Annotated in this window: 49 protein-coding genes and 4 pseudogenes (1 of these 53 running past the window's edge); 11 read left to right on the top strand and 42 right to left on the bottom strand. The window is 42.4% G+C overall.

Annotated features, from left to right (window positions below; genetic code table 11):
* The 11 genes from L1028_RS14710 to L1028_RS14660 form a co-directional block, all read right to left on the bottom strand.
* A protein-coding gene (locus tag L1028_RS14710) for an RCC1 domain-containing protein (protein WP_234535020.1) crosses the window boundary here: on the bottom strand, positions 1 to 1,439 show its beginning. The gene continues 1,603 nt to the left of window position 1, outside the view; only the first 1,439 of its 3,042 coding nucleotides appear in the window; the start codon lies at positions 1,437 to 1,439; its stop codon lies off the left edge, out of view.
* Between the two features lie 328 nt (positions 1,440 to 1,767).
* Complete coding sequence (locus L1028_RS14705; RefSeq protein WP_234535018.1) at positions 1,768 to 2,943, bottom strand: MFS transporter; 1,176 nt, start codon at positions 2,941 to 2,943, stop codon at positions 1,768 to 1,770.
* Between the two features lie 229 nt (positions 2,944 to 3,172).
* Positions 3,173 to 4,192 carry an LCP family protein gene (locus L1028_RS14700; protein ID WP_234535016.1) on the bottom strand — a complete coding sequence of 340 codons (1,020 nt, stop codon included), beginning with the start codon at positions 4,190 to 4,192 and terminating at the stop codon, positions 3,173 to 3,175.
* 30 nt (positions 4,193 to 4,222) lie between these two features.
* On the bottom strand, positions 4,223 to 5,344 hold the full coding sequence (locus tag L1028_RS14695; RefSeq protein ID WP_234535013.1) for an FtsW/RodA/SpoVE family cell cycle protein: 1,122 nt from the start codon (positions 5,342 to 5,344) through the stop codon (positions 4,223 to 4,225).
* A gap of 146 nt (positions 5,345 to 5,490) precedes the next feature.
* Positions 5,491 to 6,024: a hypothetical protein gene (locus L1028_RS14690; protein WP_234535011.1), complete on the bottom strand. Its 534-nt coding sequence runs from the start codon at positions 6,022 to 6,024 to the stop codon at positions 5,491 to 5,493.
* Between the two features lie 93 nt (positions 6,025 to 6,117).
* Positions 6,118 to 7,500 carry a sensor histidine kinase gene (locus L1028_RS14685; protein ID WP_234535009.1) on the bottom strand — a complete coding sequence of 461 codons (1,383 nt, stop codon included), beginning with the start codon at positions 7,498 to 7,500 and terminating at the stop codon, positions 6,118 to 6,120.
* Positions 7,501 to 7,503: 3 nt separating this feature from the next.
* Positions 7,504 to 8,208, bottom strand: a complete 705-nt coding sequence (locus L1028_RS14680; protein ID WP_234535007.1) for a response regulator transcription factor — start codon at positions 8,206 to 8,208, stop codon at positions 7,504 to 7,506.
* A gap of 141 nt (positions 8,209 to 8,349) precedes the next feature.
* Positions 8,350 to 9,432, bottom strand: coding sequence for a Gfo/Idh/MocA family protein (locus tag L1028_RS14675; RefSeq protein WP_234535004.1), 1,083 nt, complete (start codon positions 9,430 to 9,432; stop codon positions 8,350 to 8,352).
* Between the two features lie 17 nt (positions 9,433 to 9,449).
* Positions 9,450 to 10,367 (bottom strand): helix-turn-helix domain-containing protein, encoded by a 918-nt coding sequence (locus L1028_RS14670; RefSeq protein ID WP_234535002.1) that lies wholly within the window; start codon positions 10,365 to 10,367, stop codon positions 9,450 to 9,452.
* 30 nt (positions 10,368 to 10,397) lie between these two features.
* Positions 10,398 to 11,402 carry a Gfo/Idh/MocA family protein gene (locus L1028_RS14665; RefSeq protein ID WP_234535000.1) on the bottom strand — a complete coding sequence of 335 codons (1,005 nt, stop codon included), beginning with the start codon at positions 11,400 to 11,402 and terminating at the stop codon, positions 10,398 to 10,400.
* A gap of 148 nt (positions 11,403 to 11,550) precedes the next feature.
* A complete protein-coding gene (locus L1028_RS14660; RefSeq protein ID WP_234534998.1) occupies positions 11,551 to 12,093 on the bottom strand; it encodes a GNAT family N-acetyltransferase in 543 nt (180 codons plus the stop codon).
* An 86-nt stretch (positions 12,094 to 12,179) separates the two neighbouring features.
* Here L1028_RS14660 and L1028_RS14655 point away from each other — a divergent pair, with 86 nt between their 5' ends.
* Both L1028_RS14655 and L1028_RS14650 read left to right on the top strand, forming a co-directional pair.
* Complete coding sequence (locus tag L1028_RS14655; RefSeq protein WP_234534996.1) at positions 12,180 to 12,761, top strand: LysE family translocator; 582 nt, start codon at positions 12,180 to 12,182, stop codon at positions 12,759 to 12,761.
* 19 nt (positions 12,762 to 12,780) lie between these two features.
* On the top strand, positions 12,781 to 13,554 hold the full coding sequence (locus tag L1028_RS14650) for an AraC family transcriptional regulator (RefSeq protein WP_234534993.1): 774 nt from the start codon (positions 12,781 to 12,783) through the stop codon (positions 13,552 to 13,554).
* Positions 13,555 to 13,581: 27 nt separating this feature from the next.
* On the opposite strand, the gene nagA is transcribed toward L1028_RS14650, so the two are convergent.
* From nagA to L1028_RS14615, 7 genes are all read right to left on the bottom strand, one after another.
* Positions 13,582 to 14,724: an N-acetylglucosamine-6-phosphate deacetylase gene (gene nagA / locus L1028_RS14645; RefSeq protein WP_234534991.1), complete on the bottom strand. Its 1,143-nt coding sequence runs from the start codon at positions 14,722 to 14,724 to the stop codon at positions 13,582 to 13,584.
* Positions 14,725 to 14,751: 27 nt separating this feature from the next.
* A complete protein-coding gene (locus tag L1028_RS14640; protein WP_341482546.1) occupies positions 14,752 to 15,501 on the bottom strand; it encodes a DeoR/GlpR family DNA-binding transcription regulator in 750 nt (249 codons plus the stop codon).
* Between the two features lie 170 nt (positions 15,502 to 15,671).
* A complete protein-coding gene (locus L1028_RS14635; RefSeq protein ID WP_234534987.1) occupies positions 15,672 to 16,151 on the bottom strand; it encodes a DinB family protein in 480 nt (159 codons plus the stop codon).
* A 37-nt stretch (positions 16,152 to 16,188) separates the two neighbouring features.
* Positions 16,189 to 17,655 carry a protein adenylyltransferase SelO gene (locus L1028_RS14630; protein ID WP_234534985.1) on the bottom strand — a complete coding sequence of 489 codons (1,467 nt, stop codon included), beginning with the start codon at positions 17,653 to 17,655 and terminating at the stop codon, positions 16,189 to 16,191.
* Between the two features lie 176 nt (positions 17,656 to 17,831).
* Positions 17,832 to 19,121, bottom strand: coding sequence for an L-cysteine desulfidase family protein (locus L1028_RS14625; protein WP_234534983.1), 1,290 nt, complete (start codon positions 19,119 to 19,121; stop codon positions 17,832 to 17,834).
* 112 nt (positions 19,122 to 19,233) lie between these two features.
* Positions 19,234 to 19,941: a DNA alkylation repair protein gene (locus tag L1028_RS14620; protein WP_234534980.1), complete on the bottom strand. Its 708-nt coding sequence runs from the start codon at positions 19,939 to 19,941 to the stop codon at positions 19,234 to 19,236.
* An 876-nt stretch (positions 19,942 to 20,817) separates the two neighbouring features.
* Positions 20,818 to 21,852: a YheC/YheD family protein gene (locus tag L1028_RS14615; RefSeq protein ID WP_234534978.1), complete on the bottom strand. Its 1,035-nt coding sequence runs from the start codon at positions 21,850 to 21,852 to the stop codon at positions 20,818 to 20,820.
* 184 nt (positions 21,853 to 22,036) lie between these two features.
* On the opposite strand from L1028_RS14615, the gene L1028_RS31295 reads away from it, so the two are divergent.
* Positions 22,037 to 22,741 carry a hypothetical protein gene (locus L1028_RS31295; RefSeq protein ID WP_279306865.1) on the top strand — a complete coding sequence of 235 codons (705 nt, stop codon included), beginning with the start codon at positions 22,037 to 22,039 and terminating at the stop codon, positions 22,739 to 22,741.
* A 233-nt stretch (positions 22,742 to 22,974) separates the two neighbouring features.
* Here L1028_RS31295 and L1028_RS14605 read toward each other — a convergent pair.
* Positions 22,975 to 23,184: pseudogene (locus L1028_RS14605) on the bottom strand (PfkB family carbohydrate kinase); the annotation flags it as partial.
* A 642-nt stretch (positions 23,185 to 23,826) separates the two neighbouring features.
* Here L1028_RS14605 and L1028_RS14600 point away from each other — a divergent pair.
* Positions 23,827 to 24,672 (top strand): lipase family protein, encoded by an 846-nt coding sequence (locus L1028_RS14600; protein WP_423803044.1) that lies wholly within the window; start codon positions 23,827 to 23,829, stop codon positions 24,670 to 24,672.
* Between the two features lie 543 nt (positions 24,673 to 25,215).
* On the top strand, positions 25,216 to 25,398 hold the full coding sequence (locus L1028_RS14595; RefSeq protein ID WP_234534974.1) for a flavodoxin domain-containing protein: 183 nt from the start codon (positions 25,216 to 25,218) through the stop codon (positions 25,396 to 25,398).
* 97 nt (positions 25,399 to 25,495) lie between these two features.
* Here L1028_RS14595 and L1028_RS14590 read toward each other — a convergent pair whose 3' ends face one another.
* Positions 25,496 to 27,565 (bottom strand): serine hydrolase domain-containing protein, encoded by a 2,070-nt coding sequence (locus L1028_RS14590; protein WP_234534972.1) that lies wholly within the window; start codon positions 27,563 to 27,565, stop codon positions 25,496 to 25,498.
* 83 nt (positions 27,566 to 27,648) lie between these two features.
* Positions 27,649 to 28,371 carry an MOSC domain-containing protein gene (locus L1028_RS14585; RefSeq protein WP_234534970.1) on the bottom strand — a complete coding sequence of 241 codons (723 nt, stop codon included), beginning with the start codon at positions 28,369 to 28,371 and terminating at the stop codon, positions 27,649 to 27,651.
* A 205-nt stretch (positions 28,372 to 28,576) separates the two neighbouring features.
* On the opposite strand from L1028_RS14585, the gene L1028_RS14580 reads away from it, so the two are divergent.
* Positions 28,577 to 30,040: an ATP-binding protein gene (locus L1028_RS14580; RefSeq protein ID WP_234534968.1), complete on the top strand. Its 1,464-nt coding sequence runs from the start codon at positions 28,577 to 28,579 to the stop codon at positions 30,038 to 30,040.
* A 623-nt stretch (positions 30,041 to 30,663) separates the two neighbouring features.
* Here L1028_RS14580 and L1028_RS14575 read toward each other — a convergent pair.
* From L1028_RS14575 to L1028_RS14555, 5 genes are all read right to left on the bottom strand, one after another.
* On the bottom strand, positions 30,664 to 35,154 hold the full coding sequence (locus L1028_RS14575; protein WP_234534965.1) for a coiled-coil domain-containing protein: 4,491 nt from the start codon (positions 35,152 to 35,154) through the stop codon (positions 30,664 to 30,666).
* Entirely contained in the window at positions 35,132 to 35,890 is a 759-nt protein-coding gene (locus L1028_RS14570) for a DUF6063 family protein (RefSeq protein ID WP_234534963.1), read from the bottom strand. Before L1028_RS14570 ends, L1028_RS14575 begins: the two co-directional genes overlap by 23 nt.
* 12 nt (positions 35,891 to 35,902) lie before the next feature.
* Entirely contained in the window at positions 35,903 to 37,408 is a 1,506-nt protein-coding gene (locus L1028_RS14565; protein ID WP_234534962.1) for a hypothetical protein, read from the bottom strand.
* On the bottom strand, positions 37,405 to 38,484 hold the full coding sequence (locus tag L1028_RS14560) for a hypothetical protein (RefSeq protein WP_234534959.1): 1,080 nt from the start codon (positions 38,482 to 38,484) through the stop codon (positions 37,405 to 37,407). Before L1028_RS14560 ends, L1028_RS14565 begins: the two co-directional genes overlap by 4 nt.
* A 146-nt stretch (positions 38,485 to 38,630) precedes the next feature.
* A complete protein-coding gene (locus tag L1028_RS14555; protein WP_234534957.1) occupies positions 38,631 to 39,182 on the bottom strand; it encodes a GNAT family N-acetyltransferase in 552 nt (183 codons plus the stop codon).
* A 291-nt stretch (positions 39,183 to 39,473) separates the two neighbouring features.
* Here L1028_RS14555 and L1028_RS14550 point away from each other — a divergent pair, with 291 nt between their 5' ends.
* Positions 39,474 to 40,286, top strand: coding sequence for an undecaprenyl-diphosphate phosphatase (locus L1028_RS14550; RefSeq protein WP_234534955.1), 813 nt, complete (start codon positions 39,474 to 39,476; stop codon positions 40,284 to 40,286).
* A gap of 69 nt (positions 40,287 to 40,355) precedes the next feature.
* On the opposite strand, the pseudogene L1028_RS14545 reads toward L1028_RS14550, so the two are convergent.
* From L1028_RS14545 to L1028_RS14535, 3 genes and pseudogenes are all read right to left on the bottom strand, one after another.
* Positions 40,356 to 40,631: pseudogene (locus L1028_RS14545) on the bottom strand (isochorismatase family protein); the annotation flags it as partial.
* A 124-nt stretch (positions 40,632 to 40,755) separates the two neighbouring features.
* Complete coding sequence (locus tag L1028_RS14540; RefSeq protein WP_234534953.1) at positions 40,756 to 41,142, bottom strand: copper amine oxidase N-terminal domain-containing protein; 387 nt, start codon at positions 41,140 to 41,142, stop codon at positions 40,756 to 40,758.
* On the bottom strand, positions 41,142 to 41,609 hold the full coding sequence (locus L1028_RS14535) for a hypothetical protein (RefSeq protein ID WP_234534950.1): 468 nt from the start codon (positions 41,607 to 41,609) through the stop codon (positions 41,142 to 41,144). Before L1028_RS14535 ends, L1028_RS14540 begins: the two co-directional genes overlap by 1 nt.
* Before the next feature lie 196 nt (positions 41,610 to 41,805).
* Between L1028_RS14535 and L1028_RS14530 the strand changes: the two genes are divergently transcribed.
* A complete protein-coding gene (locus tag L1028_RS14530) occupies positions 41,806 to 42,231 on the top strand; it encodes a MarR family winged helix-turn-helix transcriptional regulator (protein WP_234534948.1) in 426 nt (141 codons plus the stop codon).
* 87 nt (positions 42,232 to 42,318) lie between these two features.
* A pseudogene (locus L1028_RS14525) lies at positions 42,319 to 43,373 on the top strand (MFS transporter).
* A gap of 132 nt (positions 43,374 to 43,505) precedes the next feature.
* Here L1028_RS14525 and L1028_RS14520 read toward each other — a convergent pair.
* From L1028_RS14520 to L1028_RS14510, 4 genes are all read right to left on the bottom strand, one after another.
* Positions 43,506 to 43,958, bottom strand: coding sequence for a YetF domain-containing protein (locus L1028_RS14520; protein ID WP_234534944.1), 453 nt, complete (start codon positions 43,956 to 43,958; stop codon positions 43,506 to 43,508).
* Positions 43,930 to 44,124 carry a hypothetical protein gene (locus L1028_RS31495; RefSeq protein ID WP_341482545.1) on the bottom strand — a complete coding sequence of 65 codons (195 nt, stop codon included), beginning with the start codon at positions 44,122 to 44,124 and terminating at the stop codon, positions 43,930 to 43,932. Before L1028_RS31495 ends, L1028_RS14520 begins: the two co-directional genes overlap by 29 nt.
* A gap of 39 nt (positions 44,125 to 44,163) precedes the next feature.
* Complete coding sequence (locus L1028_RS14515; RefSeq protein ID WP_234534942.1) at positions 44,164 to 44,922, bottom strand: ATP-binding protein; 759 nt, start codon at positions 44,920 to 44,922, stop codon at positions 44,164 to 44,166.
* A 630-nt stretch (positions 44,923 to 45,552) separates the two neighbouring features.
* Positions 45,553 to 46,314, bottom strand: a complete 762-nt coding sequence (locus L1028_RS14510; protein WP_234534940.1) for a DUF4184 family protein — start codon at positions 46,312 to 46,314, stop codon at positions 45,553 to 45,555.
* A gap of 337 nt (positions 46,315 to 46,651) precedes the next feature.
* On the opposite strand from L1028_RS14510, the gene L1028_RS14500 reads away from it, so the two are divergent.
* Together L1028_RS14500 and L1028_RS14495 are read left to right on the top strand one after the other, a co-directional pair.
* A complete protein-coding gene (locus L1028_RS14500) occupies positions 46,652 to 47,482 on the top strand; it encodes a helix-turn-helix domain-containing protein (RefSeq protein ID WP_234534937.1) in 831 nt (276 codons plus the stop codon).
* Positions 47,483 to 47,630: 148 nt separating this feature from the next.
* Positions 47,631 to 47,990 carry a VOC family protein gene (locus L1028_RS14495; protein WP_234534936.1) on the top strand — a complete coding sequence of 120 codons (360 nt, stop codon included), beginning with the start codon at positions 47,631 to 47,633 and terminating at the stop codon, positions 47,988 to 47,990.
* Positions 47,991 to 48,096: 106 nt separating this feature from the next.
* On the opposite strand, the gene L1028_RS14490 is transcribed toward L1028_RS14495, so the two are convergent.
* The 9 genes and pseudogenes from L1028_RS14490 to L1028_RS14450 form a co-directional block, all read right to left on the bottom strand.
* Positions 48,097 to 48,876: an SDR family oxidoreductase gene (locus L1028_RS14490; protein WP_234534933.1), complete on the bottom strand. Its 780-nt coding sequence runs from the start codon at positions 48,874 to 48,876 to the stop codon at positions 48,097 to 48,099.
* Positions 48,877 to 49,080: 204 nt separating this feature from the next.
* Positions 49,081 to 49,661 (bottom strand): annotated as a pseudogene (locus L1028_RS14485) (NAD(P)/FAD-dependent oxidoreductase); the annotation flags it as partial.
* Between the two features lie 39 nt (positions 49,662 to 49,700).
* The gene (locus L1028_RS14480) at positions 49,701 to 50,702 is read right to left on the bottom strand and encodes a FecCD family ABC transporter permease (protein ID WP_234534931.1); all 1,002 of its coding nucleotides are present in this window, start codon (positions 50,700 to 50,702) and stop codon (positions 49,701 to 49,703) included.
* The gene (locus L1028_RS14475; protein WP_234534929.1) at positions 50,695 to 51,699 is read right to left on the bottom strand and encodes a FecCD family ABC transporter permease; all 1,005 of its coding nucleotides are present in this window, start codon (positions 51,697 to 51,699) and stop codon (positions 50,695 to 50,697) included. The genes L1028_RS14480 and L1028_RS14475 overlap by 8 nt, the downstream gene beginning before the upstream one ends.
* A gap of 108 nt (positions 51,700 to 51,807) precedes the next feature.
* Entirely contained in the window at positions 51,808 to 53,787 is a 1,980-nt protein-coding gene (locus L1028_RS14470; RefSeq protein ID WP_234534927.1) for an AraC family transcriptional regulator, read from the bottom strand.
* A 191-nt stretch (positions 53,788 to 53,978) separates the two neighbouring features.
* On the bottom strand, positions 53,979 to 54,488 hold the full coding sequence (gene cysC, locus L1028_RS14465; protein WP_234534925.1) for an adenylyl-sulfate kinase: 510 nt from the start codon (positions 54,486 to 54,488) through the stop codon (positions 53,979 to 53,981).
* 455 nt (positions 54,489 to 54,943) lie between these two features.
* Positions 54,944 to 55,138 (bottom strand): hypothetical protein, encoded by a 195-nt coding sequence (locus tag L1028_RS14460; protein WP_234534923.1) that lies wholly within the window; start codon positions 55,136 to 55,138, stop codon positions 54,944 to 54,946.
* Between the two features lie 93 nt (positions 55,139 to 55,231).
* Positions 55,232 to 57,202, bottom strand: a complete 1,971-nt coding sequence (locus tag L1028_RS14455) for a serine hydrolase domain-containing protein (RefSeq protein WP_234534921.1) — start codon at positions 57,200 to 57,202, stop codon at positions 55,232 to 55,234.
* A gap of 246 nt (positions 57,203 to 57,448) precedes the next feature.
* Positions 57,449 to 57,671, bottom strand: a 223-nt coding sequence (locus L1028_RS14450) for an IS3 family transposase (RefSeq protein WP_234534918.1), incomplete at its 5' end; no start/stop codon positions are given.

Raw genomic sequence — 57,671 nt, 5'->3', positions numbered from 1 at the left:
AACAGAATGAATTGATTATTTTGCCAAGTGATCGTGTAAGCTCTCAATACCGATGACTGTAGTTCAACTGCTGTTTCGATCCACTTTTCTCCATCCAGAGAATAATACAGATGAGGTAAGCTTAAATTCTGATCACTTAAAAAGAAACGATCATGTTGATACGTGAGACTTATTTTGTTTGAATTGATCGGTAAAGGCCTTGTACTCCACGTTGCACCTCCATCTTTAGATACAAGGAATCCCGTCAGCTTAGGAATAATAACCAGACCCTTACCATTGCTTGCAGCTTGCCCTAGCTCGTTTCCCTTAACACCATCAAAAGTAAATGTGAACTGCTTCTCTGCATCTCCTGTTAACGTGGAAAAGGCAACTTTTTGCGGAGTAGGAATAGTCTTTTGATCTGAACCGGTGCCAGACTGCTGCTTGGAGTTATCTCCCCAAGTTACAGCACTTCCGTCCACCAGAAGCGCAAATGAATGAGCCGCCATACATCCGTTGCTCAATCCAACGGCATTGTTCAGATTTGAAACCTTGACCGGTTGCACAGAATACTTGGTAGTCCCATCTCCCAGTTGGTTTCGATCATTGAAACCCCATGCCCAGACCGTCCTATCCTCTTTCAGAACGGTGTAAAAGTTCTCTCCAGATGTAATATCCTGAATGCCCTCTAACCCTTCAACCCGTTCAACTGCACCTTCTTCTCCCTGCAGAAGCTTGAGATTGATTACACCTGTGTCAGGACTTGAAGTATAAATGGTTGAGACACCCCAGCCCCATACCTGTCCATCCTCTGACAAGGCATAATTGGGCTGATTCGTTTGCCCATCTATAATCTTCTTGATACCAGAAAGACCTTCAACCTGGATAGGAACCGATGATTTATTACCGATACTCCAGACTGTTCCATCGTTTTTAATAGCGTATGTATCAAAGAATGCCTTAAAGCCAGCATTTGAAAGCTCAGGTCTTTTTACCGCTGCTTTGCCGGGTTCAGAAGGCACATACATCCAGACGGTACCATCACTCTGTGTGGCATAAACATATGCCTCGGCATCGCTGATCTGTACGATCTGCTTAAGCCCCTTAATCTGACTAAATGATGCAGTATCTTTTGAATAGTTAAACCGTCCCCATACCGTACCGTCTTTTAGAAGCACCTGTAGAAATTGGTTACCACCTTGAATATCTTTAATCGGCTTATCTTTAAAGAAAGAAACTTCTTGAGGAGCTGCATTCCCTATCTCCCCAATGCTATTATATTGACCCCAAGCCCACAGATTCCCTTGGATATCTAAAGCATAGGATTGAAGATTGCTGGCAACAATCTTTTGCACTTTCACACTGGTATTAGCATCCTGATTCCCTACTTCTAAAGCTTTAGCAGAAGGAACTGCGGTAATAAACGTTCCGGTAATTAGCAGTAGTATTAAAACTATCAATGTTATATTCTTTGGGACTATTCTCTTAAATAAATTCATAGTATGTTCTCTAAACTCCTTCGCATCCTTAATAAACGCAATGTTTCTTACTAATCTCTAATTCATGAACACTCTTGCTGTATTAAACTTCATCACTCCCCTTTGGGAATATTATACTATCGTTTCCATAAATAACTTGTTGAGAAAAAGGAGGTTTTGTAAAACTATGGAGTAACGCAAATAAGACCATGAATTCCGAATTAGCTAATTTATTTGACGTAGTAATCATAAAAAAGCTGTCGAGTCTCCCTCGACAGCCTCAAGCTGCGGCTATGAGCAGCATTTCTATTTAACAACTCTCCACACGATCCGCTGATCTTTTTTTCAAATTCGCGATACCTACAATACCAATCAACAGCACGCAAAAAGAATAAGGAAATGCCATATTAGCGGTGTATAAAGCTGTACCTATAACTGGACCTATGAATGATCCGCCACCTTGCAGGGCCGCAATAAAGGAAGCAACGCTTCTTTGCTCATGGTCTTGAACCGCCATTGAAGCACCCGCGCTGTAGCCAAGCAATGTAAAGCCGATGCCAATTCCCAAGAATGTAAAGTCCACATAAGCAAATCTGATGAACAATAACAAGCCTAGCAGACCCAAAGCCACAAATAATAGCCCCACGAGCAGTACCTTCTTAGGATGCCATTTGAGGTATTTGCTGATCACAATTTGCGAGAGCACCACCATTATTCCCGAGATAGCCAGACCCGTTCCAATTAACTGAGTGGCTTGCTGGGTACTGTATCCAAGGCTGTCTTGCACAAAAAATCCGATAGTAACCTGCACGATATTCAGAGCAAACGATAGCAATAGTCCAATCCATAAATAGAGGCGTATCCGTTTGTCGTTAGGTGAAAGTGAAATCGCCTGCCGTTCGATCTCGATATTCTTTTCTTTAGGAATAAACACTAGAAATAAAATAGCCAAGGTGAATAATAATATCGCTGCGGCGTACATTGGTGAGGTGAGTCCCAGCGAAGCCATTCCTCCGCTCATTGCAGGTCCTACTACGAAGCCAAGTCCATTGGCTGCACCGAATAATGCCATTCCCTGAGTACGGGTCTCTTTTGTACTCCAGCCCATAACATAAGCTTGTGCTAATGCCGGAATACCTCCAAAGAAAAAGCCGGCGATTGCGCGAAGTATAAAGAAACTCCAAAATAGGGTAGTTTTGCTCTCAGCATGTACTGCATAATCAGCCAGCAGTGCAAAAATGACTAGTGTTGCCATATAGACGAACATAATCGAAGCGAGCAGCCATTTTCGGCTCATGAACGTTTGTTTTTCCCAGAAATATCCTCCGAGCAGCCAGCAAAGTCCCGCTACCGATACCAAACATCCTGATTGAAAATCACTAAGTCCCAAGTTTCGAGCAAGCGGACCAATAATCGGATTAAATGCGGCTATCGATATCATCCCTGTAAGTACGATTAGAAACATAATACTCAGTCTGTATTTCATGAAATTCCCTTCTCCTCTCCAATAAACCAAAACAATATACGATTTATAATCGCTGTGTTCATGGTACTATGCCTGGAAGTCAGGCCTCTACCCGTTGGCGGATTACTTTACTTGTTATCGGGATTATTAGTGGAACACAAAAAAACTGCTCCTAAGAGCAGCCTAAGTCACACTATTTTAGTGAAAGGACTTACGAATGGAAATAGCTGAAATTCCTACTTACACAATGTTAATGTACCGTCCCAATATTCTCTAAGTGCAATGAACTATTGGTGCTAACGCCCGCTTCCGTACTCAGAGTAGTAAGTGCTTGTTCAAGATCTTCTTTATTCACATATACGTATGGACTCTTCCAAAGAGATTCCACATGTAAGGAATTAATATGATCTGGTTTGAGTTTAGGGAAGTTCAACAACCATTGCTGGAGATCCGCTTGTGGAATATCTGTCTTCACATTTTCACCGATGATGTCCAATACATTCCCCCATTGGGACACACCTTGGAAATTCCCTAGCTTATCCAGAATCTGCTTAATTACTTGCTGCTGTCGATCATTGCGCTGAAAATCGGAGGATTCAGCCGTTCCTTGATTCGATTTGCGGTAACGCACAAAATCAAGCACTTGTTTGCCATCCAGCTTCTGCAAGCCCTTCTTTAAGTCGATGTTCGTTCCATCTGCCGAATCGATATATTTCATATCCATATCGACATCAATGGTTAGCCCGCCAAGCAAGTCCACCGTCTCCTTCAGCACATCAAAATTCACCACAACCATGTGATCAATTGGCAGACCTAATAAATTGCTGAAAAACTCTTTTGTATTAGGGATAGCTTCAGTTTTATCTTTTATGTAATGGTAAGCATAATAATAATTAGCTTTTCGAGAGGGCAACGATTTAGGTTTTAGCAACAAATCCCTCGGTATAGATAAGAAACTCGTCGACTTCGTCTCAGGATTGAAGCTGACAAGCATTAGCACATCGGTATTCATTACCCCACCACCACCGTCCCGACTATCTACACCGGCAAGCAGAAAAATCATAGGTTCAACCGATACCGTCTCCTTTTTTTCCTCTGGGGCAGCGGTTGGCTGGACGTTGACTGGAGCAGCCATACGCTCTATCGCGTTATCCGCTTTTTTGAATAAATACCCTGCATATACTCCAATTCCGATAATCGTTGCGCCTAAGACAAGTCCAATGCTCGTCAGAATTTTACGAGTTGTTGTCCACTTGCGTTTGTTAGTCATAATTCCCTCCACTCAGTTCCAGTAGCTTTTTCAATCCGTGCTTTCATCCTTATGGACTTTCACACTTAGCACTATGCCAATCGCAATCATATTAGTAAGTAATGAGCTACCTCCATAACTAATAAACGGCAAGGATATCCCCGTCAGGGGCAGCAATCCAAGATGCATGCCAAGGTTAACAGAAACTTGAAAGATGATCATGGCGATAAATCCGGTGACAATATATGCCCCTGCACGATCCCTGCTTTCGAGTGCGATAAAGATCATTCGATAGACGAGCAATAAATAAAGCATCAGCAGCACGGAAGAGCCTATAAAACCGTATTTTGCACCGATGACTACAAAGATCGAATCGGAATACGCGTATGGAATATATCCTTTTCGCAAAAAAATACCTTCACTACCCGATAATCCACCGGAGCCAATGGCTATCATTGCGTTTTTGACATGCCAAGATTTATCGGGATCACTCTGCGGGTCCAAAAAGGCCTGAATTCGTGACAATTGATGGGGCTCGACAATCTTGGATAACAAGTCGAAGTTGGCATAATACAGCCATAGTATCGTTCCGATCGAAACAATCACCACACCGAGGATCAGAATCATATATAGAGCACGGATGTTACCAATCCATAGCATACTAAGCAATATGCCAGCAAAAACGAGCGCTGTACCCAAATCGGGTTGATCCATAATCAAAATGAACGGAATTAAAAAAACGAAACAAACCGGCACTAAATCTTGAAAAAAGCGAAGCTGCTGTCCCTCTCGTTTACCCAATAGATGAGCAATGAGCAGCACCGTACATATTTTAGCCAGTTCGGAGGGCTGGAGCTGAAAGCTTCCAATACTTAACCAACGCACGGCGCCATTGAGGTTCTCCCCAACCAGCTTGACTAGCACAAGTAGAGCAATACCTACGCTATAAAAGAGATACGCTAACCAGCCTAATAGATTCTTATAATCTACCAATGCTATGAATAACATGGGTATGCAAAATAAAGCAAATAAAGACAACGAACTAATGTAAAGACCATCTAACCGTGTATCCGTAGTCGCGCCATAAATAGCAACAGTACCAATAGCAACTAGGCATGTTACGAGAAATAGTACGGATTTGTCCAGCTTTGCAATTTTGGTGGAGATTAGCATGAAACAACCTCTATTTAATTTCTGTATTTTTCTTGTTGTGTACGGGATACACGCATAAAAATGAGCATCATAAATAATCCGCCTGAGCACTATTACACCTTGTTTCAAGATGAAGCTGAAGTGCAGCGGATTATAAAGTGGAATGATTATCTCAGAATAAATTTGCCCTGATACGCCTTCTTTGATAACAGCTTTAATTTATCTTCACTCAGCGTATAAATATCCAATCCGTTCCCTGCCTCACCCAATGACCAGCCCAGCGCGAGCTCGTTATGGCCATCCTCATCGGCATCATAGAATCCGGCATAATCCAGGCCATACCCAAACCCCTCAACCTCCGAAATCTTTTGCCACGCTTCATTTTCCTGCCTGAGCAGCATTGCTTTTATGGTAGAACCTTTGTTTTTGCTGTACTCATATACAACTACAGCTTCGTCGATACCGTCTCCATCCATATCCCCAAAGGAGATAGCATTATCCTCTTGTCCCTCCATCGGAGTTATCAATTGAGCTTTGTCTGGAAGCCATTTGATAAATTCTTGACTTGTTTTGTCTCGTTGCAGGCTTGCTTCTGTTGATGGAGGCTTAATCAGCTCTCCTGGTGTCGCCGGAACTCCACATCCTCCGAGCAAAAATATCGTTGTTAACATAGCACCTATCTTTATGAATTTGCTCGGCATTTGGATCATCGACTCCTCGCTTGTCCGCATATATAGTATTTTATCTGTGAAAGAGATGAAAGTGGTTATGAAATAGTTAAATTTGAGCTCAATTTATATCGGCAAGTCAAATTGGACAATCGTCCCCTTACCTAAAGTACTGCTTATTCGCAGCTCGCCATGATGCAATGTAATGATCTGTTCCGAGATGGACAGACCTAAACCGCTGCCTGACGCCTGTTGATCCCCTTTGTAGAATTTTCGCCGCACATTCTCTAAATCCGCTTCTGCGATGCCTGACCCAGTATCCTCAACTGTAATTACAACTTTCCCTGGAACCGTATGGGCAGTAATAAGAATTCGACCTGAGGAACAAGTAAATTTGAGCGAATTATCAATGAGATTAATCATGACTTGTTTCACACGATTCTCGTCAGCTTGAAGGACAGGCAGATTCTCTTCTATTTTCACTTCGAGCAAGATGCCTTGTCGGGTTGCTCTAGGGGTGAGTTGTCTGCCAATATGCTGCAACAGCTCTGTTAGATCCACAGTCGTGAGGTGAATTGCGATTCTTCCGTTATCCAATTTGGAGAAATCCAATAATTCATCCACCATATGAGTTAACCTGTCACTTTCAGATTCAATGATATCTAGCCCATCATGAAACAAAGCCTGGTTACTCTCCCCACCCGCCTTCAAGGTGATTACCCAGCCTTTGATCGAGGTCAATGGCGTACGCAGTTCATGGGATACGGATGCGATAAAATCATTCTTAAGCTGTTCACTTTTCGATATTCGACTGGCCATCATATTCAATGTATCTGCCAAGGAACCAAGCTCGTCTTGATAGCGCTTTTGTACTCTTATGCTGAAATCTCCATCAGACATCTGGTCTGCTGCCTGTTTCAGATCTTTAATGGATCTGGTTATGGTCCAAGACAGTAATAATCCAAGCAAGGTGACGATACCAATCACGAGCAAACCTACCCCGATCAGCAATACCGCAATTTGATTAACTGTATGTATCGTTTCCGTTAAGGAGGTAATAAACCTTACTTCCCCAACAATGTTACCTTTCGCTTGTAAAGGATAGGAAACCGTAAAAATCGCTTCCTCGGTTACAGGGTCCTCACCCTTCCAACTGCCAGGCTGCCCTTTTATGGCTGCTTGCACATCCATGTTATCTGTCATCGCAAAATCGCCTTCGATTCCATTAGAATCCTGCAACAGCCGACCTTCAGCATTAATAATCTGTACCTGTGCATCGGAATGGCTGGCAAAGCCCTTTAACAACCTATCCGATTGTTCCTCTAGATCCTCGTCGCTAAAATATTGCTGATAAAAAGAAGCCGACAGTTCTGCTTGATTCATCAGGGTTTGCTCTATATTATGAAAATAATAATAACGTACAGAGAAATTAAGAATAATCTCAAGAATGAGCACAGTAAGACAGATCACTACAAAATAGCTTCCTACTAATCTTTTCTGAATACCCATTCTTCAACTATCCTTTCTAAAGCGGTATCCGAGCCCCCATACAGTCTCAATCCAATGTGGGTTAGAAGCATCCACTTCAATCTTCTCTCTTAGCTTACGCACGTGAACATCTACTGTCTTCGGATCGCCAATAAAATCCTCACCCCAGACCAGATTCATTAATTCATTCCTGGATAGTGCTGTATCCGGATGCTCCAGAAAGGTCTTCATCAATTGGAATTCCTTCGGGGTTAATTCAATAATGTCATCGTGCTTAAACATTTTGTTCGAGTTCAGATCCAAACGAATCGGTCCAGCTTGAAGGATAGTTCTTTGCGGTTTTAAAGCTGTTTCTGTACGGCGCAATATCGCTTTGATCCGTGCCACCAGTTCTAATGGATTAAAAGGTTTCACAATGTAATCGTCGGCACCAATTTCAAGGCCATTGATTTTATCCAGATCTTGTCCTCGTGCTGTTAAAAAAATGATGATGACCCCAGGGTCCTGCTCTCTTAGTTTCCGGCAGATCTCAAACCCATTCAAATCCGGCAACATGATGTCCAGAACAATAACGTCTGGCCGGTTCGCCTCAAAGCTCTGCAATGCTTTTTCTCCACAAGCAGCCTCACGAACCACAAACCCATTATTCGTTAAATTGATAGATATAAACCGTCTAATATTATCGTCATCTTCCACAATAAGTACTTGATTGCGTTCTACAGTGTTCATGCTCTCCCCCCCTATAACCCAGTATTCAAACATGCAAAAAAAAACAAAAAAACTCTCCCAGTAAAGAGAGAGTCTTGTCTCAGATCCCTGTAATTAAATCACAAGTGGATATTACTCTATATCGCTATGCTTGTCAAAAATCTAATCCAAATATACAGCCTTACCCGTTTGTGCAGATTCATAAATCGCTTCTAATATTTGCGAAACAACATAAGCCTGTTCAGGTGTTACAACCGGGTCTTTATCCTGTTCAATAGCTTCGATCCATTTTCTTAATTCGATGTCAGGTGCACTTTCTGCTTTTCCCTCATAGTAAGCAACGCCGCCAGCCCCAAGCTCAATTTTATTGGTGTACAGCTTGCTGAATTTCTCCCCGTTTATTCTAAGTCCGTCCTTCATATCTGCGCCTGCTTCCGTCCCGCTCAAGCTGCATTTCGCTTCGTGCACATCCAGAGAATTAAGTGCCCAGCTCGCTTCCAGCATAATTGTGGCGCCATTCTCCATTACGACCATCCCAAAGGCTGAGTCCTCCACGGTGAACTTTTTAGGGTCCCAAGGTCCCCAAGCGTTGGCGGCTTCTTCTTTTTGTGAGAGTTCATGATATTTGGTACCCAGTACAACTTTTGGTTTATAGTTATCCATCATCCACAGCGTTAGATCCAGCGCATGGGTTCCGATATCGATCAGTGGTCCTCCACCTTGCTTCTCTTCATCGAGGAATACTCCCCATGTCGGTACTGCTCTCCGTCTGATGGCATGTGCTTTTGCAAAATAAATATGACCAAGCTCCCCGGACTCACATGCTTTTTTCAAATATAAACTATCTTCTCTGTAGCGGTTGTCATATCCAATGGTTAGTTTCTTGCCTGTACGTTTCGCTGCTTCCACCATTCGTTTGGCATCTGCTGCCGTCTTGGCCATTGGTTTTTCGCACATAACATGTTTTCCTGCTTCAAGGGCTGCAATTGAAATTTCTGCATGGGCATCATTCGGCGTAAGCACATGAATAATATCAATCGAATGATCTTTTAATAGTTCTGTGTAATCCGTATATACAGCAGCTTCGTTAGTTCCGTATTTCTCAGCAGCTTCTTCAGCACGTCCTTTAATAATGTCACAAAAAGCTACGATCTCCACTTTACTTTGCTTGCTCAAACTTGGAAGATGCTTGCCATTCGCAATTCCACCACATCCAATAATTCCTACGCGAAACACTTTACTCATATCTTTCACCCTCACTTCTAATTAGTTTGTTTTGTATTTCGATAAGTTGCTGGAGTCATGCCTAAACGCTTGCGAAATACGATATGCAAATATGTTGCATTCGTAAATCCTTCCGATTTAGCAATTTGTTCTATCGGATAACTACTCTCTTCTAGCTTTCGGCAGACCGCTTGTAATCGAATATCCTCAAGCGACCGACTAAACGATCTATCAGCATCCACTTGCTTAAATACTCGCTGCAACTGCCTTGCGCTTATATTCAGTTTTTCTGCAACATTCTCCAAGGTAACGGTTCCTGAATAATTAGCTTCCATATATTGAATGGCGTATTGGTACCGATAAGTTAACATGTCTCTAACAGGCGCTTCTGTTCGAATCCCACCTGAATCATACGCTCTTACTGCTTTTATTAAAATGCTGATTACGAGATGTTTAATGGAAGTATAATATCCCGTCAGTTTACCTTCACAAGCTTCATAGGCTTCAAGAAAACATTTCATAGCGCTGTGATAATCTTGTGCTGGAACTAGTGGCAGCTGCTTCAGCTTCTGAACACAGGTCTCAGCCTCCGCAACCTCCCAAGGATCTACGTCCTCTCTGATCTTCTCTTTAATGTCCACATGTAGACACAGTTCTTCCATGGATTCTTCTGTATCCGCCTCTTGGCGATGCATGACACCCGGACCGGTTAAATAGAGCATTCCCTCCGACAAGGGGTATTGCAGATCGCCAAGAATAACTATTCCCTTTCCTCGCGGAATAAAATGAAATTCGAATTCAGAATGATTATGGAAATCTATGACTCTCCCCGGCGGAAAAGAGGTCAAATGAAATCTAAGAACTGTAATTTCGTAATGTCCCCATTGAATGGAAATATCCAATCGCTCGAGCATATCATGCTTCTCAAACATCATCTCATAGGGAAAGTTACTCAATGTTAAATCCTCCTAACAGGTGGAGACCGATTAAGCGTCTAGATCTGCTAACCGAACCATACGAGCTTCTTTAGCAGAACGATTCGCCGCTTCCATTAATCTCGTAAGCTCCACAGCAGTTTGAACATTCTCAGTCGCGAAAGTATCCTTTTGGATATGATTAACCCACTGATGGAATGCGCTTTCACGATTAGCATATAGCGGTACTTCTTTCCAACCTTCCTCTTTGTCAGCGGATTTGTTACTTCTAAGAAGAAGCTTATCCTCTGGTGTTCCATAAAGAAGAGTTCCCTCCGTTCCATGTACCTCGATGGTAAACGGCGAATGACTATTCACGAAACCAGCCTCGACCACACCAATTGCTCCTGAATTCGTAAATAGCGTCACCACTGCATTATCTTCTACTTCCTTGCCCGTTACATAACCAAAATTAGCACTTACACCGGTCACATCTTGACCTAAGAAAAGCTTCGTCAAATACATAGGATGACAACCAAGATCAATCAAAGCTCCGCCACCACATTGTTCCAAGCTATAGAAATGATCGGGAAGCCAGTTTTCTGTAGCCCCATTATGGGATAAGCGAACTCTAACGTAAGTAATCTCTCCGAGCAGTTCTTGACTTAGAACTTCTTGAATCGTTAATGCATATCCATCATTTAGACGTGGCAAGGAGACGGTCAGCTTCACCTCGTTCTCTTCCACTGCGCTTATGATCTCTTCAACTTCTTTATGTGTAGGGGCAATTACTTTTTCCGTAAAAATATGTTTGCCCGCTTTAGCCGCAGCAATAATTACATCTCTGTGCACATTGGTCGGCGCATCCACTATGACGGCATCTATATCCTCTTGCGCAAGCAGGTCATCCAGTGATTCGAAAAAAGGAACATTTAAGCTTTCGGCAGCTTTTTTCCCACGCTCTGCATCTTCATCCCAAACCGCAGCCAATACAGTATCCTCATGTTCTTGAGCTTGCTTCGTATAATCCCAAGCATGTACATGCCAATAGCTAATCTTACCAATTCTTATCGTCATTTGCTTGTGCCTCCCGTATATATGTTATTCTGACATCTACTAATAAAATATCACATAACAAGACCCTTTATTAGTAGTAAAATGCGACATTTAACATATAATATTACGACATGGACATTCCATATGATATACGATTTCCATTTAAAGGCTAACTTACATTACACAACCAAACCATATGAACGGAATCAGGTCCCCAATAGTCTTTTACCACCTTATAAGGCTCCCCAAATTTACGCTGCCACTTGATTTGTGCGCGTTTATATCCACTGTCCAAACAAAATTGCCCGATCCCCTGTTCGTTTAGAAATATCATCATTTTCTTAATTAATGCCGAACCAATCCCTTGCCCCTGATAGCTTGGCAACACGTATAAACTACCCAATTCCCCCAAATGATCCAACTGATGTTCTGCACAGATTTGAATAGTCTCACCACAGGGACCATAGGAAATCGTACCCACAACCTTCCCATTGATTTTAGCGATAAAGAAATAAGTATCCGAGTTTGCCTGTTCCAGTGAAGATAGCGCCTTTTGCTTTTTATGATCGGTTTCACTTTGTATGTCCTCTTGTAAGTGACCTAATCCCTCTTTGTTAAAGGCATCCGATATTGATTCTTCAAATACCCGGCATGTAGATACATAATCACCCTCAGTGAGTGTACTAATAGTTAGATGCTTTGTCTCATTCATTATGTTGATCTCCTCTGCAATAATGTACTATAAACAATCAAGTTATGAGGTTTATATTCATAAGACAACTTTTACTGGAGGTCATCATGAATATAATTTCCTTTCTGATTTATTGCGTTGTAGCTACATTTACACCCGGTCCTGCCAATATTGTTATTCTTTCTTCCGTGCAGCATTCCGGGGCTAAGAAATCTATGAAATATGTATACGGAGCCACGATGGCTTTTGGATTATTGCTTATCCTTTCTACCCTGCTGAACCGTGTTCTGGTTGAGGTCATCCCTAATATCCTGATCATCATGCAAGTCATTGGGAGTTTATATATGCTCTATCTAGCTTATAAAATCTTTAAGATGGGTGCAATGGACGACCAGCCTAACCCAAATGCCAATTTTCGCTCGGGCTTACTCATGCAGCTTGTGAATCCTAAAGTGCTGCTATTTACACTAACTGTCATTCCCAGCTATGTAATGCCATTCTACAATTCAACACTTACCTTGACCCTATTTGTTATAATTATAACGGTGATCGGATTTTTTGCATTCACAACTTGGGTTGTTTTTGGCACGATCTTCAGAAGATTTCTGCAAAATCATCAAAAAGTTCTAAATACGCTGATGGCACTTTTTTTAGTATACTCGGCCATTATGATATCGGGAGTCCTATAAAGTCGCGGAGGTTAAGAACGTGGAGAAATTCAATTATAAAAAGTCAGCAGAGATCCTGTCCTTATCCGCCAGCCTTACTGATTTCACATATAAAAAGCATTGCCACGAGGAATATGCAATCGGCGTCACCTTACGTGGCATTCAGCAATATAACCTTGACGGCAGCTTGCAGTCCTCTCATAAAAATGGCGTAATGCTGTTTAATCCAGAGCAAACGCATGACGGCAGTTCGTATGATAGAGCAGGTATTGATTATGTTATGCTTTATATCAAGCCAACCTTAATACAAGAAATACTAGGAAATAAAGAACTGCACTTCACCTCTCCTATCCTATATGACAACAAATTGGCTCAGTGCATATTGGCGCTAAGTCATGCCATTCAGAATGGTAAAGAGGAGGCGTTGTGCAATGAGCTGTTATTAACTCTGCTCGATCTAGTATCCCATACTGAAATCATTACCGACCGCAGAACGAATAATAACCTCGTCAAAAAAGCGAAAGAAATGATGTACTGCAGCTTGGAGCATGTGCTGAAACTGGACGACCTCTGTAAAGAGTTTGATCTATCCAAATATCAATTTATCCGAGAGTTTAAGACACATACAGGAATATCACCTTATCAATTTTTCTTAAATTGCAAGGTAGAGCACGCCAAGCAGTCCATTGAGAAAACTAAGGATATCTATGCCGCTGTAGTAGATTGTGGATTTGTAGATTTAACTCATTTGAACCGGCATTTTAAAAGCGTATTTGGTATAACCGCACATGAATACAGGTTACAACTGCATTGAGCAGAAGTAACCTGTATTCATCATGATTTATAAAATTTGACCATCCACCATTGTCCAGCACACTTTAAATTTATCATCCAAGAGGACCAGATCAGCATCAAAGCCAGATGTTATTGTCCCCTTTTGTTGAAGTCCAAGAATATTGGCCGGCGTAGTTGAAGCCATCTTAACGGCATCTACCAATGGAATTCCAGTTTCAACAGTATAACGTAAGGCTTCATTCATAGTCACTGTACTTGAAGCTAGCGTTCCATCCTTCAGTCTCGCTACCCCCTCGGATACCGTAACATGATGGCCTCCAAACATATAATCCCCATCACCTAATCCCATAGCTTGCAGTGCATCTGTAATCAAGACCATTCCTTCTGGTCCTTTCAAGGTATGCATTAATCGAATAATTGCAGGATGCAGATGAACGTTGTCCACAATCGCTTGAAGGCTTACATGCTTCTCTTCAAAAGCAGCCACAATTACCCCCGGATCCCGATGATGGATAGGCCGCATGCCATTAAAACAATGCGTAACATGACTTGCCCCCGACGCAAAGGCTTGTTTAGCTTCTTCATATGTGGCATCCGAATGAGCGATGGCTATAACTACACCCTTTTCTTTCAAAAAGGAAATGAGCTCCATCCCTCCCGGCAACTCTGGAGCGATTGTAACCATCTTAATAAGTGAACCCGCTTCTTCAAAAATCAGGTTCATTTCCTCTAAGTTGGGATGGCGTAGATACTTTTCGTTCTGCATTCCTTTTCGCTTTGGGTTCAAGTAAGGTCCTTCTAAATGAATACCTGCGATCTTTGCACCCACTTCATGTCCAATCACACGCTTGACACTACGAATCATTTCTAAAAGATCTTCTAGCGTAGAACTCACAGATGTAGCCAAAAATGAGGTACAGCCAGATGAAGCACAAGCACTTGAGACCTCTTGAATACTCTTTTCCGTACCGTCCATCATATCGAAGCCATTGGCGCCATGAATATGAACATCTATCATCCCGGGTACTAACAAATGGCCACCACCATCGATCCGTTCATGTTGTCCCTCTGGAATCGAAAGATCCTCTGTATCTATCTTTATGATTTTCCCTTCAGAAATCCACACATTAGCCGCTGGGACAATACGATTCTGAAGCGCCACTTGTACATTTTGCAGAATATAAGACATAAATATCCTCCTCTGTTTCGTTATCAGTCATTCAATAACTGTGATGTTCTTCTGATCTAGAACTTCTCTGATCTCACTTGGGAGTTCTCGATCGGTAATTAGAATATCAATGCAATCAAAGTCTAGACGGAAAAATGATTTGCCAATAAATTTGGTGTGATCAGCCACTAAGATGACTTGATCTGATCTTCGGGCCATTTCTCTCTTCACCCGCACATCTTCTTCATATGGATAGTAGAGTCCATCAGCACCGATCGCAGAAGCTCCAATAAAGGCTTTATCAGCACGGATTTCACTAAGTTTATCGATAATAGAAGGACCATATAACAAGCGGTTTTTCACATTCAAGTAACCACCAAGAACATAAATTTGCAGATCCTCCCGCTTTGACAAGATCCCTACGTTATCAATCGAGTGAGTGACAACCGTAATATCCTTCGCGCTGATCTGTTCTGCTACAAACTGCACGGTGGTAGACACATCTAAAATCACAGTCTCATGATCTTGGATAAGCTGCGCCGCAGCCTTCCCAATCCTCTGTTTACTCTCAGATTCATCGATCAATCGATCCTGATAAGATAACAATTCTTTTTGTAACTCAGGTAACGATACCCCTCCATGCGTTCGGATCACAACACCTTCTTGTACTAATCTAACAATATCCCTACGTGCGGTATCTCTGGATACATCAAATTGCGTACAGATCTCTTGGACACTCATCGATTGGTGTTGTTTCAAATATTCGAGTATTTTTAACAATCTCTCCTCTTGAAACATCATGTATGCACCTCCTATAGTCATCATAAGTTATATAATAAGTATTTTCAAGTATTAAATTAGTTTATATAAGTATATGTAAGTAACATTGTACAACTTATTATATTCATTGATATTCACAAAAAAAAGACGTTAGCCAGATGAATATACATCCGTTAACGTCCTTCAATTCACTTCATAGTACGATTCCAACTCTTTTGGATCTTTCGAATAAAAACGATTTGCCCCACGTGATACGCGTTATGTGTTGTCACATTGCCCATTACTTCCCACCACTGACTGCCTTGGAATTCTTGAACATCGGCATCCAATTGTTCCTTTGTAATCAGTTCCTGCCAACGTAAAAGAACTTCTATGAGTTGTTGCTGAAGCTCTTGGAACGTTACTCCTTCTGCAACTACAAAGGTATTATTGTTATCCACTGAAGGAACCGCATGGACACTTTTTTCACTATATCTTGTTTGCCAAGTTTCATTCCAGTAGAGCAGATGCTGTACTATCTCAGCAATACTATTGCTTTCTTCCGTTACTTTCCAAAAAGCTTCTTCTTTGCTTAAGTCTTTTACGGCTACCTCAAAGGGCACATACCAACTTGGATCATTCGCATTAGCTAGCAACTGGTTAGCCAGAACATCATATGCATGATACACCTTGCTCCACCCCATTTTTCAGATCATTATCAGCAAATCAGGTACCGCAGAAGGTTCTATATGGACGTGCCGATTCCTCAGGAAGTGCCGAGTATTCATCTTGTTCAGGGGAATACGCGTAAGGATTGGAAAGAGCTTCAAGCAATCGCTCCATCACACTGTAATCTTCCTGTTGGACTGCCGCTTGAAGTGCTTCTTCTACCCTGTGGTTTCGCGGAATGATCGCAGGATTACTGCTGCGCATTAGCTGCTGCGAAGCATCTTTCGATTGCTGCTGTCTGCTAAGTCTAGCCTGCCATAACTCGTGCCACTTCGTAAATTCCGCTGCACCGAACAGAGCGGTCTCTTCCAGCTTCTCTAAAGTTAGAGCACGGAAGGTGTTGGTATAGTCCGCCCGATATTTCTGCATCAAATCTAGCAGGTCTTCAATTAGCGCAACATCCTCTACCTCTTCGTTAAAGATTCCAAGCTTCGCTCTCATTCCCGTAAGCCAATGATGGTAAGACCGCTCTTTAAAATCTGCAATCTCCTCTTCAGCGAGCTTGACCGCTTGTTCCTGATCCTCAGCCAGTAGCGGCAGAAGAGTCTCCGCGAATCTCGCGAGGTTCCAAGAGGCAATCCCCGGCTGATTGCCATAAGCATAACGACCCTGCTGATCAATAGAGCTGAATACTGTCTCCGGATCATACACATCCATGAAGGCGCAAGGGCCATAATCGATCGTTTCTCCACTAAGCGCCATGTTATCTGTATTCATCACTCCGTGAATAAATCCTACAAGCTGCCATTTGGCAATCAGTTCAGCCTGACGTCCAATCACTTCCCGAAGCAGGAAAAGATAACGGTTCTCCTCAGAATCAGCTCCCGGATAATGTCTTTGTAATGTGTAATCTGCCAGAGAGCGGAGATCCTCCACAGTCCCCCACGCTGCAACATATTGAAAAGTACCCACCCGTAGATGACTGGCCGCAACTCGGGTCAGAATAGCACCGGGCTGCGCTGTTTCTCGAATGACCGTTTCTCCAGTAATTACCACTGATAAACTGCGTGTGGTAGGAATACCCAAGCTATCCATGGCTTCGCTGATGATATATTCACGCAGCATCGGACCGAGTCCGGCTCGGCCATCACCACCACGAGAATATGGTGTTCTTCCCGCACCCTTAAGCTGAATGTCTACACGTTCACCTTGGGGAGTGATCTGTTCGCCAAGCAATACGGCTCGGCCGTCCCCTAACATAGTGAAATGTCCGAATTGATGTCCAGCATACGCTTGAGCAAGCGGCTCCGTACCTTTAGGAACTTCATTGCCCGCAAGAATCTGAACGCCATCTTTACTATGTAGTGCTGTGCTATTCAGCCCTAGCGTAGTAGCCAATGGTTTATTATAGATGATCAATTCCGGTTTACGCACAGGAGTAGGCATGATCCTTGTAAACATGGATTCCGGCAGATGAGCATAACTGTTCTCAAAGTTCCATCCTATATCTATCTTCTCCGTCATAATATCTCCTTTTTTATACCATCAGTCTATGCCTTTATGATCTCAGAATAAGTTATGTTAAAATTTAATGCAAATCTTCTCAGAAAGAGTTATAAAGACCGCCCAGCCTCCTGCCATTTTATGCAGGAAACCGGGCGGTCTTTATTATGTCCTATCTTGTTATCAATTTATTAATGCTAATTCGCTCCGCCTTTAGAGAGCATGATATTTAGAATGGTCTTGTCAGTATCCGCCAAACCTTCCTGAACCAGTCGCTCCATGTTGCGGATAGTGTCTTCCACCTCTTCGAAAATAACTCCATCCTTGGTCGTAGGAGCAATATTGTTCATCGCCAGTGTGGCTGCCTGAATCGCCGTGTTGGTGGAGGTGGATATCTTCAGCGCACAGGTTGAATTTGCACCGTCGCAGATCATGCCTGATAAAGAGGCTATCGTATTCTGTATCCCATGCTTGATCTGCTCAAGAGTGCCGTCCATAAGATAAATGATCCCGCTATTCGCTCCAACTCCGCCTGCAATTCCTGAACCACATAAAGGCGACAACCGCCCAATATAATGCTTAATATGCACAGTGACCAGATTGCTTAGTGCAAGCGCCCGAGCCAGCGTCTCCTCATTCTTGCCGAGCAGTTCCGCCAAAGATATAACAGGAAGCGTACAGGCGATGCCCTGATTACCGCTGCCTGCTGTTGTCATCACAGGCATTGCACTGCCATCCATGCGAGCATCTGAAGCCGCAGCAGTGGCCGCTATAATTTTGTTCGCTACATCATTGCCGAACAAATTCACAGCAGATTGCTGATTCATCTTCTTTCCTACTTGCAAGCCATAATCGCCCCGCAGTCCCTCATCCGAGATCGCTTTGTTCATCCGAGCGCCTTCCAAGAGGAAGCTAAGGTCTGAAAATGGAGCCGTACTTATAAACTCGAATATCCGATCTACAGAGCCTTCATAAGCTTCATTATCGGAAAGAGCAGGCTTGCCACAATCAGCTTTAGACTTCTTAGGTGTCACTTTTTTTCCGTCCAGAGCCAGGTATTCTATATTAGTGTGTTCTTTAGCAAGGATGGCAGTCGCTGTGTGGTTCTCTGTTTTCACCTGTGCTTCAATATATAACTTCTCAGGAGTGTCCATTATCTCCACCATTAGCAGCTTTCGATCAAGCAGATCATTAGCCAGCTTTAGCTCATCCTGAGTCAGGCCTGATAGGATTTCCAGCTCCTTATGCGAACGTCCGACCACCGCACCAAGGGCTGCTGCGATAGGCAGACCTGTCTGTCCTGTCCCTGGGATGCCCACTCCCATTGCATTTTTAATAATATTACCGCTGAGATGCAGCCGAATCCCCGTTATTTCTTCCTCGAGAAGCTCTGCCGCCAAGGAGACGGCATACGCAACTGCGATCGGCTCTGTGCAGCCTTCTGCCGGTACGACTTCCTTGTGCAAAATTTCCAATAAGTTGCCCATGTATGCTTTTCCCCCTATTCTCTCCCACTCGGAGTCATTTCTATATAGTAACGCAGAGTGAAGTTTCAGGGAATCCTTTTTCCTTTTTCTTGTATGGGAAGCTTGTCCTAGATCAACATCTTACATGCTTGCGTTTAAAACCAAGCCGAGCTTTGTCGACTGCATTTTGAATATTTACGTACGCGTGAATAAATTTGCTTTTTGCCTTATCCTTATCAACTTCAATTGGCCCCACTGTTCTTGCGGTCTCACTGGCCTTATCATGAAGTGGCGAATAAGATACGGCCACTGTGTACATGAAGTTGTTCATTGAGTATTGGGTACGTTCTGGAGAATCATGAATCGTATTTTCCACCATCTCAAGCATACCGGCAAGCTTGCTTTCGGAAAACTCAACGTCCGGCCGACTGCCAAGCAGCCAGCAGTAACAGCTCCAGCCCGCTGACATTCTCAGCTCTTCACCGCTCGAGATCCATTTATCGGCAACTTGTTGTGCAATATCCGCTTCTGCCAAGGTTACTGCTACTACAAAGTCGGACAGCATATAAAAATAAGCCGCATCCATCCATCGGTCATAATCCGCTTCCGTCATTGCATTGGGATCAGCAATGATGCCGGCAAAATACATAGCGTCGTAGTTCCCTGTCGCGTAAAGTTCCTCAGCCAATGGCTGATTTATTTTGGTTTTCTTGAAGATTGGCTTCATTGCTCCGGTAGCCACGCCAAATAGCGGTTCCTTTGCTCCATTAGACATATATATTTTCTTGGTTCGTTCCTTGCCAAGTGCTTCCAGCTCCTGCATGACCATCTCTAAATCCACTATTTAACACTTCCTTTTTCAAAGTTCTTTCCCAAGCTATCTTAGGTTTGTACTAGTTAAAGAAAGTGTACTGTATGGGTTTCCTTGTCGCAAGTTAAGTTTCCGAAGGAATCCTTATGGGTGCGCAAATAACCACCTATATTATTAGGTGGTTATTACCTCAACCTTTTACAGAACCGATTGTAATTCCAGCAACGATCTTTCTGGACACAAGAAGATAAAGTATAAACGTGGGTAGAAACACAAGAATTGATGCAGCAAAAATACCCGATTAATTACCAGTATTCGTATATCCTACTACGATGGATTGAAGTGCTAATGCTATTGGATGTCGATCCGGATTATAAATTCAATGAATAAAATAACGAAAACAATGGAATCGAGATTAGTAGCCCCGGAACAGATAATGCCGAGATAAACATTAAATCAACTAACCGTTTCCCCTTAAACTGAATTCGTCCCAAGTCGCAGGGTGCTTTTGTTATACCTGCTTTCATACACCTCTTTGTTATAGAAAGAGAGTACAGCATACGGTTGCTGCGGAACCGTGGAGGAAATACATCGGCAGTGTGCCGACTACACATGCCTTTCATCCGCTTGTACTGCAATCTTGCAAAGCCGGATTTGGATGGTCGTACGATTTGTCGGGCCTAATCATCGCTACAGTTGGCTCTTTAGCTCCCACACCGTCGAACAAGCGCTTGGGTCAACGGCTCGCACTGTAGTGCCCGCCTGCAGCAAACACAGCGCATGCATAACGATGCACTTCCGAAGCGAAAAGAAACCAACAAAACACAACTGTCTTGAACTTCATTAGCCATTACAAAGGCAAGAACCTATACAAGTAATTCCGCATATGCTGGATCATCTAAAAAATTATCGTTTACTTAGGTAATAGCCGTATTCAAGTGGACGAGAGTATACGGCTCTTCGGGATATAGGAAGTTCATTATAAAGGCTCTTTTGTGGCATACCGTTAACTTCAATGATCCAAATATGTCCTTCCAAGTCAATGACCAAATCTACACTAACCTCACATAGATGGATGCCGGAATCCAACTCAAGGATCTCTGCTGTTCGTAAACTTAAGTTATAGATGGTATTCATCATATCCCTAACGGATTTTGCCGGGTATAGCTTCTTCAACACATCCATCGTTAGGCAGGCTCTTTCGTATATGCTTGTATTGAAACAGCCTGCGTACGATACTCGACTGATAACATTAGTAGTGGACCAAAGACCATTTTTATTTTTTTGTACAAGCACCCTGATATCAAAAGTGCGGTTGTTAAGATTATTGGTAAATATCCCCTTCTGAATTAAATGGGGGACTTGACCTACAAACCGTTCGGATTCGGTAAGTAACTGACTTATAGATCCTACGATTATGCTGGGCATAACATAGTGGTTAGAAATATGCAGTTCTCCAGTATCACGCTGTTCGATTCGATAAACGCCTTTTCCCATATGGCCGTGGCAGGGCTTCAAAAAAACCAATTTATGAAGGTGAATCATTTGTTCCAAGTTATCGTTACTGTAAGGCAATGTATCGGGGACATGAGGACTTAGCCAACGATTTATAGCCTGATGAATCTCCAACTTGTCAAATTGGTTAATTTGATTGAAACACTTATTCCTTCCAATAATCTGCTCCAACCGATCAATAGTCTCCATCTCTGAATTGTAACAACGGTTATAAATCACCTTCGGAAATGAAAAGCTACCCGTTTCCCACTTCATATTACGAAGATGAAGGCCTCTAATACATCTATGCTCCCAATCAATATCAGTTGGGGAAAAACTGAACATCCTTAATTTTGAAAAATGATGATTCTTCATGTAATTTTTTAAAGTCACCTTCCGTTGCCTGGCGTTAGTAACCATAATGCCTAGTGTTTCAACATTCTTCATCTTGATCCCCTTTCTGCATGAAATGGTTTCCTTGATGTAGGATATGTGAATTCAGCTAATATGCATGGGACATCAACATAGTAGGCAATATTATCAAGTCATTTGACTACTGACACACATCTATTTTTACGGAATACATTGTAGGCAGGGTGAGATATACCCACTATTCAAAGGAGTGTGTGTTATGGGAAGATTACCAGGACCACCAGGACCACCAGGACCACCAGGACCACCAGGACCACAAGGACCACAAGGACCTGCAGGAGCGCAAGGACCCGCAGGACCGCAAGGACCCGCAGGACCGCAAGGACCTGCAGGACCGCAAGGGGCCACAGGACCGCAAGGACCTGCAGGACCGCAAGGGGCCACAGGACCGCAAGGACCTGCAGGACCGCAAGGACCTGTAGGACCGCAAGGGGCCACAGGATTGCAAGGACCAGCAGGGGTGCAAGGACCTATTGGTCCTACAGGACCACAAGGCCCGGCTGGAACGCCAGGACTCTTTATTGAATTTGCTTGTGCTGAGTTCGCTGGAATCGTTCTTACCACTGCTGCCCCAGTAGCCGATTTGGCCACAGTTAATATAACTGTAGATAAACCCGGAAACATTGTCTGGCTTACCGCCTATGCCACGTGGACTCCGTCTGCTGCTAGTCCTACCATTTCATTTACTATCCTTCGGGATGGCGTGACTCTATTGTGTACAGCAAGTGACACTCCCGTATCTGCCAACAGCCCGATTACAACGGCACTGACATGCTGTGATATGGGACCTCCTGTTGGGCAACATAGTTACACCTTAAGAGCAACAGGAACGATTCCTGCAGAAGGTAATATTACCATTACAATTAACGAAGGAACATTAACAGCGACTGAGATTAATACCTGATTTTTAGTTCGATAAAGAGAGCAGGTGGTCGGAACCGTCAGCTCTCTTTTTAATATATTTATAGACTTTGAGCAAATAATATCTCCTGAGTCCGCCCAAGGTTACAAAAGGGCGCCGCCTTCGGCTGTTTAATCTGCCCGAACCCCAAAAAAAGATACCGTTCACAGTTACTGTGGAACGGTATCTTTTTTTCAATAGAAATAGCCATGACATTACTTACTACGCTTTCCGATTCATAAACTTCTCCAAGCTCTCACGGGTTGGCAGGCCAGGCCATCCATGTCGCCGGGAGACATCACCGTCAATGCCCTGATCGCTTTGCCGCGCTTGACGGTCTCAGCTACAGTGAGCTTCTCCATCAGTCCGCTTATGCCGCCAACGGCAAAACCATCCCCGGCGCCTACCGTATCGACCACCCCATCGACCTTATAACCTACTGAATACCTCCTAATTGGTTATCAATATCTCTCTGGAGGAAAAATTTAATGCCTATACTTAATGAAGTTATTTCCACATTCAACAAATATCTCGATGGAAATGTAGATACTCCTGTATTTCAGCATTTTACTCACTCCGTTTTGGCGAGTAGCGAATCAGAGGTTGAGGTTTTATTCAAAATGGACTTAGGATTTGTAACTGTTGCTAACTACAGACCAAATCATTCGAATGACGCTGAAATCATACAATCCCTAATATAATACATAAGCGACCGTAATTGCTGTTTTTTTAATTACCACTAAATTTATTATTAAAAAGTACGGGGGTAGCTCAGGATCGGGAGGATTTTTGGTTTCTACCACTAAATACCCTTCTCCATCTTCCAAGAAACTATATTTATTTGAGTAGTCTTTGCTAGATGAATTATCAGTAACAACAATTTCATTCCCGCATTCAAGGCAAATGATTATAAAACCATGGCATTTCACTTCATTAATAGCCTTAATTTAATCATTAGCGTACACTAAAGTTAGATTCATTTCGGCGGTGTACAATTTAGCCCTTTCACATTAGTACAGGGTCTCGCATGATATAGGTATCTCTCCCTCCTCCACCTAATATAGTTTAGGAAGAAAGGTGGGATGCACGTGGGTAACAAAAATGATCAAGAGCAAAGGGCTATCTTTCTAGCTGCCATCTGCGGACAGACCTATGCACAGTTCTCAAATACAGATGGTTCGTTCGTCGTTCCATTAGATTATCAGATCGTGGGTACGATTGAAGCAAGATCCATCAGCGAGATGTGGGAACGCTTTGGATTTATTCTGGAATCACCACAAGAGATTATTGTTGCCTTCCGGGGAACCAGCTCCACAACCGATTGGATGTCAAACGTAATGGCTTCACAGGAGAGATTCAATTACATTAAAGAAGATACCCTTACCCACCGCGGTTTCACGAATATCTACTATTCAGCTCGCGATGGGATCATCTCTACACTCGCTAAGTTATCTCCCGATAAAACCTTATACATTACTGGTCATAGCCTTGGTGGAGCACTCGCCACTCTATGTGCTATTGATATTGCGGCTAACACCTCTTATACCTCACCTAACCTGTTCACTTATGGTTCCCCACGTGTAGGCGATCCGAACTTCACCAATGCTTTTAAACAATATGTCCGCAAGAGTTACCGTTATACCAATCTCTTTGATGTTGTTACCTACGTGCCTCCACATGTATACAGGCTACCTAAACGGGAAAGGAAGTACTATTACAGTCATGTCCACACTTTTTTATCACTGTCATTCCAGAATGGATCGGCAAGTGGTAATCATATGATCAGCTACTATTTCACAGAGCTCTCCAAGCTTCAACTGCAGTACTCCGAGGAACTTTGTTTAACAAACCCTGGATTCTGTCCAGTTGTAAGTAACCCCATCATAAGCGCATCAATTCCACCAACTGCACCTCATGTGGAGACAACTTACTAACTAACGAATAGGTGCCCGTTATATCGACTTGTTCAAAGGTCAGTTGCGGGCAGCTCGCTTGCTTCAAATAATTAAGGGTGTCAGCATCTATAGGATGAGGCGCCCCCATTCGTACCCACAAGTCGAAAACGCTTCCATTTTACGTTTTATCTAAAGTAAGAAAAAGAAAGAATTAATTATAAAAATGGAATGATCACTCCTGTAGCCCTCCTACTAAGAAGTTATTCGTATTTATTTCTAATCATTAGTTCTTTGATTTCTCTTAACTCATTTAATATTTCTTTTGATATTTGCGTACTTCTAGAGTTATCGATGCCTAATTTAATCACGAATACACCAAGCAAAAAATAGATGATTAACATTACGATGATGTTCAACTTATCCCACTCTCCTCTTTATCGTTTGATTAACGCATGAGAACTTGCTGCTAACTTGACAAAAGATCTGCATTTTCGATAGTGTAAATAAATCTCGATTACCAAGATATTCGATTTGCGAGGTATTTTTAAACCTGAACCATTTAAACTAAAAAGAGGGACCACAATGGCAGTACTTATTCTATACGCTACAAAATCAGGGACAACTGAGCAATGCGCAAAAGTATTATCAGAAGAGCTTCCTCAGAGTAAGATCTGTAATATTGAAATAGAGAAGCCAAGTCTTGAGGCATATGATAGCATTATTTTAGGTGCTGGAGTAAGAGAGTTTTCTACGAATTTTAAATAGAGGAATATAGAATTTTCTAATAAAAAATCCTGTTATCAAGATAAATGATCTGGATAACAGGATCTTTTTTAATAAAATATAATTGAATGGTTTATTACTACTTGATTGTCAATTCAAACTTCGCACCCACACCGCTTACAAATACAATTTTCCCGTTACTCGGAAGTTTAACTTGCGTAAGACCACTGACAGTAGAGAAATTCACACACACACCATTTGCATCATAAACAGCAAAGGAACCTTTAGGTGGTAGCCCTACTGTCATCAACTTGCCTGATGCTGTCTCAGGTACTGCATACCATCTCGCATATCCATCTGCTTGAATGGTTACCAATGATTGCGGGCCAGCATAGATAGGTTTAATGGCATCCTGTGTTATAAATAATTGGTTTCCAACCTTGAGATACTCCACGCCCTCTTTATTTTCAAAAACAATATCCGCAAGATCGCGCCCGCCTAAAGTTGGAATTTGCACGGTCATTTCAGCTTTATTCGGCCCAGTAATTTTATTTGAACCCATATAGCCCGGTGCATCAGGGAACATAGCAATTCCAGCTACTGGCATACTCATGTAAAATTGTGAGCTATACTTCTCGCTGACATCAAAATACAATTTCCCTTGACGCTGCTGCCAAGCTGACAAGACCTCATTGGATAAAGCATTTGCCTCTAGCTTTTCAGCTGCATATTGAGAAAGAGCAGTCTCACCAAGCCCTGGAATGACCCCGTACCCTTGAATCCAAAGGTAGATACGACCATTGCTTTCCTTGACAAAGCTAACTTTATTAGTACCCGCTACATCTAGGAATTCACCGTTCGTATTATACGAAAATATCTGAGCTGGAAATGTAGGTGCCATAATCAAAGATATACTCAATTCCCCGGCTTTACTAATCTCTATCTTCATCAGTTGTGTAGAATCAGCATAGACACCAGTATAATCCAGCAATTCCTGCGGCATAACCTCTTTGTTCGAAGCTTTAAATGTAGGTGTAGGTTTTAGTTCCTTGATAACTCCCTTTTCTTGTAGCGCACTGAGCAATATTTCGTTCGCAAGCATCTGATCGGTTGAGCTATCCCCACCAGAAGATACCACAGCTGCTGCCATCTGCTGATCAGGCAATACGACAAGTGAAGTATGATACAGAGTTGTATCCCCACCCTTTGTCAGAGCTTTGATCTCGTACTGATTGAATGGATATAAATTTACACTGTCCCAGCCCAATCCATACGCAAACGAATTATCTTTTCCTTTCGGCCACATTCCACGCTTGTACTCCTCTTGCTCCATCGCTTTTACTGATTTTTCTGATAGAATCTCTTTCGATCCTCCAGTGAAAATAGTTGCAAAGCGCACTAAATCTTCAGCCGTAGAATAGATACCCCCTGTTCCAATCACGTTAATCGTCTCTTGGGGTAAAGCGGCAGAGTAGGTAGCATTGTATACACTTGCCAGTTGTCTAGAATCCACAGAATCTTTTGGCGTTTTCGTATGCTCAAGCCCTAAAGGACCTGTAAAATTCTGATGAATGAATGTAGTGAAGTCCATTCCACTTACTTTCTCAACAATCAACTCCGCCAGCGTAAATCCATCATTACAATATACTGAGTAGGCTCCTGGATCTGCCTTTAGGCGCTCAGTTGTCAAAGTCGCTAGCAAATTATCTTTTGCGATAGAATCAGAATCATTGAATAAGAAAGAGTTTGATAAGTTTGAACCCCCAAGACCTGATGAATGATTCAGCAGCATTCTTACGGTGATTTGCTTATAACGTGAATCTTCCATCGTAAAATGATTCAGATAAGATACGACAGGTGCATCCAAATCTACCTTTCCTTGATCAACGAGCTTCATAACAGAAGCGGTCGTATACATTTTACTCGTCGAGCCAATTCCATACATCGTTGTAATGCTTGGTGCTGTCTTGCTCTCCACATGGCTGTATCCAGCTGTGCCGCTCATAACGATATTATCGCCATCGATAAGAGCATATTGGAGACTTGTCGTTCCTATCTTTTCCGTTAAGAATGCTGCCTTCTCTGCCGCGACCTTCTGAGTGTTCACATATGTTTGCGTTTTGCTACTAGCCACTGCTAATGCATTCGTAGGAAGATACACTACTAAAAGTAGAGATACCATCAACAGGGATATTATTTTCTTCTTCATACATTCCCTCCCGCTATGAATTTTCCATTCCTTTAAAGGGTAAATTATCCATATGGGAATGTAAAGGAAGTTTATATCATTATCTAATCCATTAATTCTACTTTGTCTCCGATTCTGATTTCCCCTGTCTTAACTACGGAAGCGTACACTCCGAAGTGTAGTTCAAACTCTTGGTTTAGTTTTTTCAATAATTTAGGGTCTCTTTCCTGACTATCCGGGTCCATCGTGATAACCATACATCTCTCACAGAAACTATCTACCTGTAGCTGAACATCTCCTATGGAGAGCTGCCGCCCGATCCAATCCCCTTCGAAAAGCGATTCATCGCTTAGAGCGATAACAAAGTTCCCACGAAACCGGCGCTGATCTAAGGAATGTCCCCACGCAGCCTCTAGCTTCTTCAAACTAGCATCCGTAATGAGTAAAATACTGGCGCCATCCACCGATAACAGTTGCGGATGCTCTGGCTGTGGATGTGAAGCTTTTATACTAGACATGGAAATTCGCGTTTTAGTTTGGCTTTGGATTTCTTCCAATAAATGCTTATCCCACCCAAAGGTTCGTCCATCTGAAGCCCTTACATGAATTTCTCCATTGATAAATTGCGCTTGATAGGTAAGCATTTTAGGATTATTTCTAGCTGTAAAATACCGCCACCAGCCCTCTTTTGACTCATCATAAAAGGCACAGAAGCGATCCCCTAACATTCCATACGGTTCTATCACACAGGTTTCCAATCGTTCACCTGCAAATGACTTGACTGGATAGCGATTAATATCTTTGATTTCACCAACAATTGATTGCACGGTACAACGCCTCCAATTTCTAAAAATACAACATATCCTTTAATTCTACCTGAAATCGTTTGACTCTTGCACCCTTATTTTCACTACAACACATAGCTATTTCGAACGATTCTCGATCACATAAAAATTTATTTATTTTACTTGAATATATGTTTTATACTATGACTATTACAAATAGTGGAAAGAATATGAGAGGTGAATAGCAGTGCGGTCCAATGAATTCCAAAGTTTTGACTTTGCTTTTACACATGCTGTAATTGGAATGGCTCTAGTTTCGTTAGATGGAACGTTCCTAAAATGGAATTCAGCCCTAAGTACCCTATTGGGATATGATCATAACGAGTTAATAACACCTTCACCATCCGTTCGAACTCTTCTAAGTCAGATCCATGAAATTGCTGAGCTTGGAAGGTCTCTTTCCTCTATGAATATCCATCCGCATCGATTCCAACAGGCCTACTACCTACCAACCGGACAGCTGTTATCAATAGAGATCTCCATATCTATCGTTTCGGATGCTAATGGTGCACCCTTATATTATTTTACTCAATTTGAGAATAAGACCTTGATCAGGCAAATAGAAACTCAGCTGCAAGAAGCGAAAAGCAGTCTACTAGAGAAAGATAAATCATTCCTGCAACTCCTGGAAGGATTACCTCTGACCGTTGTTATTACAGAAAAAGGGATTATTCAGTATGTGAATTCCGCGGGCTTACAGTTAATCCATGCGGAGAGCCTGAATCAATTGGTGGGTACATCCACTACTAATATTGTAGACCTTTCCAATCATGCAATCCTCCAAGAACGAAGGGAAAGATATTACAGTGGTGACACGATTGGCTCTGTTTGCTACTTAATTAATTGCTTAAATGGTCAGCAGAAATTTGTGGATGGATTCACATTACCGATTATCTCCAATGGAAATATGGCATTTATCGGAATATTTAAAGATGTCTCTCAGCAAATGCTGGAAGAAGAACGGCTAATCCAATCCGAGAAATTATCTACCGCAGGGCAATTAGCAGCTGGAATCGCTCATGAAATCAGAAATCCGCTTACCGCCATTAACGGCTTTATGAAGCTGCTTCGCTCTTCCGAGCGCATGAATGATAAATATTTTTTCATTATTGAGTCAGAATTGAAACGTATCGAATTTATCGTCAACGAGCTGCTGGTCTTATCCAAACCACAAACGACGCATATCAGTAAACCTGTGGATTTATTATCTTTACTAGAACAAGTCGCCACACTAATGAATGGACAAGCTGCACTGAAAAACCTTCAGATCCTCCCTGTCTGTACAGATCACTCCATTTGGATCCATGGTGAGGCTTATCAGCTGAAACAGGTATTTATTAATTTACTTAAAAATGCGATGGAAGCAATGAATCGTGGAGGAAACATATATATTCATGTGCTTACAAATGAAAGTGAAGCCCGAATCAGCGTGAAAGATGAAGGTTGCGGGATGACAGAGGAACAGATTAAAGCACTTGGTAAGCCATTTTATACGACAAAAGAAACAGGAACAGGCCTTGGATTTATGATCACGCAGAATATTGTACATAATCATGGCGGAGCAATCACTGTAGAAAGTGTTCCTGAGCAAGGGACTACTTTTACCGTAACCATTCCAAAAATTTTAGAGCCAGAGGAAGCTGTCATATAGCATAAGAAGTGCCGCAATGAATGATCCTTATTCATACTAGTATCCATACCTTCGTAGTGAGGTTCCGCTTAACGGACCATAGTGCACTTATTCCCTAATAATAAGCCCATTCCCGGGTAATTTGGGGAGAATAACGGTGCTGGATCGTTTATGTTACCGGTGGCACATTGTATTCGGTTTTTCGCATACATTCGGCTCGTTAACGATACCGGCGGCACATTGTATTCGGTTTTTCGCATACATTCGCCTCGTTAACGATACTGTCGGTACATTGTATTCGGTTTTTCGCATACATTCGCCTCTTTTACGTTACCGGCGGCACATTGTATTCGGTTTTTCGCATACATTTGGATCGTTTATGTTACCGGTGGCACATTGTATTCGGTTTTTCGCATACATTTGGATCGTTTACGTTACCGGCGGCACATTGTATTCGGTTTTTCGCATACATTTCTCCGCAGTCTCGAAATTTTATTAATTCTATTATAGTAAGCATATACGCCTTCGGCGTCCTTTAAGGCCGGTAAGCGTTATAAGCGAGAAAGATAAGGATAATGTATAACGAAAAAGAAGCTCCAGCAGCATTATGCTACTAGAACTTCTTTCATTATGGATACAAGGGGTCAAAAAAGCGAAACAGGAATGAGCTTTCTTCCTCCCTTGACTAGGGTAGATTCTAGCATATCCCCTTTGACACCTCCGAAATAGAGCTGCCAGTACACACCAAAGCGAACGCTAACGTCATTCTTCACTAGCTCCGGCGGCGTGACAATGAGCCACTGAAATTTAAGAGCCTTAGAAATTTCAAATACGGGATCAAGCACGTTATTAGAAACCATTTCTCCAAAAGGATTGTCATATAAAAAGACCGTCCACCCTTTGTTCTCACGATTTACACGCTTATGTGTCATGATCATCATTGCTACCAGCAGCTGTACAGATTGGCGCTGTCCACCACTGCCGACAGCCTCATCCAGCGCACCCCGATTGATGATTTCCCAGTCGGAATAATGGTAGTCTTCCGGAGCGGCGTAGAGGAAGTAATTTTCCGTTACTGGTTTATATACCTGAAGAATCGGGAAGCGATTCTGAAGCGCTGCATAGACGATTCGTCCGTCATTAATAACCTCTTTGATTACTAATGCTGGCACTTGTTCAATCTTTGGATATTTTGATAGCAATTCTTGGATACATCGATTGAAATAGTCGCTCACCATTGGCTCTACCTCATCGCTTGATCTCGGTATATTGATATTCTTATAATTCAGGCGTACCAGCGGGAAGGCATAATTATTCTCATTATGAATAATCATCCGACGTTCCATTCGCTTCATAATATCAATGATTTGTACTACACGGTAAGAAGCCCGGGCTACCCACATCTTGCGGGACAGATCCATATCCTCCTTATCGCTTTGAATGCTCTCAATCTGATCACGTGAACTACGTAACATCGATTCTAGGACTTGCTGAGCAATAGCGAAGTTATCCCAATGAACCGTATTTAAACGATCTAGAATCTTAGTCTCCAGTTCAGAATTCCGTTCATTTTTGGCGAGTTTTCCGGTTAATGAATTTTTCTCTTCCTTCACCTTTCTGGAGACCTCGTCCCGTCTTACCCGGCTATCCTTAATCCGAAGAAGCCAGTCTGCAACTAGAGACTCGCAGCATTCTCTTACGCTCAGCATTAATTCTTCTGGCACAGTCCGTAGATTGACCCGATCCTCAATATGTGCATTCATGATCTTGATTTGATTAGATAACGTCTGAATGAGCGCATCCATTCGTTCCAAAGATCGTTTACACTGGTTAAGCATGAGCTCATTCTCTTGGAAACGCTCCTGAATGTCCGTCTCTTTTTGCTCGAGTAGCTCATTCCAAATTTCCACGGCACGCTCATGTTTCTCTTTGATTCCTTTTTCTACCTTGCGCAGTTCCTTCTGCAAATTATCCAATTCGGTCTGGCAACGGATGAAAGAATCGTGAACCATCTGATAGTCTTCTTCCAGTGAAGCAGTTTCCGACTTTTGACGGTTTCTTGCAGCCATAATGGATTCGGTAGATTCAGCAGGCTCTGTTACCTTCCGCCAATTCTCATCCACTTGATTCAGGCTGGCTTCAAGCTCCGTTAGATTCTCGCTCGCCGCTTTAATCTGGGCGGCTCTTGTTCGAATTTCAAGCTCATTCTCCGTCAGCGATTGCTGCAGACTTTCAACGGTACTGAGCTGCTGCAACAGAAGATTCTGCTCTACGGGATCTATTGGTGTGGCTTCCATATCATCCGAAAGCTGATGATATGTCGGAAATACAATTTCAGGGAACCAATGCTGCAGTCTAGGAAACAGAGCATACTTGGCATCTCCCATCCATTTCTCGCGCTCTCCGCCAAGGCTTACCATTTGCGCTTCAAGATGCTCGAGCTGCTGGTCTTTATTCGCTAGCTCCCTGCTCACCAGACTCTTACGATCTGAATACTTTTTCTTCTCTTTTTGATCCTGCTCATGCTTCTTCGTACGTTCAATCCAAGCTTGCAACGCTGCTGCTCTATGCTCATGCTCTGCACTAAGCGCCTTATTCTCGATAAGTTCGCGAACGATCCGAGCAAGCGTGCTCTCGTTCTCATTAATCTCGTTGCTCAGACTGATAATGCTCTGCTGAAGTTCACTCTGCAGTTTCATAAGGGTATTACGTTTGGCTGTAATCGTCACAGTGTTCTCTGTTTGAGATAACCGTTCATATTCCTGACGCACAGATTTCAACTTCGATAAATAAGCCTCCGCGTCCTGAAGCACTTGTTCTTGCTCCTTTAGCTTCGACTGAATACCGCTCTTAAAGTTCAAGAAACGATCTGGCTCCAGTACCATTTGTGGCCCCTGGTTAGCTAAAAGTTTAAAAGATACCGGATCTGAAGCTACCATCTCTTCACGGATAAAGATAGGCACAGCTGATTTCAGCAGTGTGTCCTTCAGCAAATCCGGTTTGATTTTATCAGCTTCGCGCCGGGTTACAATCAGACTATAAGGAAGAAGTGGATGGCGCTCCAGCTCTTCCTCACGTTCAAGATACGGGCGATCATTTAAATAGGAACTACCCGGTGTGGATTGAATCTTGAGCGAATCGAGTGTGTCCTTGACCACGAGAATATCTGAATTCGGCAGCCAGTAGGATTGGTTCTGAAGTTCCACGTCCATAAGCTGATTGTAGTAATCTCGTCTGGAACGTTTTGTCTGCTGCTCCACTTCATCCATTTTTCGGATAAATCGTAATTGAATCGTATCCTGCTCTTCAAAAAGGCCAGTTGCTCCCAAACGATTATGTTCATCAAACATTTCCAGTAGAACAACAATCTGTGACCATAATTGTGATTCTTTATAGGTCTGCGAATCAAGTAGTGCCCCGAGCTCGTCTACCTCTCGTTCATAAGAGCGATGTTTCTCGCTGAGTTCGGCATGATTCTTATGCAGTGCCAGCTTTTGGTTCTCTGCCTCTTTATGCTGTTCCTCTAGCACTTCCATATCCAGAAGTATCGTTTTGGCAGCTGAAATCGTACGTTGAAGCGCCGCCACAGGAGCATATGCAGCGTCCTGACCATGCTGAGCTGCGAATGTTCCGAGTTCTTCTGTATATTGACGGATAGAGAGCGTCAATTCATTAATCTGAATATCCAGGCCTGCTAACTCCAACAGGAAGCTCTCCCGCTCCTTGCGCAGACCTTTTTCTTCAGTCGTCAGTGCTCGCTCCGCTGTTCCAAATCCTCTGATCGTTTGTTGCCAGAGGCTAGATACCACATCCCATTGTTTACGAAGCTTTTCTTTAGCCGTCTGAATGACCTCTTGACGTTCTTTCATCTCCAGAGATCCTTCGATCGCTTGAATTTCTTTCTGCCATTGCTCAATTTGTCGTGTGTGGAGCATACGTTTAGCTAAGAAATGAGCCACTTCAAGCTTTTTCTCCTGAGTCTTGGATTCGTCCAGCCGTCCACGTGCACGTCTCTGATCATCACTAAGCTTTTTGAACTCCTCTTGTTTCAGTTCCATTTCTTCCTTGCTGCGCAAATACTTTAGATTGTCCGTCTCAAATCGCAATTGCTTCGCATCCTGATAACGACCAGCCAGTTCATTACCAACCTTACTTCGTTCTTCTTCCACATTTCTCTGCTCTTCATGGATAACCGTATAGATCTGACGTCCACGCAGTTCAGTTTCCTGAACAACGCTCTCTGCCTCTACTCCCAGCTTCACCAGCTCGTATAAAGGTGCAGCCATGCCAAGAAACTCTGTGTAGACTTGTTCCCGCTGTTCAAGCATTGGCAGTCGTTGAGCTACTGTCGCCGTGTCTATAAACATCCGCTGCAGCGTATTGTCTTCTTCTTTGGGTCCCTCATTTAGACTGGAGCCGATCTCAGGGATAATTAGCTTTTCGAATAAGTTATGGTTGGTAAAGGCATCATTCTTTTTAAAATAACCTTTAATACCGCCCTCTTCCCCATTGATCCGCCGCATATTACGCCACTCGGCGATATGGATATCCCGGGTAGCCAGGAAATCATAATATCTTTTTAAATCCGAGCTATGGCTACCGAAAGGTACAATTTCCCCTCGTCGATCTCGTATAAATTGCTGGATCGTTTCAAAACTCGTAGGCTCAGCACTCTCTTCATCGAAGAGTGGCAACGTCGAAAGGGTGAGTTCAGACGCATCGCCATAATCAGTAAGTGCGTATAGAAGGTAATCCACTTTAATATCCTGCTGATCCAACGAGTTATGAGCCGTCATAGCAATACCAGTCGTCATATACTCATTACGCTCATAGTTGTCCAGATGCCATTCGATAGCTACATGAAAGGTATAAGGTTTAAGTTGTTTTTTATGATTATGAAAAAATGCTTCAACCTGGTTCTCACTATCTTTTCCCCATGGCGTTTTGGGCATTAATAACTGAAAGATGGATTGCAGCAGTACGCCCTTCCCGCCACCATTCATAAGCGTAATAAGCGTATTGGCTGGCCCCTCTTCGTTACAGAGGTCTAGAATCATATCATCATATTTCTTGAGCATTTTCTCGTATTTAAGTCCTGTAATCCGTATGCGTTCAATCCGCGGCATTAATAGCACCGTCTTTCTCAGCTAAAGTTCGTCCGATGAGTTTCTTCAATTCCTGATACCGGTCAACATCATGATATAAATACCGCATTCTCTCATAAAGCTCTTCCCGTGGGAATATCCGCTTCTCTGCCTCCGAGATGAACACGAGCTTCTCCTCTTCCAGAAGCTTCATGCCTTCATGAATCAGACCCATTCGTGAGCCTGCGCCTCTTGTTAGAAGATCGCTTTCTTCCTGACTCTTAGTTTGCATATAAAGATTAGTCCACACCTTCGACATCGCTTGGATATCCAACCGCCACTGCTGACTAAACCAACCTTCATCATCCATCTGCATCCATGCTTGAAAAAGTGAAGACACCTGATCGGATATCTGTATATAGGACATACTGTCCTGCCCGGACTTAAAGTGAGTCTCGTCCTGATCCATCTCGGCCAGAAACACAAGGATGATGATATTAATGATATGTAAATGAGTTTTGCGCTCAATTCGTGAGTATTTATTTTTTAACTGGGTAAAGTTGGTGGCGAACACTGACCCGAGTGGATTCACTAACAAATGGAGACGGTGTCCGGAATTCATCACTCGGCAGCCTGCCTCCTTGGCAACATATTGAAGCGCATCATATGTTCCTGCATCCTGCAGGCATTCAGCAGCCGCAGGATCATCGAGTGGGATTACTTTTTTACGAAGTAATTCAAAAAATAGCCGTGAAGCTTGCTGTACCTGTTCTAATGTATAACTCATGCTTGTAACTTCTCACCTCTCCACGATCGTAATAGTATATGGACTCATATCCAGACCAGACCAGCGTACTCTTGGGGTTGATTCTGGAGCAATGTTCGTATGTAGTAGCTTACCATGCAGGCTCTCCAGTTGAGGATCATCCGCTAGTACATACCTGATTAGCATCTGGCATTCATCAGATCCGTTGCTGTTCTCCGGAGCCTGTTCCTGTACTTCAATCTCTGAATGAAAAAACTGCACCCATAGATCAATAGCATGCGGTGTGCATGCCCAACGTGTTAATTCCTCCTCAGTAAAAGCTTCTGTAGTAAACGTAAAGCTCCCTCGCTGGGCTAGCGCACTGAATACAGGCTTCCACAGTTCAACGACTTCCGCCCATGGAATACCTTTAGGCATATATTGAACGGTCTCAGCATCTATCTCATCATCAAGTTCATCCATCACAACATCTGGGATAAAGCCCACCTCTTGCTCCTCCCAAGCCCAGGGAAGTGGATAAACAAAATCCTGATTCGGAGCGAACAATCCGCCGAGCAGCATTTCAAGGCTGTCACCGCTTGGTAGACCCTCTTCTTTAACCCATTCCTCCCATACATGCGTGCGGAAATTAAAGCCGGCGGCTCCCCAGAATAATTCAGGGAAGTTCAATCTTAAGTTGGTCTCCACCTCAAAAATGTTCAAGACTACCTCGGCCAGCTCATCATGTACACGCCTAGAGAGCTCCACACGCTCAGAAAGAATACGAATCTCATTGAAGTCGATTACATCTTTCTCGTCATTGGCTAACCGGGCCAAAGAACGATGAATATTATCAAAATGCTTGCGTTCTTCATCGAACTGCAGATGAATTTCTTCGAGTCGCTGATGCCGGGCCACTCCAAATTCACTAAAAATATGCTTCGGGTTACGACGCAATGCATTCCGGTATTCCTGCTGCTCATGGGTCATCTTCCGGACCCGGGAGATAAGCTCATTCACATCCTGAAGCGCTCTGGTTACACGGCCATGCTTAATATGCATCTGAATCTCGAGCAGCTTGATGCTGATCTGGAACTCTTCAATAATCTCATGACTCATAAAAATAAGCTCCATGGCATATTCGGATAGACGATAGATTGTTCTGCCGCTCTCTTCCCAGCTACTGCGGGTCGCATCCTCATCCACCATGAAATACTTATATTTCTGCACAGACATTTGCCGAGCCGCATCATCATAATAATAGGATTCGAAATCCCCACCATTTCCGCTCCAGAGCAGGCCGTCTACTAAACGTTCGACGGATTCGGTAGTCCCGAGATTCTCAATATTGAAGCGTTCCAATGCAGTCCAAGCCAACGCTATAATATCTTCCTTGGATCTTCTCTCATTGGATTCTAGCTCTAAATAATAGACTTGCAACAAGATGCTTAAAGACACCATTTCTTTGTACGGTTGGATCTCGCCAAGGTTCATCCCAGCCCCCAGATTCCATAGGGGATTCAATCGTTTGTTTCGTTCGCCAAAATCCGACCAATTCATCTTTCTGCCATCCTCACCATCACTTCATAATTTAAAATTTCCTGTGGAACCCTTAGATCCTCCTCTAGTAATCGTTCTGTAAATGCGTTCAGTTCCAAGTTACTAGAGAGCTCTTGCAGTACGTTGTGCAGATGATCCGGGTTACAGATCTGTGGAAGATTATATGTATACGGCTCCTCTGTCAGCTTCATCATCTGTTCATAAATTGGAAGCGCCAGTTGGAGATTTAAATCCGGATAACTGACTTTCAATTTACCGTAAATATCCCAACCTGCCTTGTCCATATCTCCGACATATAATAGGGTGGTTTGAAGTGGATCAATGTTCAATTCCTCTAGAAAGAGTAAGCTACTATCGATCTTCCAGCCTTCACCATAAATCAGCATATCCGGAGATAAACCACAAATCATGATATCACTAATCATTAATCGTTTGGCTGAGTGAAAAAATGATTTATTCTCAGCAATAAGAATATTTCTTACGGTTACTGCTGGCTTGACGTAATAAATAAACGGTTCCCTTGCAATTACACATTTTAAACTTTCCAGTGTTAGTTTCACTCTGGTAAGAAATTGTTTTCCTTCAGGATCAGAGAGCCATTTCTCTTGATCAAACAATTCCAGTGACCTTTCTTCTATGGTAATCATCTCGCGATCCTTCACCGTACGCAAAAAATTAGAAACCCGTTCTATCCGGCTCCAAAGCTCTTGCGTCTGAGTTTCAGGTCGTATCAAGTAATAATGAAGGTCTAGCAAATCTTGCACCCTTAACACAGCTGAAGGATCCCACCTCGCTTGAGCCGTGACACTCTTGGATAACCAATAAGATGTAGGTATTGAGGGTTGTTTATAGCTCATCGGGCTGGATTTTATCGGTTTTAGGTAACCCTCAGCCACAAGCTCGGTTATAGCGACCGCTAGAACACGAAACCCTCCGCCTAACAATTCATATTCTGCCGGTGTATCATAAGCAGTTCTAATGATTTCTTTTTCCAGCTTATCAAGTTCTACTTTACTTCTCCCTGTACGGACAGCGCCAAACTTTTTCTCTAACGTATTCATAAGAATCGATCTCAAACGATCACCCTCACCAAATAAAAATAAAACCCGTATACATCCGTATAGGGTTCTGAAGTACGCGAATATATGTTTCTATTATATCAATTCATCGAAGGTTATGCTATTTATTGTTAAACAAAATAATAGATTCTATCCATGCATTGCTACTCCGCAGAATCTGGAACACATGCCATGCAATACTGCTCTAATGTACTGTTGGGTAAAGGAATAACCTTAACCGTGCGGAACTGAAAATGCTCATAGATGGGTAGATTACTTGGCGTCTGTGTCTCTAACGTGCATAATGCATTGTTCTCACGGCACTCGGCGAGCAGCGGCATCATAATCTTTGATACATATCCTTGCCCACGGTAACGTTCTTGCACAACAAGCATATCCAAATGCATATACTTTTGATCTCCAAACATCGATAACCATAAGGAACTCATACTGCGCAAAATAGTTAGTCCTCGAATAAACCCTCGGACACCAATGATTCGGCAAATCGGTAAACACTTGAGAATCGCAAGCATAATTTGTTTCATATAGTTGACGTTCGAAATCAATGTCCCGCTCTGACGCTCCGAATGGAACACCAAGGCGACAGCTTCATAATTTGTTGACGTCGTTAGTAAATCCGAATAAGGATACAACATCTCAATATAACGATGAAAAAAAATGTTTAATACGCGGAGTCTGGTTGTTTCATCAGGCAAAATATGCTGATACAGTGGATCATCCTTTGCGAAGGCTTCTGCCAGAACGCTGGCGGCTTTCGGAATGTCCTGCCGATGAATTTTAATTAATGAACTACAAATAGTTCCACCTCATTTAGTTTACTTTCGCGATAGGCTCGGTTAGTGAAGAAGCCATTCAAGAATATTATAACTGGTTCAGTCAAGCCCTCATTTAAGGCGATGAACTTCGATATGGCACGATGGTTCTATTGTCATTTCTTCATTGAATGCGATATGATTAAAAAGATTATAAAAATACTGGGAGGAAAAATGGAAGATATTATACTATGGCTTAAATACTTGTTTCTTGGATTTGTTCAAGGGGCAACTGAGCCAATCCCCGTTTCCTCGAGCGGCCATTTGATCATCGCGCAGAAATTGCTAGGCTTAAAACAGAATGGGCTATCATTTGAAATCTTAACAAATACAGCTTCTCTAATTGCGATTTGCTTTATTTTCCGCAAAGATATCGGAAGATTGATCACTGGATTCGTTCAATTTATTCTGACCCGCAAAGAGGAATATAAGTCAGATTTCATGTTCTCTTTGTACATTATCATTGGCACCATGCCTTCGGTTATCGTAGCCTTGTTCTTTAAGGACCAAATTGAGGAGATCTTCTCGTCAGTACATACCGTGTCCATCGCCTTGCTGGTAACCGGGGTTGCTTTATGGTTAATTCGTAATCTTCGCGGCCGTAAACAAGATGGGGACTTAAAAGCGAAGGATGCAGTCATAGTCGGACTTGCCCAAGCAGTAGCTCTTATTCCTGGAATAAGTCGCTCAGGTGCAACGGTCATCTCTTCCATCGCTGTGGGAATGAAGCAAGAAACTGCTTTACGCTTTTCTTTTATGCTGTATATTCCGATCAGTCTGGGCGGACTTGTTATGGGTGCATCTGATATTGCCAGTGACCCGAACCGAGCGCAACTAGCAATTCCATACTTAATTGCATTTATCACTACACTAATCGTCACGTATTTTTCTATGCGCTGGTTTATGGGGATTATGGCTAAAGGTAATTTGAAGTACTTCTCTTATTACTGCTTCGTGGCTGGGATACTACTCCTTATCTTCATGTAAGTACATGATTTCAAACAAAAGCCCTCATGACAATCTCTGGGATTACAGAGAGCATGAGGGCTTTTCATCCTATTTTAACAGGGATATTACTTCACCACTTGACCTAATCTTGCCGATCCTAGGAAAAATGGTTTTACACACATAGTAATGCTCCTCTTTTGTAGAAGAAGCCATTGCATCTTCCACAAAAACTTGGTTATAACCAAGCTGATAAGCTTCTCTAGCTGTTGTGTCTACACCGATGGATGTAGAAATACCACACAAGACAATTGTATCTATACCACGACGCCGTAGCTGTAAATCAAGATCCGTTCCGAATAATTCAGGTACCAAGGTGTTCCAACCTGCATTTATCAATAACAAAACACTTGAAAGAAAGAATACATCTCGGATCCAAAACCAGGCGGCTCTCGATAAATAAGCATCTGGAGAAATATAGAATATTGAAAAAATAATAGATTATTTATATTCATAAAAGACCTGTCCAAATGTCCACCGAACGTTCGATCGGATCGTATTCTACGTCATATCCGAACGTTTCGGATATAAATCGGAGGGGAACATAGGTCACGTAACCGTATAGATGAGGTGGGCTATTCATCTGCACAGCTTGTCCATTAATGTAGGCTGTATGATCGTCGATGGTCATCCTCAGAGAAAGTCCATTTTTTTCAGCGGTAATCGTGCGGGTTGCCTTGTTCCATTCTACCCTAGCTCCAAATAACTCAAAGAGATAACGCATGGGTACTTCTGAAATGCCATTCACAATGTTTAACGGTGGTGATGATAGAAGTGGCATATCATCAATGTTCAACTGATACAGGATTGGGCTTGTCTTAAAGGTCCACTTTTTCACTAGCGTCTCGCCACCAGATTGAAATGAAACCTCCGCCTTATACTCCCGATCCCCCTCAACTGACGCTGCCCTGTTAGTACATACCCGTAACCAGAATTGAGCTTCTTCACACTAAGCGGGATTCTAATGTGCCGGTTACCAGCCTGTGTGCTCAGTTCAGCCTTTATGTCTGATACATCCCGCAGGTTACTAAAGACCGTAAGTGTTGTAGCTTCTCCTTGAATTAACTGCTGCGCATTCATTTTGTAAATGTTGTCTGACCAGACTCGCGTCATTCCATCATAAGGAAATACACTCGCAGTCGCTGGTGTAGTCATTACGCCTTCTGACTTCAAAGCACCAACAATCACGGTAGACTTGCCCACTCTTGCAATGCCAATAGTGACAACTGTCGGGGTCAGCATCACTTCCCTGCGATCATGCATAACTGCTAGCTCGTTAATCTCTGAAAGCCATATCAAATTCATTTTAGGCCCGCTCTTTCATGTACACGGTTTCCATAATCTCCGGTACTTCTCCGCTAAAACCCGACGTTAACACCTTCTCTTTAGGTGTTTGTTGGGTAAAGATTCTTTAACTTGACTTGTATTAGTTACTTTATGTTTATATAAATAAATCATTAAACGTTGATATATCATCTATATTTTAATTAGGAGAGATCCCATGGATTCCAAAGACCCACTAGGTTTAGTTATTCGAGATTTACACTTAGAAATAGCCAATTATTTAACAAAATTGCTTGCACCCGTTCGGCTTGCGCCTGAACAACATTTACTTATGGCTTTGTTGCTTGAGAAAGAAGGTCTATCTCAGAACGAGATTGCTAATAAACTTGGGAAGGATAAAGCCAGTGTTGCCCGAATGATCGCTAGCTTAGAGAACAAGGGTTACATTCATAAAGTAACAAGTACGCAAGATCGTCGTTCGGTAAATGTTTTAGTCACAGACGAAGGCAGGAAATTAGAGACTACAATCAATGAGGTGACGATCAAATTAAACGAAATTATAGCGACAGGATTATCTCCTGCGGATTACTCAGCGCTAACAACTTTGTTAACTCGTGTGCAGAATAATGTAAAAGAGGCATAAATGTATTCCCCCTGCTCTATAGTTGACATATCATCTATTGTTCAAAAATAATATGAATTTAATTCTGAAAAGAGGTTTATCCAAATCATGGAATTTACAGCAACAGTTCAAGTTAAACGTCCAGCCCTTATGGCCTTCTCGCTCATGCTAGGTGCATTCGTCGGGCTATTTAGTGAAACCGCCTTAAATATGGCTTTTACTAACTTAATGGATGAATTTTCAATCAACGCCTCAACGGTTCAATGGCTAACTACAGGATATCTACTTGTATTAGGAATCCTTGTGCCTATATCCGCCCTATTAATGCAATGGTTTACCACCAGACAATTATTCACAGCTTCCTTGCTATTATCTATCGTCGGTACATTAATTGCTGCCCTCTCCCCAAATTTCACCGCCTTATTAATTGCGCGTTTAGTGCAAGCCTTGGGAACTGGTTTATTGCTTCCCCTAATGACGAACATTATTCTTATTATTTTCCCTGCACATAAACGCGGAACGGTCTGAATTTACGAGTGTTTAAATATCCTATGTTTACAATAGGTCTTATTATGGTCTTTTTTGGAATGATGATCATTTTATCCTCTGCCATTTTATTACCCTTATATTTAAAAGGAGGTTTGTTGTTATCCGCCACAGCTGCAGGAATTTTACTCCTTCCAGGCAGTGTGATTAACGGAGCTATGGCTCCAGTAACAGGGAGAATATTTGATAAATTCGGCCCGAAGCTATTGCTGCCACTTGGATTCTCCTTCGTAACAATTGCAGGATTTCTATTCACAAGTAACTCTACTGAAACCAGTAGCCTGACCTTTATTTTAATACACTGCACAATGTTTATTGGATTGGCAATGGTCTTTATGCCCGCTCAAACCAATGGCTTAAATCAATTACCCGTGAAATACTATCCGGACGGTGCTGCTGTCATGAATACACTTCAACAAATCGCAGGTGCTCTTGGTACAACGTTCGCTGTTACACTAATGTCTAGCGGACAAACACGATTCGCTAATACACATCCAACTGCTGCACAGCCTGAAATTTTAACCGCAGGAATTACACATGCATACTTATTTATCGCAGCGATTGCAGTTATCGGGTTAATTTTATCGTTATTTGTGAAGCGTATTAGAGTTTATTAATTTTAATCAAAAAAGACAGTGGACATGAGAAGATGTACCCTCTTAAAGTTACCCGTTTATTATCAACTAGACACTCCTAATTTCAAATAAAGACACTTGAGTCTCCCGGCTCCAGTGTCTCCTCATGTTAGTTTATGACATATTTTTGGGAAGGATATAGAGCGTTCCGTCTTCTTTAAACTCAGCATAGGCAACATCCTCAATGGATTTAAGGCCCTGCTCCTTGACCCGCTTCTGAATCTGCTCCTTGTTCATCGGCCTGCCCCGCATGGACTCTTCCAGCACCCTGCCTTTATCAATAACTGTAACGGAAAAAGCAGAGGACTGCTCCTCTACAGACTTACGCATAACCGACAGAGAACCATTCATCTCGAGCAGAGCATACTTTACTTCACTTAGAGAAAAAATATTTTGTTGCCGCAGCATAAACAACAGTTGAGTGTACTCAATATCGTATTTCTCCATCAAATCCTGATTTACTTTGCCGTCGTTAATTAACAGCACTGTCCGACCTTCCGCCATATTTCCGAATTTCACAAAATGGGTAGTCACCTTTTCAAACAGATAAGATAAGGCAGTCCACATAAAAAGAGCAAACAGCAGGCCAGATCTTCACTTCATGATCATATATCGTATTGCCGACAATTTCACTTAGAATCAATGAAGACAGAAAATCGAGTGATGTCAATTGCTGCACCCCCAGATGGGACTCGCACAGGGTCGTTGCCCCTATGACACGAAATCCATTCATGAAAGGTATTACACTTCCCTAATAGTATAAACAGTCCGCTTAAGTAGGGATAGTGATTAGAAATGTTGTTCCCTTCCCTTTTTCACTTTCAACCTCAATACTTCCTTTCACTTTATCAATGGTACTGTAAACCATAAGCATCCCCAGTCCCGTCCCTTCAGCTTTGGTTGAATAATACGGTTTTCCGAGACGCGATATTTCTTCATTTGTCATTCCAATGCCAGTATCTCGAATACTGATGATAATATTCTGCTTTTTTTCCGAAATATCAATAAACAGCGTACCGCCGTCCTTTTCCTTCATCGCTTCAATTCCATTTTTGTATAAGTTAATTAGACATTGCTGTATTTGGTTCCGATCATAACTTTTGTTTAGCGAATTATTGAAATTAAATTTGACCTCTACTTTATGCATGGTGGCATAAGGAATGATGATGTTCTTAGTATATTCTGACTCCGCCTTCATATTGGAATGAACCATATTTTCGGATTGTGGCTTGGCAAATGAGAGATAGTCGCTCACGATTTTTTCTGCCCTCTGTAGTTCTAATAAAGATAATTCTACGTATTGTTTCTCCTCTTTGGAGATCGTCTTAGATTTATTTAACAGCTGCAAAAAACCACTAGTCACTGTAAGTGGATTTCTTATTTCATGTGACACACTAGCTGCTAACTCGCTGATGACATTTAATCTTTCCGATTGCATAATTCGCTCGCGATTCTTAATATTGGTAATAATCTTTTCTATTAATATCATATTGATAATCATCACTCCGACATGCGTCGTAAAGGCATTCAAGGTGAGAAACCAATATTCTCTATTTAAACTCCCCTGTGTAAAACCTAATATAATTAGGTAAAATCCCATCGTCAGAAAAGAAATTATTGTTGCCGCGATGATGCGACTTTTCGAATCTAGTTTTAAGAACCTTTTACTATATAGAGGGATCAGCATTAGGGTTGAAGTGGCGAAAAGAAAGGATTGTAAAGTACCCTCTCCCCCTACATAAAATCGATAGATATTTAAAAGGATATATAGCGGTAGAACGTTCTTGTATCCACCAAAAAGAGCCACAATTATAAACGGGATATATCTCAAATCAAAAATAAAGCCCATATCGAGTTTAAAAGGTTTGGCTATACAGAGACACATGGTCACTGCTGACAGTAGAACAAGAATCTTACTATTATATGCAAAAGCCCGATTCTCAAAGAAAATTAGAAATATTAAGATTGGAGTCAATAAAAACAGGAAATTCAAAAGCAAAGTCTCAAACAAGGGATAACTTCCTTTCAGCCTAGTGTTGCTTAAAATAATGGTTTTGGCAGCGTACTGGAAAAATACGCTAAAGTAATATTATAAGTAAAGTTCTCTTTATAAACTATGTATTTCTCAACGTTTTTCAAAATAATAAAAAATCAAAGCATCCTATGGATGCTTTGAAGAAGTTATGATATTCATACGGTTGATGATCGATACTAGTAATATTCCTAAGCACATCCCTGTTATAGGGGATACCACAAGAATACCGATTATATTCCTGCTCGAACTAAAAAGTAATTTCATAATGGTTAAAGTAACCGCTACAACAACTACTGATGTCCAAAACTTAATTTTTTGTTTCGTAGATACCACTGGAATTATCGTTACAGTTTCATGGTGTCGATACAAAGAACTAATTATCATCCAGGTTAGCATGAGTAATCCGAATGCCGAAAAAGAATGCTGCAGTATTTTATAAAGAGGGAAACTATAAATTATTAGCACTCTTAGAAGCGGATATCGCTCAACAAAGTAACCATTAAAATGTGTAAATCCATCGATGAACACATGAGTTAAGAAACCAATAATCACAGATAGGATAAACACTACCCAGCCCTTAGGATTCAATCTCCACTTGCTTAAGGTATTGTATGTTCGTTGATCAATATTATAGTTTGAAGGAAGATGCAATACTAAACATTCCTTAACGATACTATGAAAAATCACTGCAAGGACCACACATAGGGGAATCGCCTGCAAAAATAGTCCTGTTACAGAATGCCCTATACTTTGATAGGGCTCAAGCATAATAAAATACTCAAAATCTGGCGACATGCTTCCAAGTATTAAGCCGGTAACACTAAAGTATTTTGGTTTCACATATTTAAATGGAAGTGCAAAAATAGGATGAGCAAAGGTAAAAGGCATAACCATCTCCTAGTTTATTATATTTTTTTAGCAACAAAGGTTATACAATCTGTTGTCAGTTGTACGGGCTGTCCTTTTCTATCAATTTCATATTCTAAATGTTGGATCGATTACCGTTTGTACGGGTCTATGTAACCAGGAACCTGGCTCGAACAAATTATAACTATCGTAACACATGTCATGATATCTCTTCTCTTCATTTCTAATATTAACTGTTCTTTCCATATCTCACCTCGGGATTTCTTCATTACTTATTTTCAACTAAGCATTGTATTGCTTTCAACTCAGACCTAAAATAATACATATATAGTTATGATTATCCAACTATGCACTCCCAATGTTAATGAAGGAGCTGGTTATCGTAAAGCCTCCTACTCATCTATCCCATCATAGCTATATCCACGCGACAGAGCTAGCTATTCAATACATGAAAGAGCATCTTGATGAAGAAGTAACTTCAGAGCAACTTGCTCATCTGGTTGGTTACAGCGCCTATCACTTCACTAGAGTATTTAAGAAGGTAACAGGAATTTCACCACGTCAATATTTGTCGGCCTTGCGTATGGAATCAGGTAAACAAGCGCTGCTGAAACACCCATCTTTGCTAATGAAGATTATACTCTCCATTGGCTTCCGAAGTGCCGGCTCCTTCCATCATCGGTTCAAGCAATTCGTCGGTCTATCCCCTAAGAAGTTTGCAGCCACTTCATCTGAATTAGTCTCCCATATGAATCAATATGAACATACACCCTTAACATCTGATACACTGCCATCCTTACCGCGAATGTACATTCACTGTCAGCTTGAGACACCACCGGATTTTCGCGGCCTAATATTTGTAGGATTATTTCCACGCCCCATTCCTGATCAGAAACCAATCGTCGGCACTGCGCTTAACATGCGCAATCGCGAATGCCTATTTACTGATATCTCACCTGGTACGTATTACATACTTGCGGCGGGTATTCCATGGAGTCATAATCCTGTTGACTATTTTAAGTTGGATACATGTTTGCGAGGTAAATATGATGAGCCTGTTGAAGTGAATCTTACAACGAAATTACACGTAAATATCCTTTTAAGAGACCCTCTCCCGTATGATCCACCAATCGTCATTAGTTTGCCGCTACTATTATTTGAGAAATTTAACCGAAAGAGAGCAAACTAGAAGACTTTACAAGCTGAATAATCCCATATACTTAATTAAATTACCGTAATCTTCCTGATAAGAGGTGATGCTTTTAAGTCTTAAGTACAAGTTAGAGGCTGGTCAAGGAATTTTGTGCTGTCAATAAATAATCTGGAGGTATAATTGTATGCCAAACATCTGCGTCATTTCTATTAACGTAACAGATATGACAACTGCTCTTGATTTCTATTGTAATAAATTGGGGTTCGAAATCGACACCCAGTATGATGATAACCTTGTTAGCTTACAGCATGAACCTATTCCGATTGTACTCTGTCAAGTGGAATTCTCTACTCAAGTTCATTACCCAAGAGAATCACAAGTTGTGATTGGACTCCAAGTCGAGGACCTGATTGCTTCCATTCAGCAATATAAACAGTTCGGCGTCCAAGTGCTGCACGATGAACCTCGAGAATGTCCTCCAGGCATCTACAGCGCCATTGCAGATCCATTTGGCAATGTAATTGAGCTGTTAGAATATAGATAATAGTTATAAACCGTTACTTGCAACAGAAGTAACGGTTTCTTTCATTAGTATGAGACATCAATCAATACATGATGATCTGTTCCAAAATGCACATTAAACTATACAATTATTTCCCTAGAAATCCACCTTCAGATTTTATCACTTGCCCTGTAATCCACTGCGAATCATCACTCGCTAAGAAACTAATGCCTCTAGCTGCATCTTCTGGCAACCCGATTCTTCCCATTGGAAACATAGGCAAAAAATGAATTTTCATCTCATCCGTTATCCACCCGGAATCCGTAGGACCCGGATCAAAGCCATTGACTGTGATATGTAGCGGGGCTAAACCAACAGAAAGAGGTTCGATCAATCCAATTAATGCACCCTTTGTCAATATATAAGCCAGGTTATCAGGGTCAGGCCCTTTAGAAACCATAAAGATAATTCTACCTGGAGTCCCCTTTGAATGATTCTTTTCGAATCTTCTGGCAAATTCAGTACTGAGTAAAACCGTGCCACGGTTGTTCACTACATAGTGTTGATCTAAGGAAGCGATGCTCAGGTTCTGATAATTCGTGGGCACGCAATAAGCCGCATTGTTAATCAAAATGGAAGCATTTCCTAAGGTTTGTTCTACCTGATCCATAATTTTTATTGAAATCTCAGGATTGGCAAAATCCGCTTCCATATGACTTGCCCTGACTCCCAAGCTTTTCAGTTCCGCACAAAGTTGCTCCGGCCATTCCTTTTCTCCACCATTCCCTTCCGTTTCATCAAAAGGATGCCAATGCGTAAAGAAAATATCTGCCCCCTGGCTTGCAAGTGAACGGCATATGGCTGTTCCGATTCCTGTGGATCTGCTTGCTCCAGTAACGATTGCTATTTTATTTTTCAATGAGTTCATCTATAACATCTCCGATCATAAATTAGAAGGATAGACAGGTAGAGATCCATAGACATAAGCAAATTCAGCATCACTAAACTATAAGGGAGATAGTGTACCATCTTATTAATTATGTACATTAGTGTAGGAACAGTTACTGTTCTATCCTTTAAACAATAGTAGCTGAAATTCTGCTTCAAACACAGATAAACTTTCCAAACCTATGCTCACATTCCGCTCCAGACCATTAAAGTGCTCCCGGCGGTGCACAAGCGTAACAATGAAGCGATTCCCACTAGTTCATTAGCCCAATCGACAGCTGAATCCCCGCCTCCGGAGATTAACACTCTTTTATCGCGAAAGCTTGCCACATCCGTAACGTTATAATGGAGATTATCCTTTTCGTATTTTTCCGCTCCGGGCAGGTTAAGCTTAGCAAGCTTTAGCGCACCATGGCCTATGGCCAAAATCAGCGTCCGGCTCCAATGCTGCTCTCCGGTCGCAGATGTTATACGCATCGTGCCATCCACCAATCTCTCCAACCCGGTAATTTGTTGACCCAGCACAATGGTCGGATCAAAAGTTTGAGCTTGCTGGATCATGACCTTTGTCAGCTGCGCTGCGCGAACGGTGGCCATGCCGCCGACATCCCAGACGATCTTCTCCGGATACATTCCTCCGAGCTCCTCTCTCGCCTCAATCAACTTCGTCTTCATATCGCGCATTCCACTGTAAAAGGCAGCATACAACCCCGCCGGTCCTCCACCGATTATAGTTACGTCAAAAAGCTCCAATTTCTGACCCATTCTTTGCCTCCCTCTGTTCTCATCCTCTTGAAAGAAGATCTAAATCTTCTTGCGCTTAAACAGCAGATACATAAAAAAAGGAGCTCCAATGCCTGCTGTGAACACGCCTGCCGGGACATCTAGCGGTTGAAAAAGCATTCTTCCTGCCAAATCCGCCAACAGTAGAATGATCGCACCTATAAACGCGGATACCGGGATGATCAGCTTGTAAGAATTTCCGATAAGCATTCTGGCGATATGCGGTGCCATCAATCCGATGAACGATATCGTCCCGGCTATGCCAACTGCAGCACCGGCAAGTGCAACGCTATAAAACAAGAGAATCATCCGGCTTAGCTGAAGCCTGATTCCAAGCCCGCGAGCGACATCCTCACCTAAGGATTGCACATTTAATTCCTTCGCGAGCAGTAGCGATAAAGGAATGAATACCGCTACCCACGGCCACAGCACTTCAATATAACTCCAATTGGTGCCGTAGATGCTTCCCGTCATCCAATTCAGCACTTGTGCGGCCAAATAAGCCGGCCCGCTAATTAGCAGGAACGTAGTGAGCGCGCCCATTGCGGTAGAAATGCCAATGCCGATCAGCACCAGCCGAAACGGCGACACGCCTTTTTTCCAAGCAAATACATAATTAATAGTTGTCGCAACCAACGCACCGCCGATGGCAATGAACGGTACCCAGTGGATACTGTAACCGGTCACGAAAGTCATGAAGGCAACCACAGCTACCGATGCCCCTCCAGTTACACTCAGAAGATCGGGTGAAGCAAGCGGATTGCGGATGACGCCCTGCAATAGCGCACCAGCTACAGCCAATGCTGCACCAATGAGAATAGCGGCTGCTATTCGAGGCAGACGGAACTGCATAATGATCAGATTACTGGCTTCCGTGTTTCGCCCGGCTAGAGAAGCAAATACCTCCTTTAATGGAACGCTAACTCCCCCAACGGATAAACTAAGAAGCGACAAGGCGGCAACGATACAAGTTAAACCTATAAACAACAAGATCGTATACTTCACTCTACGCGGTTTAAGCATGTTGTTTCCTCCTAGCCACATGGATCAGAAAGGGAACTCCGATAATCGCCGTTGCGACGCCAACCGGAACTTCTTTGGATTCCAGAATAAAACGCGATGCTAAATCCGCAGTCACCAAAAGGATCGCGCCGACTAATGCGGTATAAGGAAGCAGCCATCTGAAATCATGCCCAACGATGTGTCTGCATAAGTGAGGGACAATAAGTCCAATGAAAGCAATCGGTCCAGCGGCTGCTACCGAGCTTCCCGCCAATAGTACAATTGCCGTAGCCGACAGCACGCGGACCAGCGTCAGACGCTGTCCCAAGCTCTTCGCACTATCGTCTCCAATTGCCATAATATTTAACGAGCCCGCGAGTAGTAGTGAGATCGTCATTCCTATTGCCATATAAGGTAGCACCATCAGCAAATGCTCCAGATTTCTTCCCTCCACAGAGCCGATCATCCAGAATAGGGCAGATTCCAACGACTCCTTATTAATAAGAATAATGCCAGAAGTAATAGAGGAAGCGAAAGCTGCCATGCAAGCGCCGGCCAAGGTTAGCTTTATCGGCTCGAATCCCCCTCCTTGCAAACCAAGCATATAGACGACCACCGATGTTGCGACCGCACCTGCGAAAGCAAGCCAGACCATACCGCTCATCGTTAACGAAGAGCCGAATGCTAGAAGCCCGATGACAATAAATAGCACAGCGCCCGCATTTACACCGAAGACAGAGGGCGAAGCCAACGGATTTCTTGTCAAAACCTGCATAATCGTCCCGGCTACAGCTAAACTTGCCCCCACCAATGCCGCAATCAAGGTTCGGGGAACACGAACCCTCGTCAGAATAAGATGTTCGTTGGAACCGTTGAATTGACTGTAAGCCAGCCATAGGTCTTTTAATCCGAATTGATGAAGACCGTACAATACACTGCATAACATACATATTAGAAGTAGAATCACACCGACAACTAGGCCGGCGAGCTTTCTCTTGCTTAGGAAAGAACCATTCACGTCTGCACCGAGCCTCCTATTCCTTGGCAGTCCTAACGACTAGACTGCCGTAATCATCAACAAGCTGACGCGAAAACAGCGTCAGCTTGTTGATTCGATACGCCTTTATTATTTCACATCAAAGTATTTAACGAGTTCGTCCAGCAGCAGATTGGCTGCTTCATATCCGCCTGCCGAGTTCCAGATCGCTTCATCGACTTGAATCACCTTGTTGTTCTTAACAACGTTCAAATTTTGGAACAGGGGATCTTTTTTCCATTCTTCCACGACCTTCGATGCATCGTCCTTGCCCGGAGTCTCCGACACGAAGTAGAAGAGCACATCGCCGTCCATACTAGGGATCGTCTCTTTGGTCATAACTTCGATAAAGGAGTCTTTATCCTGCGACTCAGGCCGTGCAATTCCTAATTGGCTCAAGAGCACGCCGGAGAACGTTTGTTTCTGATAAATACGCACTTGTTTCGCGGAGAAGCGAACCACCGATACTTTAGTATCTGCTTTGCTACCAAGCTTCGCTTTGACTCCCTCAACTCGTTTATCGAAGTCCGCCATCGCCTGCTCTCCTTCCTCCTGCTTGTTTAAAGCTTCGGAGTAGAGCTTGAAATTGATTTTCCAATCTCCAGCCAGATCATCGGAGAATATCGTTGGAGCTATCTGCTTTAATTGGTCATAGATTTTCTCTTGTCTGACCTTATTCCCAATAATCAGATCCGGCTTAAGGCTCGCGATCAATTCAATATTCGGTTGAAGCTCGTCTCCCACAACAGTGACACCTTCCATGTCTTTCTTGATATGGTCGTACCAAGGATCGCCAATCCAAGATTGAACGGCTCCGACCGGCTTTATGCCCAGTGCCAAAAGTGCCTCTGTTCCTTCATTGGTCAATATGACAACACGTTCTGGGGCGCCGGTGAGCGTTTCTTCCCCCATCGCATGCTTAATTACTCTTGTGTCATTGCTTACATCCGTCGACGGACTTGCAGCTGGACTTACGGAAGTTGCAACATTATTAGTAGACGTGCTGTTGCCTGTCGGTGTGACATTCGTTCCCCCAGTCGAGCATGCACTCAAAAAGAGAACGAAACAAAATAATAAGGTTGCTGCCATTGTTGTTCTTGACTTACGAAACATCGGTAATTCCCCTTCTCTTTTATATTGATAATGATTCTCAAACTCATTACCAATATAACGTTGCTGTCTTCTAGCAACAATGGGAGATCTGAACACGAAGGATGGATTATTTCGACGTTGCTCCTGTTGCAACGCAGCTTCTTTAAAGCTAGTGGGAGAGACACCCTCGTATTTCTTGAAGATACGGCTGAAATAATAGCTGTCGGTATAGCCTACACTCTCGGCAATTTCCTTCAGCGTGAAATCTGTGGAAAGAAGCAACTGCTTCGCTTTGCTCATCCGCAATTGAATCAAATAATCGATCGGGCTCGTTCTCACTTGCTTTTTAAAGGCGCGCATTAGCTGTCTGGAGCTGCAACTAAGGTGTTCAAGCAGCATCTCAAGCGTTATCGGATCCCGATAGCGTTCATGAATATAACGAACCGCTTGGGCCACCAAGTCAGGCTTAACGGCTATGATATTCTGGCGTTCCATCTGCTCTAGAATTTCATAAACCATTTGATAAAATATCGCTTTAACTAGAAGCTTATTGAGTAGATCTGAACGATGCCACTCCTTGCTCATGGAGGTGACATGATGGAAAACGGAGATCGGATAATGAGGCTTAAATACATATTGCATTTGAAACGGATTGTGCTGCTCCATCAGCTTGATCGTTTCTTGACGGGATGGTAATGCTAGTATCGCTTTATACAAAATAATATAGTATTCCAGCAGCTCATCTGCCGTGATATCAAGGTAGAGACCCTTGCCCCCATGGAGCAAGGAAAACCGGCTGACGCGGTGTGCGATGCCGTCCAATTGGAGATGTGCGCTACCTCTAGTCACATATAAGAAGACGCTTGAGGGCATTCTGTACGCATGCAGCTCCTCGCCTTGTTCCATTCTTGTATGTCGTATATCTATGATCTTGATGAATGCCTGGTTCCATAGCAAAGCTTGATCATTCAATGTCACCGTCTTGCGCTCCCCCTTCTCTATCACTCCATGTTGAGAGATTTATACACCCATCATATATGATAATGATTATCATTTACAATGATATTCTCAGAACTATTTTCCAGCGGTGTTACTGACAATGGAACGTAAAAAAAGACGAGCAACAGTTGATGGTTTGCTCGTCTTTAATATCAAATTTAATAAATATTTTATTTCCTTCGCATAGCTGATGTGTGTTGAAGGATTTTCGACACGCATTCATCTAACGAAAACTTGTCTGTCTCTACGATCACATCCGGGCAAATAGGCTCTTCATATGGAGAATCAATACCCGTAAAATGCTTGATTTGTCCGGCTCTTGCTTGTTTATATAGACCTTTCGGATCTCTCTCCTCACATACTTCCAAAGGGCATTGAACATAAACTTCCTTGTAGGAATCCCCTATGAGAGAACGGACCTTATCGCGTGTAGAGCGGTATGGAGAGATCGAGGCAACGATCACATTTAGGTTCGCATCAAGCAGAATCTTACCAATCTCACCAATTCTTCTACCAACTTCCAATCGATCCTCTTCGCTAAATTGAAGATCCTGATTAATACCTCTCCTCAATGTATCACCGTCCAGAATGTAGCAATTCTCAATGTGATTTTTCAGTTCCTCTGCAAGCGTAGATTTACCTGAACCCGATAGTCCAGTTAGCCATATCATTTGATTCATTGATACGTACCTCTTTCCTGCTAGATTCTATTGTTAAAATACTTTGTATAGTTATTCTAGCTTAAACACAGTTTCAGTACCTGTCCCATCCTTCTTTAAGGGTACAGCAATATGTTTTCTAAAACCCGTTGGCTCGACCATTGGCTTAAAATGTTTCTTCACTAAATAATGTCCCAAATACTGTGTTCAAGAAAAGAAATCCTCGTAGAGTTCAAACTTAGCCGCCCAATCTGAAATATACTTAAAAGGTAGGAATCCATGATTATTTTCCAAGCGTTCTTACGTTGTTTTATCAATGCACAAATCTGCTCATCGATATCCGTAATTTTTTGATTGTAATTGCTCGGTTGGGCGTATAAACGGTATCCGTTTCACCTTAGTCCTCCTTATTGCAATTCTTTGCATTCATATGCTCATTAGACTAGCGTTACTTCGGCAATTAACCTTTCTCCAATCTAAGGCTCCATTCTCTTACCCATTTCAAAATAGTTATCGACGATCCAGTCCGACTTTCTTTCTGAAGTTGTTGCACTTTTCATGGATGATGTTAGAACCGGATGCTGTACACTAAAAATAAACTGACCATTAGGGATAAGCGCACTACGGATACTATCAAAGATTGGTTCTAGGTCTTGAAAAAATTTTAGCATTTAAAACAACCATATACTACCGATAATTTCATTAGCTCTTAAACCTATCATTAAAAAAACACCCCAAAGAGTCTCTCTGAGGTGTCCAATTCCTTAGTGTTTGATTGGCAATGTATAGTATCCAAAAGCAAGATCAAGTAATGCACCCGCTTCTTGGCGAAGCAAAGGCTTTTTAGAGCGAAAATCGACAGTCCCGTCATCATTCACTTTTGTATCAGGATCTACAATGCCTTGTGACACTAATGCTATGATCGAATTAGCGGCCCATGCGTCTGTGTCACCTTTAAGCGTAATTTCTGAAGCTTGCTTAGCTTGTTTTAGATTTTGAATCATAACGGCTGCTACTTGTCTTGTGATGACTGCATTACGATCAAAACCAGGGATTCCTTTTTTCGTTAATTCTTTATTCCCCTCAATTAAATGAGGAAAGCCGTACCATCCATGGGCAAGAATTAGAGCATCCATAAACTCACCTTGTGTCATGGTTCCCTGTGGTTCGAAATGGTTGCCAGATTTAGCACTTATCACATCAAGCGAATACAGGTTGTCGATGTAAGATTTATAAGCGCTCTCCTCAGATACATCAGCGAATGCTGGCTTCGTGTGAACCTTACGAGCATCTGAAACAAAGTCTGGGCTATTAGGATTCGTATAATAAAAGTATTCGATCTGATCTTTATGATCTTTTTTAAAGGCCAATTTGTTACCTAATTCATCTTCGAACAATAGCGGATTAATCATTCGTAACGTATGTGTACCGCTTGTTCCAGTTTCCATAATCAGATTGCCGTCTGCATAAGTAAAATTCGATTTCAAGAAATAGAATCTGGTATTCAAATAAGTTCCAGTATATTTAGTTGCCTCTGAAGCATTCAACGGAAGGTACTTAGGCGTCTCTGGAGCTTTCTTTTCAGGGAAATAGTGATCCATCAAGGCTTCATAGATATCTAAGCTCATCATTGTGTCATTGTTATAAGACATGTAGAAAGCCGTATTCTCCTCGGGCAATAATACGATCAGTGATTGATGACCAGGCATATTTCCACCTTTGAGAACCACATGATAGCCATTCATCAGATCATTACGATACCCTTCAAATCCTCCAACCGTCGTCATCGGAAGCGATTCATTCGCGAATACAGAGTACGTTTGCATCATCTTCGTGGTTTCTTTACTAATAATTTGCTTTCCATTCACGCTACCCTGTTGTTGAAAAAGAGTTAAATATTTAGCCATATCTTCTCCTGTGGAAAGGATGCTGCCCTGTGGCCCATCGGTAGGAGCATGCCCAAAGGTTGGATGAGGTTTACCATCTGGACCATAATGTGTGGCCATTCTATCTAAAAGCTCTGGGGTAAATCGAGCACTAGTTGAGTTCATTCCTAACGGTTTGAACACATGATTCTCCATATACTTATAAAACGGGATACCACTTACGTTCTCTATCGCATAACCCGCAAGTAAAAACGCAAAATTATCATAGGTATACGCTTCACCAGGTGTCCGAACGACCGTCGGCATATGCTCCGTCATAAACTTTTTCATGGGGATGTCTTGATTTACATATTCCGGTGCAACAAAGTTAGCTTTATCCGGGTAATCAAAGCCCGTTGTGTATGACAACATACTTCTTAAGGTTAACGGAGTTTCCGTTTCATTAGGTACTTTCATTCCTCCAAGATACGCATTGATATCGTGATCAAGATCCATCTTTCCTTGTTCCACTAGCTGCAAAGCTGCTAAAGCGGTAAATGTCTTCGACACGGATGCGATCTGAAAGACGGTATTCTTATCGACAAGGGTTTTCTTTTCTTTGTCCGCATATCCGTACCCTTTATTCACGAGCACCTTTCCGTCTTTAACCACTACAAAATTAGATCCGTTCACGTTGTATTCCTTCATTTCCTGCGCAAATATAGGGTCCGCGAAAGCCTCGATTTCTTTTCCATTAAAAGATCCTTTCGAACTTATTGCGTTAGTGGAGATTGGTGCTGAACATGCTGTAAATACAGCTGTTGATAATAATAGTGCGATGACGCTGAGCCTGCGTGTCTTTTTCTTCATAATCCATTCTCCTCAATTAGGTTATTTGTGATTAGTGAACCTGTTCTGAGTATCACAAACGGATTGTCATTCTAGCTAGAAACGTTCTGTCACCCATTAGCTTTGTTACATGTCATATGACGAGTAGGTTAATCAAAAAAAGACACCAACAAGTGAAGTGCTCCCTGTCAAGTGGACAGTCTAAAAAACAAAAAAATAGTTAGTTTAGATACCTCAGCTTGTATTACCAGAGCTGAGGTATCTTCGTTATGCAGCACGTCGGTATTCGTTAGGTGACAAGCCATCCAAACATTCTACGTAGCGGTAATTATTATAGTAGTAAATATATTGGCTAACCTCTGTGAGGACATCTTCATAGGTGTCATACTTTGTAAGATAATAGCTTTCTGACTTGTAGGTACCCCAAAATCGCTCAATAGGTTGGTTGTCCAGGCATCGGCTCACACGAGACATGCTTTTCTTAAATCCG

Source organism: Paenibacillus pseudetheri (genome assembly GCF_924513355.1).
Lineage (GTDB): Bacteria > Bacillota > Bacilli > Paenibacillales > Paenibacillaceae > Paenibacillus_AQ > Paenibacillus_AQ pseudetheri.
This window is presented reverse-complemented; position numbering and strand designations above follow the sequence as displayed.

Bases quoted from the DNA above. Each gene is read 5' to 3' on its own strand.
- L1028_RS31295 (WP_279306865.1), top strand. From the start codon at position 22,037: ATGGGAAGATTACCAGGACCACCAGGACCACCAGGACCACCAGGACCA.
- L1028_RS14660 (WP_234534998.1), bottom strand. From the start codon at position 12,093: ATGAATGAGACAAAGCATCTAACTATTAGTACACTCACTGAGGGTGAT.
- L1028_RS14530 (WP_234534948.1), top strand. From the start codon at position 41,806: ATGGATTCCAAAGACCCACTAGGTTTAGTTATTCGAGATTTACACTTA.
- L1028_RS14510 (WP_234534940.1), bottom strand. From the start codon at position 46,314: ATGCCTTTTACCTTTGCTCATCCTATTTTTGCACTTCCATTTAAATAT.
- L1028_RS14690 (WP_234535011.1), bottom strand. From the start codon at position 6,024: ATGCCGAGCAAATTCATAAAGATAGGTGCTATGTTAACAACGATATTT.
- L1028_RS14455 (WP_234534921.1), bottom strand. From the start codon at position 57,202: ATGAAGAAAAAGACACGCAGGCTCAGCGTCATCGCACTATTATTATCA.
- L1028_RS14705 (WP_234535018.1), bottom strand. From the start codon at position 2,943: ATGAAATACAGACTGAGTATTATGTTTCTAATCGTACTTACAGGGATG.
- L1028_RS14460 (WP_234534923.1), bottom strand. From the start codon at position 55,138: ATGCTAAAATTTTTTCAAGACCTAGAACCAATCTTTGATAGTATCCGT.
- L1028_RS14495 (WP_234534936.1), top strand. From the start codon at position 47,631: ATGCCAAACATCTGCGTCATTTCTATTAACGTAACAGATATGACAACT.
- L1028_RS14595 (WP_234534974.1), top strand. From the start codon at position 25,216: ATGGCAGTACTTATTCTATACGCTACAAAATCAGGGACAACTGAGCAA.
- L1028_RS14480 (WP_234534931.1), bottom strand. From the start codon at position 50,702: ATGCTTAAACCGCGTAGAGTGAAGTATACGATCTTGTTGTTTATAGGT.
- L1028_RS14695 (WP_234535013.1), bottom strand. From the start codon at position 5,344: ATGCTAATCTCCACCAAAATTGCAAAGCTGGACAAATCCGTACTATTT.
- L1028_RS14625 (WP_234534983.1), bottom strand. From the start codon at position 19,121: ATGGGCAACTTATTGGAAATTTTGCACAAGGAAGTCGTACCGGCAGAA.
- nagA (WP_234534991.1), bottom strand. From the start codon at position 14,724: ATGTCTTATATTCTGCAAAATGTACAAGTGGCGCTTCAGAATCGTATT.
- L1028_RS14550 (WP_234534955.1), top strand. From the start codon at position 39,474: ATGGAAGATATTATACTATGGCTTAAATACTTGTTTCTTGGATTTGTT.
- L1028_RS14570 (WP_234534963.1), bottom strand. From the start codon at position 35,890: ATGAGTTATACATTAGAACAGGTACAGCAAGCTTCACGGCTATTTTTT.
- L1028_RS14685 (WP_234535009.1), bottom strand. From the start codon at position 7,500: ATGGGTATTCAGAAAAGATTAGTAGGAAGCTATTTTGTAGTGATCTGT.
- L1028_RS14490 (WP_234534933.1), bottom strand. From the start codon at position 48,876: ATGAACTCATTGAAAAATAAAATAGCAATCGTTACTGGAGCAAGCAGA.
- L1028_RS14500 (WP_234534937.1), top strand. From the start codon at position 46,652: ATGTTAATGAAGGAGCTGGTTATCGTAAAGCCTCCTACTCATCTATCC.
- L1028_RS14680 (WP_234535007.1), bottom strand. From the start codon at position 8,208: ATGAACACTGTAGAACGCAATCAAGTACTTATTGTGGAAGATGACGAT.
- L1028_RS14655 (WP_234534996.1), top strand. From the start codon at position 12,180: ATGAATATAATTTCCTTTCTGATTTATTGCGTTGTAGCTACATTTACA.
- L1028_RS31495 (WP_341482545.1), bottom strand. From the start codon at position 44,124: ATGAATGGATTTCGTGTCATAGGGGCAACGACCCTGTGCGAGTCCCAT.
- L1028_RS14700 (WP_234535016.1), bottom strand. From the start codon at position 4,192: ATGACTAACAAACGCAAGTGGACAACAACTCGTAAAATTCTGACGAGC.
- L1028_RS14640 (WP_341482546.1), bottom strand. From the start codon at position 15,501: ATGTTTCAAGAGGAGAGATTGTTAAAAATACTCGAATATTTGAAACAA.
- L1028_RS14590 (WP_234534972.1), bottom strand. From the start codon at position 27,565: ATGAAGAAGAAAATAATATCCCTGTTGATGGTATCTCTACTTTTAGTA.
- L1028_RS14630 (WP_234534985.1), bottom strand. From the start codon at position 17,655: ATGACGGAGAAGATAGATATAGGATGGAACTTTGAGAACAGTTATGCT.
- L1028_RS14565 (WP_234534962.1), bottom strand. From the start codon at position 37,408: ATGAATTGGTCGGATTTTGGCGAACGAAACAAACGATTGAATCCCCTA.
- cysC (WP_234534925.1), bottom strand. From the start codon at position 54,488: ATGAATCAAATGATATGGCTAACTGGACTATCGGGTTCAGGTAAATCT.
- L1028_RS14535 (WP_234534950.1), bottom strand. From the start codon at position 41,609: ATGAATTTGATATGGCTTTCAGAGATTAACGAGCTAGCAGTTATGCAT.
- L1028_RS14665 (WP_234535000.1), bottom strand. From the start codon at position 11,402: ATGACGATAAGAATTGGTAAGATTAGCTATTGGCATGTACATGCTTGG.
- L1028_RS14615 (WP_234534978.1), bottom strand. From the start codon at position 21,852: ATGAAGAATGTTGAAACACTAGGCATTATGGTTACTAACGCCAGGCAA.
- L1028_RS14675 (WP_234535004.1), bottom strand. From the start codon at position 9,432: ATGAGTAAAGTGTTTCGCGTAGGAATTATTGGATGTGGTGGAATTGCG.
- L1028_RS14520 (WP_234534944.1), bottom strand. From the start codon at position 43,958: ATGTGGACTGCCTTATCTTATCTGTTTGAAAAGGTGACTACCCATTTT.